Below are 57671 nucleotides of genomic sequence, written 5' to 3'. Positions count from 1 at the left end.
CGGTTTTTTCGGTATATCCCGTTGATTTTGCGGCAAGGCTCTTGTAGTTTTTTCCCTGCACAAGCTGCCAATCGGCAAGCCTGATTGCAAAGCCTGCAAAAATTGCGGCTGTTATTATTATGCTGACGGTTGTTCTGCTCTTTTTACTTTTTTTGCCGTTTTTTCTGCTTTTGCCGAACCTCATACCGAACCTCCCTTTCACAAAGATTAAAGATTTTTGTTTAAAAATGCCGTAAGAAAATACAGCGGAATTGTCACGGCAAATGTGTAAAGTATTCTTGAAATGTAGTGCCGTACAAACAACAAACAACCGCTGTCAAGCCCTGCAATCAGGACAAACAGCAGATAATAAATCAACATTACCGTCATTACCGCCGCAAATGAAAACACGATAACGGTAACAAATGACGGCACAAAATATTTGCTGAACACAAAGTTTTCCGCATAGCAGACAACCGTAAGTGCAAAGGCAAAATAGCCGATACTGCCGTCAAATGAAATATCCGTCAGCACACCGCACAACGCACCGAAAATTACCGACGGCAAAGTGTTTTCAAAAGAAGCAATGCAGAGTGCAAGTGAAATCAACATAAGCGGTCTGCCGCCGAAAATTTCGGGAATTATAAAACCCGAACCCTGAAAAACATACATAATTATTAACAGCAGGGAATAGCCGAAAAATCGAAAAAAAGTTCTTGAAGCTCTCATCATTTTTTAACCTCGCCCTTGCCGTCAAAATCGGTAATAATTGCGGCAGAAGTCACGGTGCGGATGTCCTCATACGGCTCAACAACAGCATAACGGGTTGTGTCATAGGAATTGAACTTCAGTTCTTTAACCTTGCCGATTATGAGATTTTTCGGATAAACTCCGCCTGTTCCCGAGGTTACAACAATGTCTCCTACTTTGATTTTGTTGTTCTCTGCAATCTTTGTCAGACAGGTGAGATTATCGTCACAATATTCAGCGTTTCCGCTTATGATTCCGTTGTCGGAAGTCTTTTTGTCAATTGCAGACGCTTTGGTGTCGGGCGAAAGAATTGTTCTTACCCGACAGGTCGTGAGTTCAACATCACTCACCCAGCCGATAAGACCGTTTTCCGTGATTACGGGATCATTTTTTTCCACATTGTCTGTTGAACCCTTGTCAAGAGTGAACGAGTAGAAATCATCGTTCGCATCCCTTCTCAGCACACCGGCAGGAAGAATATCGTATGACGGATTTTCCTTTTTCAGCTCATAATATTTCCACAGCTTTGCATTTTCTTCCTTGGTGTCAAGGTAGTCAACAAGCTGTTCACGGAGTTCGGCATTTTCCTTTTTAAGCTGTTCGTTTTCTTTTTCAAGCTCTTCCTTTGATTTGTCGGAAGATGCCGCACCTGCGGTCAGCGTTGAAAGTCCTTTTGTAACCGTGTTTACCGCACCCGAAAAAATGTTACTGCCGTTATGAGAGAAAACACTCATCACAGTTAGTATGACGAGTGTAATTATCAGAATTTTTGAGTTTTTATTATGTAAAAAATTTCTCATATCTCATATTTATATTACAAATATTACAAATACGGTCGGGCGGTAATTTTCAAAATCTGCCCGACCTTACTTTGTCGATTTTTATTATCTATCGTGCTTGTACTGAACACCGAGCGGTTTGCCGAGTCTTTTGCCTGCACCGTCAACAACACAGTCGAGAGGTCTTTCGGCAATGTGAACGGGCATACCCGTCTGTTGCATAACAAGCATATCAAGTCCCTTGAGCAACGCACCGCCACCCGTGAGCATAATACCGTGGTCGATTATGTCGGCTGAAAGCTCAGGCGGAGTTTTTTCAAGAGTTGTCCTTATTGCTTCAATAATTGTTGCAAGCGGATCGGCAAGAGCCTCTCTGACCTCGGCTGAGGAAATTGTAATATCCTTGGGAAGTCCGTCAACAAGATTTCTGCCCTTGACAACAAGGTTTTTTTCTTCCTCACCCGGATATGCGGAGCCGATTTTCATTTTGATATCTTCGGCAGTTCTTTCACCGATGAGAAGATTATATTTTCTTTTGATATAGGTTGAAATCGCCTCGTCAAACTTATCTCCGGCAACTCTTACGGAACAGGCTGTAACAATGTCACCGAGAGAAATTACGGCAACCTCGCTTGTGCCTCCGCCGATGTCAACAACCATACTTCCGCACGGTTCGTCAACGGGCATACCTGCGCCGATTGCGGCAGCCATTGGTTCTTCGATAAGGACAACCGGAGGCTTTGCACCTGCCTGATACGCGGCGTCCTCAACAGCCTTTCTTTCAACCTCGGTAACACCCGAAGGCATACAGATTATAACCCTCGGCTTGCTGAAAATTCCGGGTTTCACCGCCTTTTTGATAAAGTGCTGAAGCATTTTTGCGGTTATTTTAAAATCGGCAATAACTCCGTCCTTGAGCGGACGAACCGCAACTATGGAACCGGGAGTTCTGCCAATCATTTCTTTTGCCTGTGAGCCGACTGCAAGAACCTCGTCGGTACGCATATCAACTGCGACAACGCTCGGTTCACGCAAAATTATTCCCTTTCCTTTAAGACAAACAAGAGTGTTTGCAGTTCCGAGGTCAATTCCTATATCCTTTGAAAATGAAAACATCCCACAGCCTCCTTCTATGCTGTAATACCCAAATGTATTTTACTTAGACAGTATATACTTATCATATATCTTTTCGCAATTAAGGGCAATGATAAATTGTCGAATTTTTTTTATTTTTTGCCTGTTGAGCCAAAACCGCCCTCACCGCGCTCTGTGTCGCCAAGTTCTGTAACTTCTTCAACATCACACGGAACAACGGGAGCGATGACCATCTGACAGATTCTCTCAAACGGCTCAATCTCATAAGGCTTGTCCGAAACATTGCAAAGACCTGCGCAGATTTCTCCGCGGTAGTCGCTGTCAACAACACCCACACCGTTTGAAAGGCAGATGCCGTGCTTGATTCCCAGACCGCTTCTTGCATAGAGAAATGCGGCAACGCTGTTGTCGGGAAGTTCAATTGCTATGCCTGTCGGCACAAGCACAAGCTGACCCGGATTGATTGTAATTTTTTCGTCAATGCAGGCATATAAATCCATACCTGCAGAGCCGTTTGTGGCTCTTTTTGGGATTTTTGCATTGTCTTTTACTTTTTTTATTTTGATTGTCATAGTTACCATCCTTCATTTCCTGCATTTTTTGCAGGAATTATTCATTTGTAATTTTATTTTTCTATTATAAAATTATTTCACGGAAAATAAGATTTTTTTATTTTCGGGAAAGGAAAATTCAGCTTTTCAACAAAACAATAATGATTATTTTAACATTTTCAACATCTTAATTAACACCCCTGCGATATAATCCATATGTTAATTTCTCTTTCAACATTGAAATAAGGCTTGATTCGTTAAGACTTTCAACGGTTTCAACATAGTTTTCAACAGTAAATCTAAAAATGTTAAAAGATGTTGAAAATGTTAAAAATTGTTTATCCGAAACAAAAAGCAAGTCGCAATTCAAAACTTCGGTACAGTTTCCGTCACATTTCAGTAAAAATTGTTTGCCTATTCTATCCTTCATTTTTGACTGATTTTTGCAGGATTTACATTCTATGCCTGCGCCCCTGACAGGGCAGCTTCTGCAAAGCATAAGAGGGAGATAGCCGTAGCTGATAATTCCCCTCGGAATGTTGCCTCCAAGTGCGTTAATACGCTTAAAATCGAGTTCAAAGCTGAGTTCTGCATCCTTGATTCCGTATTCCTCCGCCCACAAAAGGTCAAGGGTATTTACAAAATTCATTCCGAACCCCGAATGAAGTGTGAACCCAAGATTTTTGGCAATGTATAATGCTCCGAGATTGTTGCAAAGCACATCGGATATGCCGATTTCTTTCATCTCGGAAAGCTTTTTTGCAATCGTATCTTCCCGTCCGAACATTCCTCTCGGAATTTCAACACCGATGTTAAAGCCCTCGTTTTTGAGCCTTACAAGCTCCCTTTTGTCGGCAAAAAGCGGAACAAAAACAAGCTCGCATTTCTTAAAAGCATCGGAAAGCTTTGTCTGAGGCACTCTTGCACGGGTGGTTTTTTCCACAGGCGGTGTGAATTTTGGAAAAGCTATTTCGTAATCACGGTTGATTTTGTAGTTGTGAACAACACTTCTCGCCGTGTCGAGTTCATTAAGAACTTCTCTTCGCAAGGAATTGAGAACCGACAGCGGAATTGAAATGTTATCATCAATATTTATGTTCACATCGGTGGGATTATATGCCGTTGAGCCTGTTTTTTTAAGCTGTTTTTCGCATTTTTCTTTGTCAAGAGGTCTGTTGATTGCTTTTTCGGTTACGGTATCTGAAATCTTTTTAACGGTGTGAACTCCGTCAGAAGCGACTAAGACGGGATTTTCGCCGAGTTTTGCCGTAAAATCAAAGGTTATTTCAACATTTCCGATTTCGTCCTTGTAGGAAGAACGGATTGCCGAAAACAGCTTTTCATCGGCAGAAACAACATCCGATTTTGTTCTTGTGCCGAACATATGACTTCCCGTTTTGCCGATGTAATAAGCGTCTGTAAAGCCTGTTCGTGAAAAAACTCCTCTGAGCATTTCCTGAGTTTTGTCGCTGATAAAGCCGAAATCACGCTGTTCAACACACGCCCTTACTGCGGCTGAAACATACTCGGGGCGTTTCATTCTGCCCTCAATTTTAGCCGAGGCAACTCCCATATTTTGAAGCTCGCCGAGGTAATTTACAATGCTGTTGTCTTTAAGACTTAAAGCGTGACCGCCCTTTTGATTGTTTACGGAAAACGGAAGTCGGCACGGCTGTGCGCAGGCGCCGCGGTTTCCGCTTCTTGAGCCTATCATTGCGCTGAGGTAGCATTGTCCCGAAACGCACATACACAATGCACCGTGAACAAAAACTTCGAGTTCAACCGGAATTTCACAGCATTTTTCAATTTCTTTTTTGCTCATTTCACGGGCAAGGACAACACGCTTGAAGCCCATTTCATAAAGTGCCTTTACACCCGATGCAGTGTGAATACTCATCTGGGTTGACGCGTGAAGCGCAAGCTCGGGAACAAGCTCGTGTGCAAGCCTTGCTACGCCAATATTCTGAACAATGAGTGCGTCAACATCAGCCTCTGCGGCTGAAATTATGGCTTTTTTCAGCTTTTCAAGCTCGTCGTCAAACACAATCGTGTTGATTGTGACATACACCTTTACACCGTGAATGTGACAGTATGCCGTCGCTTTCTTTAGTTCTTCATCATCAAAATTTTTCGCTGATGAGCGGGCGGAAAATGACTTTTCACCGAGATAAACCGCATCCGCTCCGCTCCTTACGGCGGCAATAACGCTGTCAAAGCTGCCTGCCGGAGCAAGTATTTCTATCTTTTTCATTTCTTATCTTCATCAAACAGAGAGAACTGCGTCATAGGAACATAACCGAGAAGCTCCTCGTTACGCAATTCCTGTTCTGTTTTTTTAGCCTCGTTTGACAGAACATTTACAGGTATATTATCTGACTGCTCTGTTATGTTATTTTTAGCGCTTGAAATCTTTTTTCCCTTTGGAACTGAATTTGTTTCAGGCTCAGATTTTTTCGACTCGGCTTTTTCTTCGCTTTTCTCAACACTTCCGAGCTTTTCTTTAAGCTGAGAAACCTCATGTCTGAGAACCGCAATTCTCTTTTCAAGTTCTCTGTTATTCATAGTAAGTCTTGTATTATCATTCATCGACTCGGTAAGCTTATCCCTGTATTCCTTGCAAAGTCTGTTGAGTTCATTTGTCTGCTGAATAATTTTGTCAGCCTTTTCAACATAGTCCTTGTTCTTCTTAACAGCCTTGTTGCGGTCGTCACAAAAGTTAAGTGCCGCAAGAATTGCACAGTCGCGGGTATCAAGCTGTTTTGTGCTTTGCGCAACCTTTCTGATGTGGGATACAACCTCATTTGCAACCTTATGAACATACTTTTCATCATCTGTTGTTATAAGCGAATAGTTTCTGCCCTCAATCTGAACGCTTATCTTCTTTTTTTCCATAGGAATACATCTCCCTTAAATAGCTTTTTCGTACTCAATCGACTTTTTTACACAAGTAATCATCATATATTATAATATAAAACAAAAGATAATAAAAGAGCAAAGAGAAGATTGTTTGAATATTTTTTTAATTGCACGGCTTTTAGCGATTTTATTCCAATTTCGACCTATTTTGGTTGAAATATTTATTCTCTTATGATAAAATAATCTTTGCGTCATTTTGGCGGATTTGTCCTAATTTCCGATTAACAGGGCATAACCGCCAAAACAAAATCTATATTTCGGAATATATTATTATGGGAAGTGATTATATGCCCGTACCGTTTGATTCACGAAAAATTTACTACCGTTCACCGTTTGGTGCGGTTGAACAGGGTACCGAGATTCATTTCAGAATTCTTTTGCCAAAGACAGAGCATACACAAAAAGCACAGCTGTGCGTAAAATACGATTACGATTACAACTGGGAATTTACCGAGCTTATCTGGTGCGGTAAATTTGACGAGGATACCGAAATTTGGGAGTGTGACTTTACTCCCGAGAAAATCGGTCTTTACTGGTACAATTTCAAGCTTACCGGCATTGACAGGACAAGATATGTTATTCCGTCCGATCCGTACACGGTCAGCACAATTGAAGACTATATGGGCAGAAGCTGGCAGATTACCTGCTACAAAAAAGGCTTTAAAACTCCCGACTGGCTTGTCGGCGGAGTTATGTATCAGATTTTTCCCGACCGTTTTTATTTCAGCGGTGAAGAAAAGAATATTAAGCGTACCGACTTCAAACGCAACAAGGATTGGTTTGCTCTTCCCGAATGGAAACCCGATGAAAACGGAATAATTAAGAACAATGATTTCTTTATGGGCGACCTCAAGGGAATTACGATGAAGCTTGATTACCTTGAAAGCCTCGGTGTAAGCTGTATTTACCTTAATCCTATCAGCGAGGCATACTCAAACCACCGCTATGATACGGGCGACTATTCAAAGGTTGATTCGATTCTCGGAACAGAGGAAGATTTTAAGCACCTTTGCGCAGAGGCTAAAAAGAGGGGAATACACATTATAAATGACGGCGTATTTTCTCATACCGGAAGCGACAGCGTTTACTTCAACCGTTCGGGCAGATACGGCAAGGGCGGTGCGTATAACGACAAAAATTCGCCGTATTTCAGCTGGTACAAATTCAACGAATGGCCGAACAATTACCAAAGCTGGTGGGGTTTTGACACTTTGCCCGAGGTTATTGAGGAAACTCCGTCATTCAACGAATATATCAACGGCAAAGACGGTATAGTCAGAAAATGGATGAAATGCGGCAACTCGGGTTGGCGGCTTGATGTTGCAGATGAGCTTCCCGATGTATTCATTGAAAATCTTCGCAAATCCGTTAAGGACGAAAATCCGGACGCATTTCTCGTCGGTGAAGTGTGGGAGGACGCAAGCAACAAGGAAAGCTACGGCGCAAGAAGAAAGTTCTTGCTCGGCGAACAGTTTGACTCCGTTATGAACTATGTGTTCAGGGATGCAATTCTTAACTTCTGCAAGGGTCAGCACGGCAAATACACAATGGATCAGATTATGAGCGTAATCGAAAACTATCCCCGTCCTGTTCTCAGAGTGCTGATGAATTCACTTTCTACTCACGATACCGAAAGAGCAATCACAGTTATGGCAGGCGAACCGCTTGACGGCAAGGACAGAGAATGGCAGGCTGACACTAAGCTTGATGACGAGCATAAAAAACTCGGTGTAAAGCTGCTCAAGGTTGCAAGCGCAATGCAGTTTACTCTCCCGGGATTTCCGTGTATTTATTACGGTGACGAGGCAGGAATGGAGGGATATCGTGATCCGTTCAACCGTTGCTGTTATCCGTGGGGCAAAGAAAATAAGGCACTCATTGAATGGCACAAAAAGCTTGCAAATGTAAGAAAAAGCTGTTCGGCATTGTGGGACGGTGATTTTATAAATGTTCTTTCGGAGGAAAGAAGAATTTCATATATCCGCCACGACAAAGATTCCGCTATTTTCTGCACATTCAATCTCTATGATTATGAAGTCGAGGCAAAAATGCCGCCCGGATATGCAGACGGCAAACCTGTTTTCGGTTCAAAACTTGAGAACGGTATACTCACAATTCCGCCCATGTCGGCAGAATTTGTAGTTATTGAACTCGATACATGATATATGTAATGTAAAACAGAATAAAGTATAATTACAAGCGACAGAAATTAAACTGTCGCTTGTTTTGTTGCGGTATTTATATGCTTGTTATATTTAATTTACCGACTTACTCATCTTCCGTTATCGGCGGAATAAAGCATTCTATCGCACTGCGAAGCTTGGGATGACGAATGACAAAATGGATTGCGGGCGTTTTTCCTTTGGACACCATCACCCATTGTCCCTCGTGAATTATAATTTTCAGATTATTAAATGCGTGCGCCGTACTGCACTTTAATGTGTAATTCGGGTTATGCTCTGCAAAAGCCATTGATTCTTTCAAATGGGCAGTATATTCCTCTTCGTTATACGGAATATCCTCTTCACAAAATATACCCGAAAGTTCCAGCATGGGAGGACTTTTCGTAAAATTTTCCTGTACAAAATCAGGTATCTCATCTTCAATCCTTTCATTTTCAAGAATTATTTTAATTTGCTGTCTTTGTGTTTTTGCATACTCTTTTATTTTTTCTTTTAACTCTGCATCAATATTGTTCCGTGTAAGAATACGGTTGAGAAGTTCATCGCTTATTGTGTACAACGGCAGAGAGGACAGAATACTGCGGCGTTTGCCTGCTGTTTTTATATCGGCAAGAAGAAAGGCATTCAGCTCATTTTTTCGTTCACTGCGGTAAATTTCCATCAAGGGATAGGCATTTTTCAGCATTTCCTCGGCTCTTTTTCGGTAATATTCCACCTCACGCTTTACCTTTGTCAGATAGTATTTGCCGTCGGAATGGTATCCGGCAACAGCTTCGCCCGAAAGTGCGGCAATTCCCGACACCTTCAAAAAATGCAGAAAGACATCATTCGGAGCATTCTTGAAATAGTAGGGAGAAATCTGCCCTGTCATATACATCGGTATCCAGCTTTCAAGACCAAGCATCATCTCATCAAAAGAACGGTCAAGATTATGTATTTGATGAAGATGCAGTCCTTTTTTTAGCATCATCGCCATACCGAACATCCATTTTTTTGGGAACTCCGGATCCTTTGCCATTTCCTTCATCGGCATATCGCTGTACATTATCACAGGGGCTGATGATTTTGAAAGCACGGTTGATTTCAAAAAATCAAGCTCGCTCTCCATCATTTCTTTTATACCGAAATATGTCTTGGAGGACGGAATCTGAAACGGTACGGACGGAACTTTCAGCTCATCAAACTTAATAACCTTGATATATTCGTTCAAATCAAAGTCATCCAGCTTGCTTAAAAATTTTGAAACGCTGTTGCTTTCGGCTTTTTGCACAGGCTGTTTCAAAAGCCAGCTTTTTATTTTTGCGTATCGAACCGACAAATCATAAATTTCATCAATATCACAGCCAATCAATTCTGCAACGGCGGCAATTTCGGACGGCATCTGCATTGTTCTTGTAACAAAGGAAGCAACCGCAGATGCAAAACGCTCGGCATCTCCGGGCTTTCTTGAGCCGTTACGAATGCGAAAAATAGCAGACGCATCATAGTTAGTGTACTGACACAACTGCGTCAGATTGACATTGAGTGCAGAGAGAAGTGTGTTGAAATTTTTCCGCAGCAGCTCCTTGTCTGTGGATACAAAATCATCGCAGCTTACAAACGCTTTTTTCACAGCGTCAGCGGTAATTTGCAGCTCTCCTTTTTGTGCGGAAATCTGTGCCAGCGCACAGCATAAATCCTCAAAAGGCTTTGTTCCAAACTCCGGCACGCGTTCGCCGTTTCTGTATCGGCTGAGAGATGCCGCAGAAATGCCGGATAAATTACAGATATCTTTTCCCGTACAGGACAACTGCTCGATATAATCGTTTAATTTTTCAGAAAATTTCATAGATATCACTCCAATCGAGTTTGTTTTTAACAATGTTATAAGAGTATATTACAGAATAATTCCAAAATAGTCAATTGACTTTTTTGGAATTATGGTAAAATTGTGCGTAAAATATGCTAAAATAATGGTGAAATCTTTGACAGGTATACGGGGTTGTGTTCATCACAGCCAACCTGCCAATATGGCGGTAACAGACGGTAATAATACCAAACGGATACAGCCAAAAAACATTTTATGCGGCGTTAGCCGTTGAAAGGAGAAGATGAATATGAAAAAAACAAAACCAAAAAAACTGTTGACTGTTCTGCTGACTTTGTGCTTGGCACTATCCATTGTGCCGATTACAGCATATGCCGGTGTAACAGATGTGACCGGAGACAATACCACTAACACCTATAGCCATTTCTATCACACAAAGGTTGAAACAACTGCGCAGGTCACCATTAAAAATGCAGACGGCAATGTGGCAGAAACAACAGAAGTGACCAAATCAGGGGATTTCGTTGAAGGCAATTTTAACAGTGATGCGGTGCAGGCAGAAATCGAAAGAATTGATGATGAAATCATTGCACAATTTTCTTCACGAGGAAATATTACCATTGAAAACCGTAATAACACATTTATTCTTGATCATTTTGAGAGTGGTAATATAATTGCACCAGATGGCGATATACTCGTCGGCGATCAGGATGCTCTCGAAAACGCAGCTTCCGGAAGCGTGAATAAGAATATTGTTGTTCATCAATATCAAGTGTATCAAACAACCTACGACCTGATTGTGCAAGCTATTGATGAAGGTTCTCAGGACGAAGCAACTATAAATAATGTCTGCATTGAGAATGTAAAATTCGCTTATCGTTCGGGTGACACTCCGCAGGCAACGGCAGAGGTATATAATGCCGATGCCGATAAATATGAAATCGCTTATGAATGCTGGCAGGAATTCGAAAACAACGAACCCGTTGCCGCCTGGTATTCCGATAACGGCTCGCATGGCTCTCTGCCGACCATCACAGAATTTGAAAGCGGAAAAAAATATGTGTATTTTCTTATGCTGAAACCGAAGGATGGATATTCCTTCAACAGCGAAACCACCGTTACAGTGAATGGGGAAAGCGTAAAATCGAGTCTGAGTGGGGAATACCTGTATGTCCCTGCTGTTAAAACGATTACACCGACAAAACAGAATACTGTCATTACCTCCGCCGCCGTGGAAAATGTGAAGTTGGACTATAAGGACGGCGAAACCCCACGCACCACAGCCACGGCAGCAACCGCAGACCGAGATAAATACGATATTCTCTATGAATGTTGGGGTAAGCTGGAAAAAACCGATGAGTACACAACCAAATCCGTGGCATACTGGTATTCAGACGAGGACTATTGTCCCTCAGGTTATGCAGATCTTACCTCCTTTGATAAGGATGGCAAGTATGAATATTCCGTACGATTGGAAGCCAAAGACGGCTACATCTTTAGTGACAGCATTTCAGCCGATGATATTACCCTCAACGGCAAAAGTCTGCCCGAAGGCTCATTTGCTATGACGCTGGATGACAACAGAACCTGTGTTGTGACCTACGGTATGAATATGCGCCCCGGTCAGGCTGTAGCGAAAATTGACTTTATTGCTCGTACCAACTTTAATGCCGGCGACAAACCGAGCTTTATGACCAGCGCCGTGGATCCGTTTATTGATCTCGACCATGAGCGGTGGGATGCCAATGACGGCAGTGGCTATGGCATTACCTCCAGCGACTACTGGAACGAGCGTTACAACGGCAAGCTCATTACGGAATTTGAAGCCGGAAAGAGTTACACCTATGGCGTATATTTCAAGATTTCCGACTTGGGCATGGAAGAGGGCTACCGCTTTGATAAGAACACAAAGCTCTATATCAACGGTGAAGAAATCACCCTGACACCTGATCAGATCAATGTAGACGATAACGGCGAAACCATTTGGTTCAGCAATGTATTGACCATGATGCCGACCACCGTGAAAGTTATTGATGTGGTGGAGATCAATGACGCCACTGTCAGCTTTAAAGATGGTGATAAGCCTGTATTCACAGGAACGGTGCCTAACGACACTCCGTATGCATTCCGTTGTGAGTGGTGGAGCTTAGACGAGAATACCGGCATAGTTTCTACAGAGCCGGAGTGGGGCAGCGACATTTATACTAACAAGATCACCGCTTTTGAAGCCGGAAAGACCTATCATTACGGTGTATATGTGGTGGCTGTGGGCTATGTTGAAAGCGAAAATACCACTTATGTATTCGGACCCAACACCAAGCTGAAGATCAACGGCGAATTTGTGAATTATAAGCGCTATGAAGGCGATGCCAGCGATGGTTCTGACGGTACTATGTGGGTTCTCACTGATCTGACAATGACTCCTGCCGCAGACGGACATACACACAAGTACGGTACGGAATGGAAGTATGATGAAACAAATCATTGGCACGAATGTGAGTGCGGCAACAAGGCTGACATAACGGCTCACACCTTTAAATGGATTGTTGACAAGGAAGCCACTACTACCGAAAAAGGCTCAAAGCATGAGGAATGCACCGTCTGCGGTTATAAAAAGACTGCCGTTGACATTCCGAAAATTGATTCTCACAATCACGACTACGGCACGGAGTGGAAATATGACAGCACAAATCATTGGCACGAATGTGAGTGCGGCAACAAGGCTGATATAACGGCTCACAACTTTAAATGGATTATTGACAAGGAAGCCACTAATGCCGAAAAAGGCTCAAAGCATGAGGAATGCACCGTCTGCGGTTACAAAAAGACTGCCGTTGATATTCCTGCAATCGGTTTTGGAAGCAGTTCGGATGACGAAGTAAATAAGCCGACAAACACCGTTTCTTCCGAAAGCAGTTCTGCTGACCAACTAAACAACACGGCAAATACTGCCTCACCGAAAACCGGCAATAGCGGTAATATAATTTTATGGATTGCTTTGCTGTTTGTCAGCGGTGGCGTGTTTATTGCTGCAACGGCTGTTGACAGAAAGAAAACGAAAAACAAATAACAGAACAGATTAAACTATAAGGCGGCTATCGAAAACGATAGTCGCCTTGTCTTTTTGCAAAATTCATTTTTAATTTGCGTTTGTTGTTATCTGGCTTGCATTTGCCACATAGCTTTCATACTCGTCAATGCCCCAGTTTTCCTTTACATCTTCCGAAATCGGAAAAGTGCGGAACAGCATTGTACTGCGTTCGCTGTCCCCTTTATCCTCATTCATACTCAAAGCGTACACATTGCCGTTGTACCATAGCTCATTTGTATTTTCAAAGGTTGTGCGATAAAAAATATCCTGAATTGTATCAACCTCGTCAATGCCCATTCCGCTCACGGCAACAGCCATAACAGCACTCTTCATTAAGATTGCGTCGCTGTTATTTTTCTCGTTTTCAATCGAAACAAAGTTGCTCATTGTTGTGCCAAGACCGATATTCATAATATAATTTGTCTTTGTTTCAACCGAGGCTGTAAGATTGATTTTGTCGGCATCATAGTAATAGTACTGATATTCCGTACCGTTAGCGTCATCCTGCGGACTGCCGAGCATTTTCCATCCCTTTGGATTTATCATATCCAGACTGCCCGTTTCTTTGAGCATCTCATTATAGTTATGAGTAAACTCCTCAAGTGTGATTGCATAACACATTCCGTTTACATTTTCGCTCTTTTGGCGAATGTTCGGGTTCTTGCTTATTTTTGCCTCATCAAGAGTAGAAATTTTATCGGGTGCATCTACAACACCCGAAACATCAGCCTTTGACTTGTCAGAACAGCCGAAAAGTGACAGCAAAAGCATTACGGCAACAATCAAAGCTAAAGATTTTTTCATCAAATCACCAGATTTTCATATGTGTCAAAAACTCCACTTAAAAAAGTGGAGTTTTCTTTTTTTTGCTAATTATTCTTTCGTATTTTCTTTGGTTGATTCAGAAGTTTCTCCCTCGTTATTTTCGGAAGCTTCTTCTGCAACCGTTTCTGACGATTCACCATTTTCTGCGTTATCTTCGCTCTCGGCTGATTCATCATCTTCACCGTCAATATGGGGAACACGGGCAATTGTAACAACCTTGTCGTTACCGTTCACCTTCATCACGGTTACACCCTTTGACGGGCGGGCGCAAACACGGATTGATTCGGCTGCAATTCTGATAATAATGCCTTCTTCCGAGATGATAATAATATCATCATCAAGGTTTACCACCTTGATAGCGGCAACATCGCCGTATTTTTCCGTGTGGTAGTTGGTAAGGCCCTTACCGCCACGGCTCTGAACACGGTAATCATCGGGACTTGAAAGTCTGCCGTAGCCTGTTTCGGAAACTGTGAGAACAAGACCGCCGTCACGGACAACGCTCATTCCGACTACGCAGTCGCCCTCTTTGAGAGCCATTGCCTTAACACCTCGAGCCTGTCTGCCCATTGCACGGATGTCGGTTTCGTTAAAGCGGATAGCCATACCCTTCTTAGTGGCGATAATAACCTGACTGTTGCCGTCAGTCATTCTTACCCACGCAAGCTTGTCACCCTCGTTGAGTTCAAGAGCGATAAGGCCGCCCTTTCTTGAGGTGTTGTATGCATTGAGTTCAATACGCTTGATAATGCCCTGACGGGTGACCATAACAAGGTATTTTTCCTCGTCAAATTCAGGCACTCTTATCATTGAAGTTACCTTTTCATCGGGCGAAATCGGCAACAGGTTTGCAATGTTCACACCCTTTGACTGACGGCTTCCTTCGGGAACTTCATAGCATTTAAGGCGATAAACTCTGCCCTTGTCGGTAAAGAACAGAACATAATCGTGTGAATTGATTACGAACATTTCAGCCGCAATATCTTCTTCACGGCGTGACATACCCGATACGCCACGGCCTCCTCTGCGCTGAATTTTGTAGGTATCGGCAGAAAGACGCTTTACATATCCAAACTGTGTAAGTGTAAGAACGCACTCCTCCTGCGGAATAAGATCCTCAATATCAACCTCACCGCTTACAGCACAAATTTCTGTTCTTCTCGGATCGGCATATTTGTTGCGAATCTGCATAATTTCTTCTTTTACGATTTCAAGCTGTCTTGACTCGCTTGCAAGAATTTCGAGATATTCTTCAATCTTTGCGTGGAGGGCTGCAATTTCGTCCTCAATCTTAGTCTGCTCCATATTTGTGAGCTGTCCAAGACGCATCTGAACAATAGCCTGAGCCTGAACATCATCAAGACCGAAACGCTCCATAAGACCTGCTTTTGCACTTGCAGTATCCTTGCTGTTTCTGATGATTTTGATTACCTCGTCAATAAAATCAAGTGCAATCTTCAAGCCCTCAAGAATATGAGCTCTGTCACGGGCTTTTTTGAGGTCAAAATCAGTACGACGGCGAATAACCTCAGCCTGAAATTCAATGTAGCATTGGAGCATTTCCTTGAGTGAAAGAATTTTAGGCTCACCGTCAACGATAGAGAGCATAATAGCACCGAAGGTTGTCTGCAACTGTGTATATGAGAACAGCTGGTTAAGGACAATCTGCGGTGAGGCATCTCTCTTGATGTCAATTTCAATGTGCATACCCTTACGGTCGGAGTGGTCTTCAATATTTGAAATACCCTCAATTCTCTTATCCTTTACGAGGTCGGCAATATTTTCAATAAGTCTTGCTTTGTTGACCTTGTACGGAAGCTCCGTAACGATAATTTTATATCTGCCGTTTTTAGCTTCGATAATTTCAGTCTTGGCTCTTACGGTAATTTTTCCGCGGCCTGTTGCATAGGCGGCACGAATACCGCTTCTGCCCATAATTATACCGCCTGTCGGGAAGTCGGGACCGGGCATACACTCCATAATCTCGGCAAGTTCAGCGTCGGGATTATCAATGAGAGTGCAGACTGCGTCAATTGTTTCACCGAGGTTATGCGGCGGAATTTCGGTTGCCATACCAACGGCAATACCGCTTGAACCGTTTACAAGAAGATTTGGAAAACGGCTTGGAAGAACAGTCGGCTCTTTAAGACGGTCGTCGTAGTTTGACATAAAGTCAACCGTGTTTTTTTCAATATCCGTGAGCATTTCAAGAGAAATTTTGCTCATTCTCGCCTCTGTATAACGGTATGCGGCAGGCGGATCACCGTCCACCGAACCGAAGTTACCGTGACCGTCAACAAGCATATATCTCATGGAAAAATCCTGTGCAAGACGAACCATTGCATCATAAACCGAGGCATCACCGTGCGGATGATACGAACCCAGCACCTGACCTACAGTGTCGGCACACTTGTGGTACGGCTTTGACGGGTCAAGACCGATTTGATTCATTGTGTAGAGTATTCTTCTGTGAACAGGCTTAAGACCGTCCCTGACATCGGGCAATGCACGGGAAACGATAACGCTCATGGAGTAATCCAAAAAGCTTTTTCTCATTTCATTTTGCAAATCGACATCAATAATTCTTGCATCCTTGTTCTGATTCTGTTCGTTATCCATATTCTTTCCTCGCTTTTTAAGCTCTTGTTACTGTCTGTTCAATAATTTATAATAATGTTATTTTGCGTTTTTTAATTAGTTTAGCGTGTAATTTTGTTTCAGTAGGGGCGTTCATTGGACGCCCGCCTTGATGAAACGATTTGTTTTACACATATTTTTTGATGTGATGAAAAGTGTGTATGAATTTGGTCGGGAAAATTTATTTTTTAATTTCACAAACTATATTCTCGAATTGGGTGCAGCGGCACGCTGCCGGCGACACGCTGTTAGAAGTGTTTTACTGCGGCCGAAATACCTTCATAGAGTTTTGGAAAGCGTTTTTTGATGCTTGTGGGACGAAATGTTTTGGAGTCTACAAAACCGTGTTCGGTTGTACCGTAGCCAAGCTCGGTTTCCGAGCCGTCCTTTTCTATACGCTTAACCGTGTATGTAAAAATAATTCTTGCGGCTGTGATAGTCTGCACCCAAGTGCGGATAATCAGCTCGTCCTCATAAAGGGCAGGGATTCCGTAATGACAGCTCAGGTTCAAGAGCGGAGTCATTACACCTGCGTTTTCCATATCCGTGTAGCTGATTCCGAACATTTTGATATAGTCGTTTCTTGCTATTTCGTACCAAATAGGATAATTTGAGTGGTGTGCAATTCCCATTTTATCCGTTTCTGCGTAACGAACTGTAACTTTTGTTCTTGCGTGCATAAAATCACCCCGTTTTTTAAATTTTGGTTTATCGTAATATATCAGACATCGAGATTCTGTACATATTTTGCATTTTTCTCAATGAAATCTCTTCTCGGCTCAACCTTGTCACCCATAAGGATTGTGAAGGTTTCGTCTGCCTGTTCTGCATCGCTGAGATCAACACGGAGCATAAGTCTTGTTTCGGGATTCATTGTTGTTTCCCAAAGCTGCTCGGAGTCCATCTCACCAAGACCTTTGTATCGCTGAACCTCGGTTTTGCCCTCAATCTGTGCCAAAATTTGGTCACGCTCAAGGTCCGAATACGCATATTTATGCTCTTTGCCCTTTGTAACTCTAAAGAGCGGTGGCTGTGCGATATATACATGACCTTCTTCAATGAGCGGACGCATATATCTGAAGAAGAAAGTTAGAAGAAGAGTTCTGATATGCGAACCGTCAACATCGGCATCCGCCATAATAATAACCTTGTCATATCTGAGCTTTGAAATATCAAACTCATCGCCTATGCCTGTTCCGAGTGCCGTAATAACCGGCATCAGCTTGTCGTTTCCGTAAACCTTGTCGATTCTTGCCTTTTCTACATTGAGCATTTTACCCCAAAGAGGGAGGATAGCCTGGATTCTTCTGTCACGGCCGCCCTTTGCGGAACCGCCTGCAGAGTCACCCTCGACTATGAAGATTTCTGTTTCGCTGCTGTCTTTTGACTGGCAGTCGGCAAGCTTACCCGGAAGCTGTGCAGAGTCAAGAGGAGATTTTCTTCTTGCATTTTCTCTTGCTTTTCTTGCAGCCTCTCTTGCTCTTGACGATGCAAGCGCCTTTTCAAAAATTACCTTTGCAACGGCAGGATTCTCTTCGAGATAAACCGAAAGCTTGTCCCTCATAAGGCGGTCAACCATTGCTCTTACCTCGGTATTACCGAGTTTTGCCTTGGTCTGTCCTTCAAACTGAGCCTCTTTGAGCTTTACGCTGACAATTGCGGTAAGTCCTTCACGAACATCTTCACCGCTGAGATTCTTATCATTATCCTTCAGTTTTCCGAACTTTCTTGCATAGTCATTCATAACATAGGTGAGTGCTCTTTTGAAGCCTTCTTCATGAGTACCGCCGTCGGTTGTATGAATGTTATTTGCAAAAGTGAGCAGATTTTCGTTATAACTTTCATTGTACTGCATTGCAATTTCAACTGCAATTGTATCATCTGCATTTCTTGATGCAAAGTAAATTACATCGGGATGAATAACCTCAAGAGAACGCTTTTTGTGAATGTACTCAACAAAGCTCCTGATACCGCCCTCATAGACAAAGTTATTCTGAATAATATTTTCAAGATCACGCTCGTCACGAAGTTCAATGTGAACGCCTGCATTAAGAAATGCCTGTTCACGAAGTCTTCTTTCAAGAACGCTGTAATCGTAAACCGTGGTTTCTTTAAAAATTTCGGGGTCGGCTTTAAAGCGTACCTCCGTACCCTTAACATCAGACTTGCCGATTTTTTGAAGGTCGGTTACAATTTTTCCTCTTTCATAACGCTGGAAGTAAACATTCTCGCCGTCACAAACCTTGACTTCAAGCCACTCGGAAAGTGCGTTTACAACTGACGCACCTACGCCGTGCAGACCGCCCGAAACCTTGTAACCGCCGCCGCCGAATTTACCGCCGGCATGGAGAACGGTGAATACAACCGTTACGGCAGGGAGTCCTGTTTTGCTGTTCACGCCGACAGGAATACCACGGCCGTTATCGGTTACTCTGATTATATCGCCCTTTTCGATGACAACATCAATTTTTGTACAATAACCTGCAAGTGCTTCGTCGATTGAGTTATCTACAATTTCGTAAACAAGGTGGTGAAGTCCTCTCGGACCTGTTGAACCGATGTACATACCCGGGCGCTTTCTGACTGCTTCAAGTCCCTCAAGAACCTGAATTTCATCAGCTCCGTATTCCTGTTCAACCTTTGACAGCTCCATACCCTCGGATTCTCCGTCAAATTCAACCAATTCTTCAGCCTCAAGCTCTTTTTCATAGGCTTCGTCAACGGCTTCATTATTTACATTTTCGCTGATTTCTTCAATATTCTCATTCATATTTTCGTTATTTTCAAGATTATCCAAAACGCTTACCTCCGTTTATTCGATTTACGAACAGTGCTTGTGTTCGTTTGTTTTTTCTGCTGTTTTTTTGATGCTGTTATATTTTTATCTTTTTGCATATCTTCTCCGAATTTTCTGAATTTTGTAAAAAACGGCACAAAAAGCAGAAAAAACAGTACAAGTATAATGTTTGTAACCAAAAGTGCTGTCACATTTGTTCTTGCAAAAACTGATATTTCAATCAGATTTACAATAATTCCGATTGCAATAATAATCAAAAGCAAAATCCATAAGCCCGAAAATGAGGTTTTGAATTGCTTTTTGCAGTGATAGCAGGTGTGAATTTTGATATTGAGATTTTTTCTTACATCGCCGTAACGGTAAATTGTTCGGCAATGCGGACATATGGGAAGCTTGAACACTTTATCACCGATTAAAATTTTCTGTTGACCGAATAACGGTTGCCGTCATCGGATTTTTTGTTTTCTGCGGTTTCATCGGAATTTATGTAATGCCTGTTCCTGCTGACTGTGTGACGGGCAGGAGCTTCGGAGTGTATTTTTTTGAGTGACGCTCCGCTTGAGGCATGATTTTCACTTGTATTGTTGATTATGGGAACATATTCCTGCTTTGCAAAGGATGAAGAATCCGAAGAAATTTCGTTTGAATCCAGTCTTTGTCTTGCGGCATTTCTTTCAGCCCTGATTTTATTGAACACATCCGTGTTAATTTCAAAATTATCGTCGCCTTCATTCTGCTGAGTATTTATACTCGGGAAGGTGTAGTTATCGTCTTTGTCAAGCTCCGAGGTGAGAAGATTGTCGGAATAGGCAATGCCTGCCTTTTTTGCCTCCATTGATTTTTTATATTTTTTGAACGGCTCATAGTGAACAAAGCTCGGTGTTAAAGCCGCAAAAATAATCAGAGGAATTGCAACAAGCAAAATTCCGAGCGGATTGCTTGAAAGTCCTGCCATTATCCAGCCTGACATAATTGCAAGTGAAATTACGACAGCAAGAATAAAAATCAAAATCACCTTTTTATTGACTGCAACCTTGCTCTCCTTACCACACTTTTGGCAGACAAATTCGGCTTTTCTTCTGCTTGCAAAGGCAGAAGTGTATGAAATTCTTCTTCCGCAGTAGGGGCATTTTCTCATTTTCATATGCAGAACTCCTTTTTATTATACGACTTCAACGGCACATAAGCTCTTTATACGGTGCCTGACTTCTTTTAATGAGCGTTTTTGATGAAAGCTGACTGATATAAACCGTTATTTTACCTTTTTTTTCGCAGACAACAAAGGATTTTGGCAATTCATAAGAAACATTGACAACATTGCCGTTTTTTTCGGCGGCAGTAAGATAGTCCCTTGTTTTTTTTGAAACTGTACATTCGTCTATATCGAAAATTCCGATTACCGTTTCAACGGTGACAACGGTATCCTGTCCGAGATGAAGATACATCAGCTAACCACTCCGTTATTCAGCAGAAAAATTTTTCCGTTTCTGAGCTGTTCTTTATTTGATTTTTCACAGCAGGTGATGAATACCTGACAGCCGTGAAGTTCGTTGAGTAAAAAATCCTGTCTTTTGGCGTCAAGCTCAGAAAGTACATCATCAAGCAAAATCACCGGTTCTTCACCCATTCTTTCACGCAAAACAGACGCCTCGGCAAGCTTCAGCGACAGAACAGCGCTTCGCTGCTGTCCCTGAGATGCAAAAGCTTTGGCATTTTTGCCGTTTATTATAATTTCTATATCGTCACGATGAGGACCGTAATTTGTAAAACCTGTCCGTATATCGTCACTTTTATGTGTTTCAAGCTTTGTTTTCAGCTTTTCGTATATCTCATCGGTACTGTCATCCTCTGTAATATCACAGCCCGACACATATCGGATTTTCAATTCTTCCTTACCCTTTGAAATTCCGTCATGGTACTTAACAGCACGGTCGGAGAGCATTTTTACATAGTCGATTCTTTTTTTTACAAGCACAGCACCGTTTTTTAAAAGAGGTTCATCCCACACTGAAAGAGTATCTTCAAGTGAAGGCCTCCTGTAAATATCTTTTAAAAGTGAATTTCTCTGGTTAAGGATTCTGTTGTACTTTGAAAGAACAACGGCATTTTTCAGTTTTTCGCGACAAATTGCACTGTCAATAAACTTTCTGCGTTCACCCGGTCCTCTTTTTATAAGACTGAGATGTTCGGGAGAAAATACAACTGCACAAAAGCGTTCTATAAGCGCTGCTGCGGAATTTTTTTGTACGCCGTTGATTTCAACGGTCTTTTTTCCGCCCTTGAATAGGATTTTTGCAGTCTGCTCACGGTCCTGACCGAAAAAACGCATTTCAATTTTTGCAAAATTCCTGTCCCAGTTAATTACCTCGCTGTCCTTTGAGCCTCTAAAGCTGTGACCTCCGCAAAAAAACCAGAGTGATTCGAGTAAATTTGTCTTGCCCTGAGCATTGTCGCCGTAAATTATATTTACTCCGTCACACGGAGAAATTATATTGTCCTTTAAATTTCTGTAATTTTCAAATTTAAGAGCAATTACCTTCACTTACTTCATCAATCCCAAAGTTATTCAACGATTATCTCAAGGCTATCAAAAACAGCAATATCGCCTTTTCGCATCTTTTTTCCTCTCATGGTGCAGACTTCACCGTTTACGGTGACATCTCCGTTCTGAATTACAACTTTTGCCTGTCCGCCTGTTTCAACAGCACCACCGAGCTTGAGTAAATCCTGCAATTTTATATATTCGCTGTCTATCTTAATTTTCTCAATTTTCATTTGCCAACCTCATAGGAACAACAACGCTTAGATAACTGTCGCTTTTGACGGGCTTTACAATCATACCCATAAGGGGACCGTTGAGAATAAGTTTTATTTCGTCCGTATCTGCATTTTTCAATGCGTCAAGCAGATATTTGTTGTTAAAACCGATTTCAACCGATTCACCGACAATCGGAACAGAGATTACATCGTCCGCTCTGCCGATAGACGAAATACACGAAAGCTTGATTTCGTCATCGGAGAAAGTACATCTTACGGGACTCTGCATTCTGTCGTTGTTAATCGGCGACATTCTTTCAACTGCGTTGATTATTGTTCTTGTGTTAATAACTACCTCTGTTTTTGTGTCTTTCGGGATTGCGGACTTGTAGTCTATAAATGTACCCTCTATAAGACGGGAGATAACTTTATAATTTTTAATTTTAAATGCAATATGTCTTTGACCGATAATGATTTCTGTTGTTTCTTCATCATCAATAAGGAGCTTAAGTACCTCGTGCTGAGTTTTTCCGGGAACAACAAAAGCATTTTTGCTGTCGCTGTCGATATTTTCACTGCGAATAGCCATTCTGTAGCCGTCAATTGCAATAATTTTGAATATACCGTTTTCAATTTCAAAGAGAGAACCTGTATAAATCGGCATTGCGGTGTTTTCACTTACGGCATAAACAGTCTGTCTGATCATTTCACGCAAGACCTTTGCATTGAGGAAGATTCCGTCAGTCTGCTCAAACGACGGAAGATCCGGATATTCAACCGATGACATTCCGACAATCTGATAATTTGCATTACCGCAGGCTATGTATGTTACCATACGCTCGTCTGTTTCGATAAACACAACCTCTTCCGGAAGCTGGCGTACAATATCAAGAAAAAGCTTCGCACTTACTACGATTTCACCTTCCTCTTTGATTGTTGCCTCAATGTCGGTTGTTATACCGATTTCAAGATTATATCCCGAAATATTAAGAGTACTTCCGTATGCTTTTATTAAAACGCCTTCAAGTGCGGGAATTGATGCCTTTGTTGACACGGCTCTTGACACATTTGAAATGGCTAATCCCAAATCTGTTCGTGAACATGAAATTTTCATCGTGTGTATTTTCTCCTGTCTTTTTATTATATTTTTATTGTAGTTATAGTAGGGAATGTCAAAATGTCAAAAAACGGTGAGAATCCGCATTGACACTGAATAAAAGCATAAACAAAAGAAGTTTTTTGATTTGTTAGCTTTTGTTGACAAATTTTTTCTCAGGTAAAATATTCAACACAATGTGGAAAAATGTGTGTGGAATGTTGAATAAACAGTTAAATAAAATCGGGCTTTCAGCCTCGGATATTTTTGATTGTATCGTCGATGAGTTCCTTAACTTTTCTGTCCTTAGCCATCATCTCGTCAACCTTGCGAAGTGTATATATAATGGTGGAATAATGGCGGTTGCCGAACTTTTCACCTATTGCAACCATTGAGAGAGTTGTAAGCTCTCTTGTAAGGTAGATTGCAATATGTCTTGCATTGCTTATATTTGCACTGCGGTTTTTCTGAGAACGGATTTCATCGGCAGTAACGCCGTAGGTTCTTGCAACCTCGTCAATAATCCTGTCAACGGTAACCTCGGGCGGGGCTTCATTGTTGAGAATATCGGAAATAATGCCCTGAACTGAGCTGACAGTCGGTTTTTCGCTGTTAAGGTAGTATTTTGCCTTGATTTTCTTTACAGTACCCTCAAGCTGACGGATATTTGATTTGATTTTTGAAGCAATGTAGTTGCAAAGCTCATCCGAAAGCTCAATACCGTCAAGCTCCGCTTTTCTTTTTATAATAGCGATTCTTGTTTCAAGATCCGGAGGCTGAATATCCGCAATGAGATCCTGCTCAAATCTTGAACGCAGACGATCCTCAAGCGTTTTTATTTCCTTTGGAGGACGGTCCGATGTTAGTACAATCTGTTTTCTTGCTTCATAAAGTGTGTTAAAGGTATGGAAGAACTCCTCCTGAGTTCTTTCCTTACCGCCGATGAACTGAACATCATCTACAAGAAGAATATCAGCCTGTCTGAATTTCTGTCTGAACTCGTTCATTTTTGCAAGCTGAATTGATTCGATAAGTTCAACGGTGAAGTCATCGCCTTTTATGTAGCAAATCACTTTTGACGGATCGTTCTTTTTAATTTCATTGCCGATAGCATACAGAAGGTGAGTTTTTCCGAGTCCTGAATTTCCGTAAAGAAAAAGAGGATTGTATGCGTATGACGGATTTGACGCAACAGCAAGACACGCTGCGTGAGCGAACTTGTTTGACGCGCCGACAATAAATGTGTCAAAGGTGTATTCATATGAAATGTTTTCAGGACTCTGCAAAAGAGGGGCAGTTGATGCCGATGTTGTAATTGTTGCCGCGGCAGGCGGCTTTGGATTGTTTGTTACATTTGCAGGGGTTCTAAATTCAATATTAAATTCTGTTCCGAAAATTTCACGGAATCCCTCGTTGAGAAGCTTCATATAACATCTTCTCAGTGTTTGAGCATGAAAATCGTTCGGAACAAGCAGGTATGCGGTTCCGTTCTCAAAGTCAAGGTCAATAGGCTGGATTCTGCTGATCCATGTATTATAGGCAATGTCCGTAATTTTTGACTTGCAGTAACCGTCTATGACTTTCCATGCGTCTTCAAAAGAGTCCATTATTTAATCTTTCCCTTCCGGCGGTGCCTAACCTTGCACCTGTTTTCCATAATTATCCCATTTTGATAAAATACCATTCTGCTTTATTATAACGCAACAAAATTAAAATTGCAATTACAAAAAGCTATTTGTAATTTATTGTAATAGATACCTTATATTATTAAAGAGCCTGAATTTTGCAGAAAATCGGATATATAGTGTGTGAAGATTTTTATGTTGCAATATATTGTATTTACCAATAAAGAAAAATAAATTTGTGAAAGAGCGTCTGTTCTCTTATTTATTTTAAATTCATTTTTGAAAATAAAAAATAAAAATTTTTGTTGACTACAGGCTGAAATTAAGATATAATGCTATATTGCAAGGTTATATTTTGAAGGGAGGGTTTTCATTATGTTGAGAACTTATCAGCCTAAGAAGCTCCACAGAAAAAAGGAGCACGGCTTCAGAAAGAGAATGTCTACATCTAACGGCAAGAAAGTTTTAGCCAGAAGAAGAGCTAAAGGTAGAAAAAGGTTGTCTTATTAAAGAGAAGACCACTTTTAACCGGTGGTCTTTCTTTTTTAATGCACCTGTTTGCAAGGTGGTAAATTATGGGTGAATATATCACTTTGAAGGATAACAGGGATTTTTCCAGACTTTACAGACGGGGAAAATCCTTTGTTGGTCCTGTTTTGGTAACCTATGTGTTAAAAAACAAATCCGATAACCTGCGTTTTGGAATAACCACCGGCAAGAAAATTGGAAAAGCCGTAAGGCGTACAAGGTCGAGAAGGGTAATAAGAGAGGCTTATTACGAGCTTTATCCTGACATTAAAAAGGGATACGACTTTGTTTTTGTTGCCAGAGGTAAAACACCGTATGTGAAAAGCACTGTTGTTTGTAAAGAAATGAAAAGGCAGCTTTTGCTTGCAGGTGTTTTAAAAGAGGGATAGTTTTATGAAACGCATTCTTCTGGCAATCATCAGGTTTTACCGAACCTCAATTTCTCCGCTGACGGCGAGTCATTGCAAATATATTCCGACTTGTTCGCAGTATGGTATCGAGGCAATTGAAAGGTTTGGAGCACTCAAAGGCACAGCGCTTACCGTTTGGCGTATTCTGCGCTGTAATCCGTTTTCAAAGGGCGGTTACGACCCGGTACCGGAAAAAAAGCCAAAGAGTAAGAATTTAAAGTGAGGTAACTGTATGCAAATCTTTGGTTTTCTCGGAAGTTTGCTCGGCTATGTGCTGTGGGGAGCTTTCTATATACTTAAAGATTTCGGACTGTCAATTATTGTCTTTACAATTATTGTAAGACTTTGTATGTTTCCTTTTACAATCAAACAGCAAAAATCAATGGCAGGTACCGCAAGACTTTCAAAAAAGCAAAAGGAAATTCAGGAAAAATATAAAAACAACAGACAAAAGGCTCAGGAAGAGATATCTAAGCTCTACGAAAAAGAGGGAGTTAAGCCGACAGGCGGCTGCCTTACGATGATTGTTCCGTTTTTGGTTCTCTTCGGCGTATTCTATGCTGTCGCATATCCTCTTACAAACACACTTCACATAGACAGTGCAAAGGTAACGGAAGCTCTTAACTATGTAAACACAATTCCGGGTTATACAGCAGCGTCGGGTGCAACCAATGCTACATATCAGGAAATTTATTTTTTGAAGGATTTCAGCTGTTTTCAAAATATTGACGCTATTCAGCAGATTTTTAATGCAGATCAAATCAATACAATCAATATGTTTGAAAAAGGCTTTAACACCTTTGGCATGAATCTTTTTGCAATTCCTCAGGACTACGGTATTTGGAGTCCGATGATTCTTTTCCCTGTAATCTGTTTTGCGTCAAATGTGCTTACACAGTTTATTACAATGAGAATCAACGTAAAAAACAATCCTATGCAGCAACAGCAGGGCTGTATGAAGGTTATGATGTACGCAATGCCGCTTTTCTCGGCATATATCGCATATATCGTTCCGTCAGCCGTTGCATTCTACTGGATTGTATCTTCACTCGTAAGCCTTGTTCAGTCGGTTGTTGTCGGCAAGCTTTTCAGTCCGCAGAGAATGACAGCAACATCCGAGGCAAGACACGCTGCTCTTATGCTTGAGCAGGAGGCTCTTGTTAAGTATAACTATGTTCCGCACGGTCTTTCTGAAGGTGCGGAAGAAAATACAAAATCAAAAAAGAAAAAGAAGTAGAAGTTTGAAATCAGGTGATATTGTGATTAAAGAAGCTATCGGCGTTGGTGATAACGAAGTTGACGCATTGAACGATGCCAAAAAACAGCTTGGCCTTGATGAAACCGCTGAGGTTGAATTTGAGGTTATTCAGAGAGCCGAAAAGAAAAAATTCGGTCTTTTTGGCGGTCAGCCTGCAAAGGTTAAAATCACTCTCAAAGAAACTCCCGCTGAAAAGGCAGAGAAGTTTTTAAGAGATGTCCTCGATAATATGAAGCTTGAAAGCGTTCAGATAGAGAAAAATGAGATTGAGGGCGGTATTGAATTTAATCTTACAGGTGATGATGTCGGTTTTGTAATCGGCAGAAGAGGTGAAACTCTTGATTCTCTTCAGTACCTTACAAGCCTTGTTGCAAACCACACAGACAACAGCTATTTTAAGGTAACTATCGACACAGGCAACTACAGAGAAAAGAGAGAAAAAACTCTTGAAATTCTCGGCAGAAAGCTTGCTTTCAAGGCTGTTAAAACAGGCAGAAAGACAAATCTTGAACCTATGAATCCTTATGAAAGAAGAATTATCCATACTTCTGTTCAAAAGATAAACGGTGCTATTTCATGGAGCGAAGGCGAGAATGCAAACCGCCATGTTGTTATCGGTCCGGATCCAAAGGCAGCAAAGCCCGTTCGCAGAAACGGCGGCTATAACAACAGAGGCAGAGGCGGCAGACGCCCATACAGCGCAAACCGTTCAGAGCATAATACTCCCGCAAATCCTGACAGAAAGCCACTCAACGAGGGCGGAACAACAGGTCTTTACGGAAGAATAGACAAATAATAATAGGGCGGTTTTTAACCGCCCTTTTTTCTTGGTGATTTTATGAATTACGATACAGTTGCCGCTATAAGCACTGCTCAGGGCGAGGGCGGCATAGGCGTTATTAGAATTTCGGGTGACAATGCACTTCAAATTGCTGATAAAATTTTTAATTCAATTTCAGGTAAAAAGGTTACTGAGATGAAAGGCTATACAGCGTCGTTCGGAAAAATTTTCGAAAACGGTGAAGATATTGACGAGGCGGTCGCTCTTGTTTTTAAAGCACCGCACAGTTATACCGGTGAAGATGTTGTAGAGCTTTCGTGCCACGGAGGACTTTACATTACAAAAAGAGTTCTGCGTGCCGTTCTTAACGCAGGTGCTGCACCTGCACAGGCAGGCGAGTTTACAAAGCGTGCGTTTCTTAACGGTAAAATTGACCTAACTGAAGCTGAGGCTGTTATTGATATTATCAGTGCAAAAAGCAGAGGTGCGGCAAGGGCTGCTCTTTGTGTGAAAGAGGGTGCCTTGCGCAAAAAAATAGACGGCGTAAAAAATGATCTTCTCTCACAGGCTGCCCATCTTTCTGCATGGGCTGATTATCCTGAGGAGGATATTGCCGAGGTAACGGTTGATTCCGTAATTGAAACCTGTGACAGTGCAATCAAGTGTTTGCAGTCATTGCTCGACAGCTACGATTGCGGTCAGACGGTGAAAAAAGGAATTGACACCGTAATTGCCGGCAGACCGAATGTTGGTAAAAGTACAATTATGAACTTGCTTTCGGGTTATGAAAAAAGTATTGTTACAGACATTCCCGGAACTACAAGAGATATTGTAGAGGATACAGTAACGGTCGGTGATGTGGTTTTGAATCTAAGCGATACGGCGGGGCTTCGTGATACTGATGACGCTGTTGAAAAAATCGGTATTGACAGGGCGAGAAAAAGACTTGAGCAATGCGGTCTTCTGCTTGCTGTTTTTGACAACAGCAGAGAGCTTGACGAGGATGATTATAATCTTATTGAGTCTGCTAAGTCTGTACCGTCAATTGCTGTAATCAATAAGACTGATCTTGATAATAAGCTTGATATTAAATATATCAGTAAAAATATAAAATATATAGTATATATATCTGCAATTAACGGTGACGGCAGAGATGATCTCACAAAAGCTGTTGAAAAAATTGCGGGTACACAGAATTTTAATCCGAGCGAAGGTGTTCTTTCAAATGAAAGACAGAGAATAGCCGTTAAAAATGCCCTTGATTCTGTTATTGAGGCAAAAAATGCGCTTGAATTTGGAATGACATTTGACGCGGTAACTGTTTCAATTGAGGATGCAATTTCGCAATTACTTGAATTGACAGGCGAAAGAACAAGTGATGAAGTTGTAGACAGGGTGTTCCACAATTTTTGCGTAGGAAAATAGGTGATGTTATGAATTATTTAGCCGGTGAATATGATGTTGCGGTAGTGGGTGCAGGTCACGCAGGAATCGAGGCGGCTCTTGCTGCGGCAAGGCTCGGCTGTAAAACTGCAATATTTACCATAAATATGGACGCAGTCGGAAACTGTCCATGCAACCCGTCAATCGGCGGAACTGCAAAAGGACATCTCGTCCGTGAAATTGACGCACTCGGCGGCGAAATGGGTAAGACTGCCGACGAATGCTTTTTGCAATCCAGAATGCTTAATAGGGGAAAAGGTCCTGCTGTTCATTCTTTGAGAGCACAAATTGACAGAAGAAAATATTCTACCGTTATGAAGCATAAGCTTGAACTGCAAAATAACCTTGATCTCCGTCAGGCTGAAATTACTGACATTGAAAAGGTTGACGGCGGTTATAATCTTACCACAAGAATGCTTGCCGTGTTTAAATGTAAGACTGTTATTATTGCAACCGGTACATATCTCGGCGGCAGAATTTTTGTAGGCGAGGTTTCATATGAGAGCGGTCCCGACGGAATTTTTCCTGCCGCATTTCTCGGTGCAAGCCTTAAAAAACTCGGTCTGCCGTTGAGAAGATTTAAGACAGGTACTCCTGCAAGAGTTCTCAGAAGTTCAATTGATTTTTCTGAGCTTGAAGTTCAAAAGGGCGATGAACCGCCTCAGCCGTTTTCTTATGAAACGGAAAATCTCGGTGAGAATAAGGTTGAATGCCACATAAGCTGGACAAATGACGAAACAAAGCAGATTATTCTTGAAAATATTCACCGTTCACCGCTATATGCAGGCAAAATTGAGGGCGTTGGTCCCCGTTATTGTCCGAGCTTTGAAGATAAGATTATGCGTTTTAAGGATAAGCCAAGACATCAGCTTTTTATTGAGCCGTGCGGACTTGATACCGAGGAAATGTATCTTCAGGGAATGAGTTCGTCACTTCCGGAAGAGGTTCAGCTGAAATTTTATCACACAATCAAAGGTCTTGAACATTGTCTTGTTATGCGGCCTGCTTATGCGATTGAATACGATTGCGTTGACCCGCTTGCAATGAACCCGACACTTGAATTTAAAGATTTTGGCGGACTGTTCGGCGCAGGTCAGTTCAACGGTTCATCGGGTTATGAGGAAGCGGCGGCTCAGGGACTTGTTGCCGGAATCAATGCCGCAATGAAGGTTCTCGGCAGAGAGCCTGTTATATTTGACCGTTCGGAAAGCTATATCGGCACTCTTGTTGACGATCTCGTTACGAAGGGTGCGAATGAGCCGTACAGAATGATGACTTCAAGAAGTGAGTACAGACTTGTGCTTCGTCAGGATAATGCCGATGAAAGACTTACCCCTCTCGGTCATAAAATTGGACTTATAAGCGATGAAAGATACGCAAAGTATCTTAAAAAGCAGGAGCTTAAAAAAGAAGAGCTTAAAAGACTTAAAAATACGGTCATTTCGCCTGATGATGAGGTAAACAAGATACTTGTTTCACGTGAAACATCTGAAATTACTACAGGCGTAAGACTTATTGAACTTATGAAAAGACCTCAGCTCGGTTATGACGCACTCAAGAGTATAGACAAAACAAGACCCGAACTTGACCCGAATATCTTTGAACAGGTTGAAATTGAAATTAAGTACGAGGGATATATTCAAAAACAGCTTAAACAGGTTGAGCAGATGAAAAAGCTTGAGGTTAAGCAGCTGCCAAATGACTTTGATTACAATGAAATTGAAGGTCTTCGACTTGAGGCAAGGGAAAAGCTTAATAAGATTAAACCGCTTAATATCGGACAGGCATCAAGAATTTCGGGTGTTTCTCCTGCGGATATCAGTGTACTTCTTATCTGGCTTGCTCAGAACAACAGGAGGCAGTAATGGCAATTAAAGATACTCTTACTACCGTTACCGATGGTTTTAAAACTCAGCTTGACTGTGAAATGCTGCAAAGGTTTGATACATATTTCAAATTGCTTGTTGAGTGGAACGAAAAGATGAATCTTACTGCAATAACCGATGAACAGGGTGTTGCGGTCAAGCATTTTGCCGACAGCCTTACACTTTTCAACTTTGTTGATGTTAAGAAGAATGCAAGCATTATTGATGTGGGAACAGGTGCAGGTTTTCCGGGTGTTGTGCTGAAAATTGCAAGACCTGACATAAAGCTGACACTTTTAGACAGCCTTAACAAAAGACTCACATTTCTTGACACGGTTCTTAATAATACAGGACTTGATGCGGAACTTGTCCACAGCAGGGCAGAGGAGGGCGGCAAAAACAGTCACTACCGTGATAAATTTGATTTTGCCGTTTCAAGAGCTGTTGCAAGGCTGAATGTTCTCTGCGAATACTGCTTGCCGTATGTTAAAGTTGGCGGTTTGTTTGTAGCAATGAAAGGGCCGAATGCCGATGAAGAACTTGACGGAGCAGAAAATGCTTTGAAATTACTCGGTGGTAAAGTTGAAAAGGTTCACAAGTTTAATCTTCCGTGTGACGAGGGCGAGCGTACAATTATTGTGATTAAAAAGATTAAACCAACTCCAAAACAATACCCGAGAATTTCGGGCAAAATAAAGTCACAACCGTTGTGATAAATTTCGACAGCTTTTTTGATAAATTACCATTTTATGGTAAAACATTTTAAAAAAGTTGCTCACAAAGCGACAACAACCGCACCGTGCTTATGTTATTATAATAGCACAGGGACAACCCCTGATGCTAACGGACATTGAGGCGATGCGGTTGAATTTTATGCTCAAAAACGATAATAAAGTTTTAGAGATTCCGATTGTTAAAATCAGACCGAACAAAGCACAACCTCGCAAAACCTTTGATGAAACCGAACTTGCAGCTCTTTCCACATCAATCAGCGAAAACGGTATCTTGCAGCCGCTTTCGGTGAGAAAAATCTCGGCTGCGGAGTATGAGCTTGTGGCAGGTGAACGCCGCCTTAGGGCTTCGGTTTTGGCAGGTCTGCGAAAGGTGCCATGCATCGTTTTAAAGTGTTCAGAAAAAGAGTCAGCCATTTATGCTCTCCTTGAAAATCTCCAGCGCAGCGACCTCGGTATATTCGAGGAAGCTCGCGGGATTTCAAAGCTGATCAGGCGTTACGGTCTTACCCAAGAGGAAGCAGCGAACCGACTGGGGAAGAGTCAATCTACTATTGCAAATAAATTAAGACTTCTTCGTCTTACATATGAGGAACAGGAGTGGATTGTAAACGCCGGATTAACCGAAAGGCACGCAAGGGCTCTTTTGAGAATTGAAGATGACGCTTTAAGACATGAGGCTTTGTCAAAAATAATTTCGGAAAATCTCAACACAAGTCAGACTGATGAGCTCGTCGGCATTTTAATCAATTCTGTACCGAAAACAATAAAATCCAAAGGTACAAGCAAAGCGGTGATAAAAGACCTACGAATTTTTCTTAACACAATTAACAAGGCTATTGATACTATGCGTCTTGCAGGAATCGATGCACAATCAAACAAAAAAGACACAGACAATTTTATTGAATACACAATACGGATTCCTAAAAGACATCAAAAGCCTGACGCAGAAAAAACTGCTTAATTCACTTTCCGGAGGATGCGAAAGCATCCGTTCCACTCATACCCATTTCCTTATCTAAACCCCTTGCAAAGAGTCGCACAGAAATGTGCGGCTTTTTGCGTTGTATAGTTTTTATTTTTTTGGTTATACAGTAATTGTTTCACGTGAAACATTTGTGTTTTGATTAAGAAAAAAAGTTGCCGCAAATCCCAAAAAATCTTTAAAATAGCTTTAAAAATGGTGTGCAGTATGATATAATTTTAGAGTAAAAGATATAAAAGTCATAAAAACAAAAGACAAGGTGATTTTTTGGCAAAAATAATTGCAGTATCAAACCAAAAGGGAGGTGTGGGGAAGACCACAACCTCCGTTAATCTTGCGGCTTGTCTGGGAAAAATGGGCAAGAAAACACTCCTTGTTGACGCTGATCCGCAGGGAAATGCCACAAGCGGTGTCGCCATTGATAAGAGCAAAGTAAAGTATTCAACCTATTCGATTCTTGTTGACGGTGCAAAGGCCGAGCAATGTGTTCTTACAACTCCGTATGACAATCTGCATATTCTTCCGTCAAGCCTTGATCTGGCTGCCGCAGAGCTTGAAATTGCGGAAAAACCGCACAGAGAGGCACTTCTAAAGAATGCCTTGCTCCCGATAAAGCAGTACTACGATTACATAATCATAGACTGTCCTCCGTCACTCGGACTTATTACGGCAAATGCATTGACGGTTGCCGACACATTCCTTGTGCCGATTCAATGCGAGTATTATGCACTTGAGGGATTGTCACAGCTTATCAACACGGTACGAAGAATAAAAAGGCAGTACAACGAATCAATAGAGATTGAAGGCGTTTTGCTTACAATGTATGACGGACGACTTAATCTTACACAGCAGGTAGTAGATGAAGTGAAAAAATTCTTTCCACGAAAGGTTTTTAAAACCGTAATTCCGAGGGGAGTCAGGCTCTCCGAAGCACCAAGCTTTGGTATGCCCGTTATCTACTATGACAAATCCTGCAAGGGCAGTCAGGCATATATGACCCTTGCCGAAGAAATAGTCGGAAAGGAGAGAGGCTGATTTGGCAAAAAAACTCGGTGGCCTTGGAAAAGGTCTGAACGCAATATTTATAGAAAACGATTCCGAAACAGACGGCGGAACAGTAACACTCAAAATTTCGGAGATTGAACCGAACCGTACTCAGCCGAGAAAAGAATTTGACGAACAGGCTTTGTCGGAGCTTGCAGAGAGTATTTCACAGCACGGACTGTTACAGCCGTTGCTTGTTCGTCCGCTCACACTCGGCGGTTATCAGATTGTGGCAGGCGAGAGAAGATACAGAGCAAGCCGTATGGCAGGCCTTACCGAAGTCCCTGTTATAATCAAGGAGCTTACCGATACCGAAACAATGGAGATTGCTCTTATTGAAAATCTTCAGCGTGAGGATTTAAGCCCTGTTGAAGAAGCTCTCGGATACAAGGCACTTATTGATGAACACGGCTTTTCGCAGGAAGAGGTTGCAAAGTCGGTCGGAAAATCCCGTCCCGCAGTTGCAAACGCATTAAGACTCCTTAAACTTCCCGATAACATAATGGAATATCTGAAAGACGGCAAAATCTCGGCAGGTCATGCAAGAGCGTTGCTTACGCTTGAGAACGAAGAGCTTATGACGGAGCTTGCAGATGAAATTGTGGCAAAAGACCTTTCGGTAAGACAGGTTGAAAAAATCTGCAAAAAAAAGCCGACAGTTCAGAAGAAAGAAAAGCCTGAGAAAAAGCCTTCGTTCTACAGTATGGTTGAGCTTGCACTGTCCGAAAGCCTTGGACGAAAAATCAGCGTTTCAAAGAGCAAGGGTAAACAGGGCGGCGTACTTCAAATTGAATTTTACTCTGATGAAGAACTCACAGAGCTTTCAAACAAACTTAAATAACATTACATAAAGAGGTATTTTAAAATGATAGATATTAAATTTTTAAGAGAAAATCCCGACGCAGTAAAAGAAAATATCAAAAAGAAGTTTCAAGACCACAAACTTCCGCTTGTTGATCAGGTAATTGAACTTGATGAGCAGAGCAGAGCTGTTAAAAAGCAGGCGGACGAGCTTCGTTCAAACAGAAACAAAATCTCAAAGCAGATTGGCGCTCTTATGGCTCAGGGTAAAAAAGAAGAGGGCATGGCTCTTAAAGAAGAGGTTACAAAGCAGGCAGAGCAGCTTGCAGAGCTTGAAAAGCAGGAGGCAGACCTTTCTGCAAAGGTAACAGAAATTATGATGCAGATTCCAAACATTATTGATCCGTCTGTTCCGATTGGTAAGGATGACAGTCAGAATGTTGAAATTGAGAAATTCGGCGATCCGTTTGTACCTGATTTTGAAATTCCTTATCACACAGAAATTATGGAAAAATTCAATGGTATCGACCTTGATTCTGCAAGAAAGGTTGCTGGTAACGGTTTCTATTATCTTATGGGCGATATTGCAAGACTTCACAGTGCAGTAATCGCATATGCCCGTGATTTTATGATTAACAGAGGTTTCACATACTGTGTACCGCCTTTTATGATCAGAAGTAATGTTGTAACAGGCGTTATGAGCTTTGCCGAGATGGATTCAATGATGTACAAGATTGAGGGCGAGGACCTTTATCTTATCGGCACAAGCGAACATTCAATGATTGGTAAGTTCATTGACACAATCAACAAGGAAGAAAATCTTCCTTACACTCTCACAAGCTATTCGCCTTGTTTCAGAAAAGAAAAGGGTGCTCACGGCATTGAGGAGAGAGGCGTTTACAGAATTCATCAGTTTGAAAAGCAGGAAATGATTGTTGTTTGTAAGCCTGAGGACAGCAAAATGTGGTTTGACAAGCTTTGGCAGAACACAGTAGACCTTTTCCGTTCAATGGATATTCCTGTTCGTACACTCGAATGTTGTTCGGGCGACCTTGCAGACCTCAAGGTTCGTTCACTTGATGTTGAAGCATGGTCACCCCGTCAGAAAAAATATTTTGAGGTTGGTTCATGTTCAAACCTCGGTGACGCACAGGCTCGCCGCCTTAAAATCAGGGTTGCAGGCGAGGATGGCAGGAAATACTTTGCACATACTCTTAACAACACGGTTGTTGCTCCTCCGAGAATGCTCATCGCATTCCTTGAGAACAACCTTAACGAGGACGGCACAATCAGGATTCCTGAGGTTCTTCGTCCTTATATGGGCGGTATGGAGGTTATTAAATAATCTTATGCGGCATCTGCCCAAAGTTCAGCAAACCATAGCAAATATTAAAACAAAATTATATTGACATTGTACCGTACAAATGGTATAATTTACCTTGCTAAAATCCCTTGAAAGAGGTAAACGGAGGTAATTATTATGAAACAGAGAAGTGTAGGTATTGCAATCCTTCTTTCAATCATCACTTGCGGTATTTACGGAATTTACTGGCTCATTATGCTCAATGACGAAACAAACTATGTTTCAGGTCATCAGCAGGACGGCACATCAGGCGGAGTCGTATTTCTGCTTACACTTGTAACTTGCGGTATTTACGGTTATTACTGGTGCTACAAGCAGGGCGAAAAGCTCAATGAAGCAAAGATGCAGAGAGGTATTATGGTTGATTCAAGTGCTTCGGTACTTTATCTTATACTTTCAATCGTTGGTCTTAGCATTGTTTCTTATGCTCTTATGCAGAGTGAGCTTAACAAGATGCTTCCTCCACAGTAATCAATGAAAAAAAGATTATTAAAATTTTCAACGGCTGCGATTATTTTGGTCGCAGCCGGTGTTTTATATTATTTAATTGTTTCGTTTACAGGCTTTGCAATTCCTTGTGTTTTTCGCAAAATAACGGGATTTTATTGTCCCGGCTGCGGTGTAACCGGTATGCTTACACATATTCTGCGGCTTGATTTTAAAGGTGCTTTTGAGTGCAATCAGGTTTTGTTTGTAATCTCACCGTTCATTCTGTATCTGCTCGGAAAAATGCTTTACGGCTACATAAGATACGGCAGGCTTACTCTGAAAAAATTTGACACGGTTCTCACATTTGTACTGATAGGAATACTGCTCGTTTTCGGAGTTGTGAGAAATCTCCCTCCCTTTGATTTTTTAAGACCGTACGGATAAGATGTTAATAACTTTCTGAAAATAAGAAATCCCCGAACATTTTTTGTGTTCGGGGATTGTTGTTATGATGTTAAGAAAATACGAAAAATTTTCAACATTGAATCAACGGTGATTCATCACTTTAAATCACTGAAAGAAATTCTAGAGTAGGTATCATTGTTAAGCGTAAGTGTGTCGCCTTGAACAGAATAAGTGTATTTATCTGTTGTTTTTTTGTCGGAGGTTGTGTATGTTGAAACAATTTTACCGTCTTTTGCCGTGTAGTTTGAAAACGCAAACATATAGTCAAAAAGGTTCTGATACATAATTCCGCTCTTGTCAAAGCAGAGATATTCGCCGCTGTCTGACATCCAGCAGCCGACAAGGTTTTCGTCAATTGATGCGTCTTTGTCGGGGGTGGGAATAAAGTCGGGATCGTCTGTTTTCTTGAGCGTTGAAACCGCCTTTGTATCCGTATTTGTCAGCTCGGCAGTTTTTTTGTCATCTGAAAGCTTGTAGGTGTAAGTTCCGTTAAGACCGAAAACAAGCTTTGTGGTGAATGTCGGATTGTTGTCATCATCGGTATCGTAGCTGTATTTGCCGAAATATCCCGAAGTTCCGCTTATAAGAACAGACTTGCCTTCTCCGTTGAACATATAGTAAAAATCCTTATACTGCGAACCCTCGCCTGCCGTAATCTGCCATATGCCAACAAGGTCGTCATCGGCATTTTCTTTGCATACATGAAGTGACCTTAGATCAAATGATTCATTTGAAGCGTTAGCTTTTGTCGGTTGTTTCGTTGTCTGTTCGGCTGTTGTCTGTACACTTGCAGTATCGGCAGTTGCGGAAGAACCTGCCGCGTCTGAACACGCTGTTGTAAATACGGCAATCGTGAGAGCCAAAAGACCCGATGAAATAATCTTTTTGAAATTCTGTTTTGTTATGTTCATTTTATACCTCTGTCATCACATAATAAGCCTGTTGTATAGAGCAAAATCAAATATGCATCAAAACAAGCGATACAATACTATTGTATAATTTACAGACAATATTGTCAATACAGAAAAATATACTAAAATCTGTCTGCAAAATTATACACCGGAATAAATTGACATATTAAAAGTGATGTTAGCAAATAGACAGTAAAACGGTTTTGGTTGTTTCAGATATAGGAGAATTTTATTAAAAAAACAGGAAGGCACATAACCGTCATCGCTTTCGGTTGTGTGCCTTCTTATTTTTTGTTAGGCTGTTTTTTCGCAGCCTATTATTCTTATACCTTGTGATTTTCTCTTAAATCCGTTCTCTTGATTTTTCCGCTGATTGTTTTTGGAAATTCATCGACAATTTCAAGGTGCTGAATCCACTTGTAGCTTGCCATACGCTTGTTGCAGAAGGTTTTGATTTCGTTTTCAAGCTCCTTGTTATGCGTCGTTCCGTCTGCCATCTTGACAATCGCCTTAATTGCCTGACCTCTGTCCTTATCAGGAACTCCGATAACAGCACATTCAAGCACATTCGGGTACTGCATAATAACATTTTCAACTTCAAACGGACCTACTCTGAAGCCTCTTGTTTTGATAAGGTCATCGGCTCTGCCGACATACCAGAAATATCCGTTCTCATCCTTATATGCCGTGTCGCCCGTGTGATAAACACCGTGCCGCCACACCTTTTCGTACAATTCTTCATTGTTATAGTATGTGATGAAAATTCCGTGCTGTTTTCTGTCCTTTGGAGGAAATACAACAACCTCGCCGACCTTTCCTTGCTTAACCTCGTTGCACTCATCGTCAACAATGCGGACATCATACAGCGGAGTAGGCTTGCCCATTGAGCCTGCAACAGCCTTATCGCCCTTGAGGTTTGCAAGCATAAGAACCGATTCTGTCTGACCGAAGCCCTCACAAAGTTCAATTCCTGTTTGCTCAAGCACCTTTTCAAAAACTTCGTTGTTGAGTGCCTCGCCTGCTGTCGTAAGGTGAGAAAGTGCAGAAAGGTCGTACTTGTCCATACCTCTTTTGATGAAGTATCTGTAAACTGTCGGCGGTGCGCAGAAGGTTGTAACCTTGTATTTTTCCATTATACGCAACAGCTTGCCCGGAGAGAATTTGTCAAAGTCATAGACCATAACGGCAGAACCGCAGAGCCATTGACCGTAGATTTTGCCCCATGACGCTTTTGCCCAGCCTGTTTCGGCAACGGTAAGATGAAGTCCGCCGTCTTTTACACATTGCCAGTATTTTGCCGTGATGATGTGTCCGAGTGTGTAGATATGATTGTGTTCAACAGCCTTAGGATAGCCTGTTGTGCCTGAGGTAAAGTAAATTACCATAGGCTCTTCTGCTTTTGTTTCAACTCTTTCAAGGGTATCGGGAGCGTTTTCAACCTCTTCGGTAAAATCAACCGCACCGAAAATCTGTCTTCTCGGAACAAAAACGGTTTCAAGCGTGTTCGGCTGAGATGCAACCGCAAGAATATCTTCGGCGGTAGTTTCATCGGGAGTGCAGACAGCTGCCTTTATCCCTGCCGTGTTTACGCGATATGAAATGTCGCTTTGAGTCAGAAGATTTGTTGCGGGAATAATAACCGCACCCAGCTTGTGGAGTGCAGGAGCAACATACCAGTATTCGTAGTTTCGTTTCAGAATAACAAGAACCTTGTCGCCCTTTTTAATGCCGTGACTTCTGAACACATTTGCGGCTTTATTGCTCAGTCTGCTGATGTCGGAGTATGTGAAAATCTTTTCCTCTTTTTCAGGATTTGTCCACACAACTGCCGTGTCATTCGGCACAAGTTCTGCCATTTTGTCAACAACATCATAGCCAAAATTATAGTTTTCGGGAAACACAAGTTCAAAGCTTGTCAGTTTTCCGTTTTCGTCGGTAGTTTCTTTACAGAAATTTTTGTATAACTGCATTTTTTACATCCTTATTTAAGTCGTTTTTTGGTTTGCCTTTTCAATTAATATTGTATAACACAAACCCTTTTCTATACAATACCGCCCATTATGAAAAAACACGGACTAAAATTTATAATTATTCATCCACGGAATGTAGCTATCCAAATTTGCATAACACTATCCGCATATCGGTATATTGTGAATAACAGGAGCAAATTATTAACATTTTCAACACATTTATTCACATATTGTTTCAAGGAGTTGAAAGCCGTAAATCTGAATATTATACAGTTTTTAAACGGCAAAACAGTGTGATGATACCCTGTTCTACAAATTTGCTTTTTTGCTTGCAATCGGATAAATAAAATATTATAATATAGGTTACAGTCTTGTTTCAAAAAGGTAACAGACTGACAGAGTTAAAGAGAATAAAGAAATAAAAATATAAAACAAAACATTTCAGAGGGAGAAATATATATGAGAATAGTTGTTCTTGCAGGCGGACTGAGCACAGAGCGTGAAGTTTCAATTTCATCAGGCACACTTGTTGCCGAGGCTCTCAGAAGCAAGGGACACGAGGTTGTTTTGCTTGATGTATTTATGGGCTATGAGGAAAACATCTGTGACATTGACGCACTTTTCAAGCAGAACTACAGCTTTACCGATGGAAATTCAATCGGTGACGATGTTGAAAATACAATCACAAATATCAAAGAGGCAAAGGAAAAACGCCTTGACAAAACATCACGCTATATCGGCAGAAATGTAATTGAAATCTGCGCCGAGGCAGACATCACCTTCCTTGCACTTCACGGCGGTGAGGGTGAAAACGGTCAGTTACAGGCAACGCTTGATTTGTTCGGAATCAAGTACACAGGTTCGGGATATCTCGGTTCTGCGCTTGCAATGAACAAAGGTCTTACAAAGAGCGTGTTTATGCAGAAGAATATCAACACTCCGTCAGGTGAACTTTACAAGAACGAAAAGGACGCTCTTGCATGGAATATGTTCCCGTGCATCGTTAAGCCCTGCTCGGGCGGTTCAAGCGTGGGCGTTTCAAAGGTGGAGAATGCAGATCAGTATAAAAAGGCTGTTAAAGAGGCTCTCAAATATGAGGACGAAATTGTTGTTGAGCAGTTCGTAACAGGCAGAGAATTTTCCGTCGGTCTTATCGGCGGCAAGGCACTTCCGCCGATTGAGATTGCTCCTAAGTCGGGAATGTACGATTATGCAGCAAAATATCAGGCAGGCGCAACAGTTGAAACCTGTCCGGCAGACATAGACGAAGAAACCGACAAAAAGCTCCGTGATGCCGCAACAGAGGCATACGAGGCACTTCACCTTGAAAGCTATGCACGAATCGACTTCCTTCTTGACAAGGGCGGTTTTACATACTGCCTTGAGGCAAACACTCTCCCCGGCATGACTCCCACAAGTCTTCTTCCTCAGGAGGCGGCTGTTGAGGGTATAAGCTATCCCGATTTGTGCGAAAAGATTATTGAAATTTCACTTGCAAAATATCCAGAAGAAAAATCTGATTTTTAATAAGAGGTTAGTATGAAAGACTTTACTCTTGCCGAAATCGCAAAGGCTTGCAACGGCGAATATGTCGGCGACGAATCGCTTAAAAACACAAAAATAACCTCTGTTGAGCGTGACAGCCGACAGGTAAAGAACGGAAGTCTGTTTCTTGCCATAAAGGGCGAGCGTGTTGACGGTCATGATTTTATCGAAAAATGCTTTGTACAGAGTGCTGTGTGTGCCTTGTGCGAGAAAGCTCCCGAAAATGCGACAAAGCCTTGCATTGTCGTTCCCTCAACACTTGATGCCGTTAAGAAAATCGGCAGGGCATACAGAGAAAAATTCGATATTCCCGTTATCGGAATTTCGGGCAGTGTCGGAAAAACCTCTACAAAAGAAATGCTCTATGCCGTTCTTTCACAGAAGTTCAAGACCCACAAAACACAAGGCAATCTCAATAACGAGCTCGGTGTTCCGCTAACGCTTCTTTCAATGCCCGAGGATACCGAGGCGGCTGTTATAGAAATGGGTATTTCCGATTTTGGTGAAATGACAAGACTTTCCGAAATGGTTCAGCCCACAATCTGCGTGCTTACAATCATCGGCGAATGTCATCTTGAAAATCTCGGCGACCGTGACGGTGTTCTCAAGGCTAAAACAGAAATGTTCAAAAATGCCCGTGAAAATGCAGATTTCATTCTCAACGGCGATGACGATAAGCTTTCAACCGTTAAGACCGTAAACGGCAAAAAGCCTGTTTTCTTCGGACTTGACGCAAAGAACGATTTTTACGCAAAGAATATAAAAAACAGCGGTGACGGCAAGATTCTTGCAACACTCTGTTTTGACAATAATAATATTGATGTTGAAATTCCTGCAATCGGCACATATATGGTGACAAACGCTCTTGCGGCTGCTGCCGCAGGCAAGCTTCTCGGACTTACCGATGAAGAAATTGCAAACGGTGTCGCCTCGTACAAAACAGTAGGCAGTCGTGCCAATGTTATCAATACAGGCAAAATCAAAATCATTGACGATTGCTACAACGCAAATCCGACATCTGTCAGAGCATCTCTTGACACACTCTCAAACCTTGACGGCAGAAAGGTTGCAATCCTCGGCGATATGAAGGAGCTCGGAATTGAGGAGTTGAAACTCCACTTTGACACGGGTGTTTATGCAAAATCAAAGGATATCGGTACGGTTATAACCGTAGGCGAGCTTGCAAAGGAGCTTGCAAAAGGTGCAGACGGCAAAGCGTTTGACACAATCGAAGATGCAAAACCCGAAATTCTTAAAACAATCAAAAGCGGAGATGTTGTGCTTGTTAAGGCATCACATTCAATGCAGTTTGAAAACATTGTTGAGTTTCTCAAACAGAATTTTTGATTTACCGCAAAAAAATGTTGACAAATCAAAAATACAGTCATATAATTGTCTTATAAAGAAAAAACCTGTGAGCAAGAATAGTAGGTTTTTCCAAAGCTTTCAGAGAGTCAGCGGTTGGTGTAAGCTGACAGCAGAGGATTTGCCGAATGGACTTGTGAGGGCGGGCCGAAAGCCTTTTGGCAAGTAGTTTCCGACGGAGCTCAACCGTTAAAGTGAGAGGCATATGTTAGTATGCTGTTAAAGCGGGCGTTTATCGTCAATTTGGGTGGTACCGCAGAAGTTGATTTTTCAAGACTTTTGTCCCTTGTGGGGACAAAGGTCTTTTTTGTTTATGTTTAAAACTTTTACCAAAGAAAGGTTGGTGTACGATGATTAAACCGTCTTACGATGAGGTGCTGAACCTCAAGGACAATTACAGCGTTATTCCGATTTACAAGGAAATCTACGCTGACGCATTCACCCCGATTAACCTGCTCAGAAAAATTGCAGGAAAATCCGACAAATTCTTTCTTCTTGAAAGTATCGAGGGCGGTGAAAAGTGGGCAAGGTATTCATTCATCGGATTCAACCCCAAGGCAAGGCTTTCGTACAAAAACGGAACTCTCACGGTTACGGGCGAGGGTGCAAGAGTTGTTAAAACAGCAAAGCCGTATGATGCTCTCCGTGAGTATCTTGCCGATTACAAAACTCCGCATTTCAAAGACATTCCGCCGTTCACAGGCGGTCTTGTCGGCTATTTCGGTTACGCAATGATTTCTGTTGCAGAGCCTGTTTTAAAGCTCAAAAGAGGAGATACAAACGATTTTGATATGATGCTTTTCGACAAGATTATTGCCTACGATCATCTTAAAGAAAAAATCATTATCATTGTTAATATGAAAACAAACGACACCAAGGCGCAGTATGAACTTGCCAAAAAGGATATTGCAGAGATAATTTCGACAATCACATCTCCCGAACCCCTTCCAAAGCTTGAGAGTGACGGAAATGTTGAATTTACAAGCACATATTCAAAAGAAGAATTCTGCAAAATGGTTGAGAAAACCAAGGAGTACATCTTTGACGGCGACATCTTCCAATGTGTTGTTTCAAGAAGATTTGAGGCGGATTACAAAAATTCCCTCATCAATGCATACAGAGTGCTGAGAAGTACAAACCCGTCACCTTATATGGTTTATATGTCAATTGACGGTGACGAGATTATAAGCACCTCTCCCGAAACGCTGGTAAAGCTTCAGAACGGAGTGCTTAACACATTCCCGATTGCAGGTTCTCGTCCGAGAGGTAAGACAGATACAGAGGACAATGCCCTTGCAGACGAGCTTATTCACGATGAGAAGGAGCTTGCAGAGCATAATATGCTCGTTGACCTCGGACGAAACGACATCGGAAAAATCTCCGAATTTAATTCGGTTAAGGTTACAAAATATCAGGAGGTTCTCCGCTATTCAAAGATAATGCACATTTGCAGTGAGGTTGAGGGCAAGCTCAAGGACGGACTTGACGCCTTTGACGCAATCGAATCCCTCCTCCCTGCCGGCACACTTTCGGGTGCTCCGAAAATCAGAGCCTGTGAAATCATTGAAGAGCTTGAAAGAACTCCCCGAGGTGTCTACGGCGGAGCACTCGGATATGTTGATTTCAACGGCAACCTCGACACCTGTATCGCTATCAGAATGGCGGTCAAGAAAAACGACAAGGTTTATGTTCAGGCAGGCGCAGGCATTGTAGCCGACAGCGTTCCCGAAAGCGAATACGAGGAAACCTACAACAAGGCTCTTGCTGTTATGAATGCAGTTAAAAATGCAGGGGAGGTAAACGCTTTATGATACTTTTTATTGATAACTACGACAGCTTTACCTACAATCTTGTACAGTTCTGCGGCAGCGTAAATCCTGATATCAAGGTTGTAAGAAACGATGAAATAACAGTTGACGAAATCAAAAAGCTTGCTCCCTCCCACATCATCCTTTCGCCCGGCCCCGGTTATCCGAAAGATGCCGGAATATGTGAGGAGGTTATAAAGGAGCTTGCAGGACAGTTTCCGATTCTCGGTATCTGCCTCGGTCATCAGGCAATATGCGAGGTTTACGGTGCAACAATCGCCCACGCAATAAAGCTTATGCACGGCAAAAAGAGCGATATCATTGTTGACACGGACAAGAAAATTTTTAACGGACTTCCAAAGGTTGTTGAGGGTGCAAGGTATCATTCTCTGATTGCGAAAAGAGATACGGTTCCCGACACGCTCAAGGTAATCGCAGAAGACCGTGACGGCGAGGTTATGGGAGTAAAGCACAAGAATTTTGAGCTTTACGGATTGCAGTTCCACCCCGAATCAATTCTCACCTCACACGGTATGGAAATGATAAAGAATTTTATTACACTTTGCAAATAACACGGAAAGGATTGAAGTTTTATGATTAAAGAGGCAATAAAAAAGTTGGTTGCAGGCAATGACCTCACTTTTGATGAGGCGGCTCAGGTTATGGACGAAATGTTCTCAGGCACAGCAACGCAGTCGCAGATGGCGGCATATCTCACAGCCTTGAGAATCAAGGGTGAAACAATTGACGAAATTACCGCAAGCGCACAGGTTATGAGAGAAAAAGCACTCCACATCAAGCCTAACCGTGATGTACTCGATATCGTCGGCACAGGCGGCGACGGTACAGGCACATTCAATATTTCAACAACAGCGGCATTTATAATTGCCGCCGCAGGAATCCCCGTTGCAAAGCACGGCAACCGTTCAATGTCAAGCAAAAGCGGTTCGGCAGACTGTCTTGAACAGCTCGGAATCAACATCAACATCACTCCCGAAAAGAGCGAAGAGGTTCTTAACAAAGCAGGCATCTGCTTTATGTTTGCACAGGGCTACCACTCATCAATGAAGTATGTAGGTCCTGTCCGTAAGGAAATCGGAATCAGGAACATTTTCAATGTTCTCGGACCTCTCACAAACCCTGCAGGCGCAGACCTTCAGGTAACAGGTGTGTATTCTGAGGCTCTTGTTGAGCCGATTGCACAGGTTTTTTCAAACCTCGGTGTTAAGAAAGGCTATGTTTTCTACGGTATGGACGGAATGGACGAGGTTACTCTCACAACAACAACAAAGGTGTGTGAGATTGACAACGGCAAGTTCAACACATTTATTCTCAATCCCGAAGATTACGGTCTTAAACTTTGTGCACCTGAGGATCTTGCAGGCGGTGACGGCAAAGAAAATGCTGAAATCACAAAAGAAATTCTCAGCGGTGAAATTAAGGACGCAAAGCGTGATATCGTTGTTCTCAATGCCGCACTCGGACTTTGCACAGGCGGCAAGGCAGATTCAATTCAGGACGGCATAAAGCTTGCAAACGAAATTATCGACAGCGGCAAGGCTTATGCAAAGATTGAAGAATTTGCAAAGGCTTCCAACGAATAAAGGTGACACAATGATACTTGAAACAATTGCAGACGCAAACAGAGTAAGATATGAAGAAATCGAAAAGCAAGTTCCGCTTGAAGTGATAAAGCAAAAAGCACTTTCAATGGAAACAGACAATGAATTTCAGTTTGAAAAGGCGCTTGCGGGCAAGGACATTTCATTTATATGCGAGGTCAAAAAAGCGTCCCCGTCAAAGGGAATTATCGCAGAGGATTTTCCCTATGTTCAGATTGCCAAGGATTATGAAAATGCAGGCGCAAGTGCAATTTCCGTTCTGACAGAACCGAAGTGGTTCAAGGGCGAAAATGCTTTTCTTGAAGAGATTTCAAAGAATGTAAAAATTCCGCTTTTGAGAAAAGATTTCACAGTTTGTGAATATCAGATTTATGAGGCAAAGACAATCGGTGCGTCAGCCGTACTGCTTATCTGCTCACTTCTTGACACGGACACAATCAGAAGATGGATTAAGCTTTGCGACTCTCTCGGACTTTCGGCACTTGTTGAGGCTCACACAGCCGATGAGGTGTATTCCGCAATTGCCGCAGGAGCAAGAGTTATCGGTGTAAACAACCGAAATCTTCGTGACTTCACGGTGGATATAAATAACTGTACAAAGCTCCGTGAGCTTGTTCCCGACAACATTATTTTTGTTGCCGAAAGCGGAATCAAAACACGGGATGACATCAAGGTGCTTGAAAACGCAGGAGTAAACGCAGTTCTCATAGGTGAAACCCTTATGAGAACTCCCGACAAAAAAGCCGCACTTGACGAATTGTCGGGCAGAAAATAAAAAATTGATTTATAAGCCGTGTGCAAAGCACACCAATGAAAATGTAGGGGCGGTCATCGGCCGCCCGCCGTGTGTGAAACACACGAACGATATAAAAGTAATTAAGGGGAATCAAGATGACAAAAGGAAAATTCGGTATTCACGGCGGACAGTTCGTTCCCGAAACGCTGATGAATGCTATCAATGAATTTGAAGAGGCATACAACAAATACAAGGACGATCCCGAGTTTGTTGCAGAACTCGACACACTTATGCGTGAATACGCAGGCAGACCGTCACTTCTCTATTATGCCGAAAAAATGACAAAAGACCTCGGCGGTGCAAAGATTTATCTTAAGCGTGAAGACTTGAACCACACAGGTTCACACAAGATCAACAACTGCCTCGGTCAGTGCCTCCTTGCAAAGAGAATGGGCAAAACAAGAGTTATTGCCGAAACAGGCGCAGGTCAGCACGGTGTTGCAACGGCAACCGTAGCCGCACTTTTAGGACTTGAATGTGAAATCTTTATGGGCAAAGAGGACACAATCCGTCAGGCTCTCAATGTTTACAGAATGAAACTTCTCGGTGCAAAGGTCAATGCCGTTGAAACAGGCACAATGACTCTTAAAGATGCCGTAAACGAGGCAATGCGTGAATGGACAAACAGGGTTTCCGACACACACTATGTTCTTGGCTCGGTAATGGGACCGCACCCGTTCCCGACTGTTGTCCGTGATTTTCAGAGCGTAATCGGCAAGGAAATCAAGTCACAGATGCTTGAAAAGGAAGGCAGACTTCCCGATGTTGTTATGGCTTGCGTAGGCGGCGGAAGCAACGCAATGGGCGCTTTCTATGAGTTTATCAAGGATGAAAATGTAAAGCTTATCGGCTGTGAGGCAGCAGGCCTCGGCATAGATACTCCAAAGACTGCCGCTACAATCGCAACAGGCACACTCGGCATCTTCCACGGCATGAAGTCGTACTTCTGTCAGAACGAATACGGTCAGATTGCTCCCGTATATTCAATTTCGGCAGGTCTTGACTACCCCGGTATCGGTCCCGAACACGCAAATCTTGCCGACACGGGCAGAGCAAGCTATGTTCCCGTTACAGACGAAGAGGCTGTAAACGCATTTGAATATCTTTCGAGAACAGAGGGTATCATCCCTGCAATTGAAAGCGCACACGCAGTTGCACATTGTATAAAAATTGCCCCGACAATGGACAAAGACAAGATTATCGTAGTCAACCTTTCGGGCAGAGGCGACAAGGATGTTGCGGCTATCGCAAGATACAGAGGGGAGGATCTCCATGACTGATATTAAATCTGCATTCCAAAACGGCAAGGCGTTCATCCCGTTTGTAACAGCGGGTGATCCCGATCTTGAAACAACAGAAAAGCTTCTTATTGAAATGAGCAAAAACGGTGCCGATATCATCGAAATCGGTATCCCGTTTTCAGACCCGATTGCCGAGGGTGTTGTAATTCAGGAGGCTGACCTCCGTTCTCTTTCGGCAGGCACAACAACAGATAAAATCTTTGATATGGTAAAGCGTATCCGTCCGCAGATTGACGCCGTTCTTGCCGTTATGACCTATATGAATCCTATTTTCGTATATGGTACGGAAAGGTTTATGGCAAAGTGTCAGGAGTGCGGAATCTCCGCAGTTATCGTTCCCGACACACCGTATGAAGAAAAGCACGAGCTTACCGATTACAGCGGAAAATACGGCATTGATGTAATTTCTCTCATCGCTCCTACATCTCACGAGAGAATCAAGATGATTGCAAAAGAGGCAGAGGGCTTTGTTTACTGCGTTTCATCAATGGGCGTTACAGGCGTAAGAAGTGAAATCACAACCGATGTAGGCAAAATGGTAAGACTTGTTAAGTCTGTAAAGGATATTCCGTGTGCAATCGGTTTCGGCATTTCAACTCCGGAGCAGGCAAAGAAAATGAGCGAAAGTGCAGACGGTGTTATCGTTGGTTCTGCAATCGTGAAAATTATTGCAAAGTACGGCAAAGACAGCGTTAAGCCTGTTTGCGACTATGTTAAAAGTATGAAGGAAGCGATTTCGTGAGTACACTCGAAGAACTTCAAAGCGTAATTGACAAAAGCAAAAGAATAGTATTTTTCGGCGGTGCGGGAGTTTCGACAGAAAGCGGAATTCCCGACTTCCGAAGTGTTGACGGTCTGTACAACCAAAAGTACGATTATCCGCCCGAGCAGATTCTCAGCCACACATTTTTTGTTCACAAAACAAGCGAGTTCTTCCGCTTTTACCGTGACAAAATGCTCTGCCTTGACAAAAAGCCGAACAAGGCGCACTATAAGCTTGCAGAGCTTGAAAAGGCGGGAAAGCTTTCGGCTGTTGTCACCCAGAACATTGACGGACTTCATCAGGCGGCAGGCAGTAAGCGTGTTTATGAGCTGCACGGAAGTGTTCTTCGCAACTACTGCACAAAGTGCGGCAGGTTCTATGACGCAGAATTTATCAAGAACTCTGCCGATATTCCCAAATGCACATGCGGCGGCATTATAAAACCCGATGTTGTGCTTTATGAAGAGGGACTTGACGACAGCACTGTAACGGGTGCGGTCAACGCAATTTCAAAGGCTGACACGCTGATTATTGCCGGCACAAGCCTCACGGTCTATCCGGCGGCCGGGTTTATCCGTTATTTCGGCGGCGATAATCTTGTGCTTATCAACCGTGATCCCACCCCAATGGACAAGAACGCAAATCTTGTGTTCCGTGAAAAAGTGGGAGAATTGCTTGACAAAATTACCGTAAACATATAAAATTTATGCGACAGGAAAATTTCTGTTATTTTTCTGTTACAGCATATAGATAAATGAAAAAATCAATACACAAGATGTTGTTGCGGAACAGAGAAAACCGATAAAATCCGCATAAAATCCAACTTTTTTTGTAAAAAGACTTGATTTTTGCACATTCTTGTGCTATCATAATTCCTATATGACCGATACTTTAAGGAGGTGGGACAATGCCAAACATCAAATCTGCTAAAAAGCGTGTTAAAGTTATTGCTACAAAGACTGCTCGTAACAAGGCTACAAAATCTGCTCTCAGAACAGCTGTAAAGAAGGCTTATTACGCAGTTGACACTAACGCTGACAACAAAACAGAGGCAGTTCGTCTTGCTATTAAGAAAATTGACCAGGCAACAGCTAAGGGTATTCTTCACAAGAACACTGCTGCAAGAAGCAAATCATCACTTGCTAAAAGACTTAACGCATCAGCATAAGTGCAATAAATCTTACAGGCTTAAAAGCAGAGAATATTCTCTGCTTTTTTATTTTGTTCTGTTGACATTTTTGTAAAAACTGTTAGAATATAAATAAAGATACGGCAGATACTACTGCCATACAAGCATACAAAATTTGGAGGCGACAGAATATGAAAAATCATAAGTGCAGATGGGCTTTAATTATCGGTATCATTTCTGCAGTTGCAGCTCTTTCTGCTGCTCTCACAGCGTTCTTTATCGTTAAGGATAAGCAGAAAAAAGATGACGAGGAGCTTATGGAATACCTCGACAGCTCGATTGAGTAATTATTGAGTAAATCTTAAAAGCCGAATGCGGACCGTTCATTTTTTGGGCGGTCCGTTTTTATGAAACTTCATTTTATTTTCGTGGTGATTTTATGATACGGGAAGAACTTGACCGACTTCTCTGTGATGTCAAAAGCAACGCAGAACTCAAAGAAAAACTTCTGAAAACCGAACAGAGCGAAAATCCGATTGATAACTTCTGTTCCCTCTGTCGGTCGCTCGGGTACAAAATCAGTGCAGGCGAACTTTTTGCACTCGGACTTGACGAAAGCGACACCAAGCTTCGCAGTGTGAACGGCGGCGGAGTGAACGCAATTGACGGCTGGGACGATGCCTACGAACAATTTATTCTTACATTGAAATGGACATGACTATGAAACACTACTTCCCGAAATACTGCGAAAAATTCAGATGCATTGCGAACCTCTGTCCCGACAGCTGTTGCAGGGACTGGGATGTTGTTGTCGATGATACAAGCTTTGATTTTTATAATACAGTCAAAGGCGAGTTTGGCGACAGGCTCAGGTCGCTTATGACAATTGACGAGGACGGCGACAGAATTTTCATCAGGCAAGGTGAAAAATGCCCGTTCTGGAACAGCGATATGCTGTGCGACATTTACATCAACCTCGGCGAAAATCACCTTTGTCACACCTGTAAGGAATTTCCGAGAATCACTCAGGACTACACCGTTTTTTGTGAACATACGCTTTCGTTTGCCTGTCCCGAGGCGGCAAGGCTTATGCTTGAGTCGGATTTTGACACAGGCTTTGCAACCGATATTCCGCAGGACTTACAGACCGATTACAGCACAACCGAGATGAATTTTCTGCTCTCTGCAAGAAAACGCACTTTTGAAATTCTCTCAGACTGCAAAATGTCCTTGTCCGAAAGATTGTGCAGACTTCTTGCCTTTAACGAGCGTGTGCAGAATATGCTTGACGATGAAATTTTTGATATCACGGCTATGCCGACAGATGAATATAAAAAGCAAAGCTGCGGAGATGCGTCATTCATTTTTGATTTGCACAAAAGCCTTGATATCATGAGTAAGGATTGGCTATGTGAGCTTGAAGCAACCGCCGATTTTGCAAAAAATAATACGCTGTCAAGCCGTTTTGACAGACCGCTTACCGCCTATCTTGACTACTATGTCCGCAGATATTACCTTTCTGCAATCGACAGTTTTAATGTCATATCCACAATCAAGCGAATGGTCTGTGCATACATAGTAACCGCTTATGAACTCGAAAGGCTTGAAAATCCTACTCAAGCCGAAGTTGTGAAAATTCTGCAGGGATATTCAAAAGAGGTTGAACATTCCTATGAAAACGGCGAACTCCTCGAAGATGAATTTATCTTCAATCCACTTTTTTCAACCGACAATTTAATAGGTATTTTATAAATAAATCCCGAACACATTTTACCGTGTTCGGGATTTGTTGTTTATTCTTTATTTTCGTCCGAATTCTTTTTGTTTCGTTTTTTCACGGAAACAATGTCAAGTTCAAACCAGAATGTACTGCCTTTGCCGAGTGTACTGCGAACGCCGTATCTTGCATTGTGGCTGTCAAGAATACCCTTGACTATTGACAAGCCGAGTCCCGTGCCGATAACGCCACGCTTATGCTCCTTGTCAACCTTGTAGTAACGATCCCAGATGTATTCAAGCTTTTCGGGAGGAATGCCGTCACCGTGATCCGTTACCTCAATGAGAACCTTTTTGCCGTTTACCTTTTGCGTTACAATAACAGTTTTGTCTTCGCCGACATAATTGACAGCATTGTTCACAAGATTATAGATTACCTGTGAAATTTTCAGTTCATCGGCAAAAATGTAAACATCTTCGTCACTCTCGAACAGAATGTTGTATCCGTCCTGTTCCTTGAGCTTTGCGTACCTTGTGAAAATATTCTTGATGCTGTCGGTAAGACAGAATTCAGATTTTTCAGGCTGAATTGCACCCGACTGAATTTTTGAGAGGTCAAGCAAATCGTTGACAAGTGTTGAAAGCCTTGTTGCCTCGTCAATAATAATCTGAATATTTTCGGGAGTGTTCTCACCCGGCAGGTCACGCATAACCTCGCCGTAGCCCGTAATCATTGTCAGCGGTGTTCTCAAATCGTGCGAGATGTTGGCAATAAGCTCTTTTTGCAATTTTTCGGTTGCGGCAAGCTCCGTTTTTGCATAGTTCAGCGTTTCGTTGAGTTCCTCAACCTCAAGATATCCTCTTGCGTTAAAGTCAACATCATAGTTTTTCTTTGCAAGCTCCTTTGCCGCCGTGTTTGTTTTTGAAATCGGCTTTGCGATTCTGTGGCTTGCGTAAAGCGAAATTATAACGGCAAGAAGCACAAACACAACCGAAACGATTGCAAGCTGGTCACGGACGATTTCAACCGTGTTAGTCAGCGGCGTGATTGACGATGTTACAATCAAAAAGCATTCGCTGCCGTCCTGCAGATTGATAATGTCGGTGTAAACCATATTTTGAACATTTTTGTCGGGAACGGAAACATACCGAACTATGTCCCTTTTGGCTGTGTCGGATGAAGAATATTCATCAAAAAACTGTCGCTCAAACTTGCCTTTAATGCTGTCCTCTTTGTAGTTACTTGTGATGAACAAATAATGTCCGTCATTTTCCTCTGCAAGCTTATAGTATGAATAGACATCGTGATACTGAAATTTCAGGTTTGAAACGGGGTTGTCGTATTCGCAACAATACTTCAATGTGAAAAGAGAAGTTGAATCGTAAACATATACCGAAAGTGAATTGTAGCTTGCAACATTTTCAATCGTTCCGAGAGCGTTTTTGTTTTCTTCAATCGACTTTGAAATAACCTGTGCGTTCTTTTCAACCTGTGAAGATTTTGTAGCTGTGTAAAACGATTCAAGAAAAAAGGTCTGGAACACCCATAACACGATCACAATTGCAAATCCGAACAGAAGGAAATAGCATAATAGCTTAAAATTCAACGGCAGATAATGGCGGTCAAATCGTTTGTTAGATTGTTTCAAAACGGTAACCCACCCCTCGAAGCGTTACAATGCATCTGCTGTATTCGCCAAGGCTCTTTCTGAGAAGCTTAATGTGTGTGTCAAGCGTTCTTTCGTCACCGAAGAAGTCGTAGCCCCAGACCTCGCTTATAAGCTTTTCACGGGTGAGTGCAAGTCCTTTGTTCTTTACCATATAGAAAAAGAGTTCGTATTCCTTTGGCGTCATCTCAATTCTTTTGCCGTCAATTGTAACAATTCTGGCTGAGAAATCAACCGAAAGACCTTCGTATGTAAATACATCCTTCTTCACATTCTCTTCGTTCTGAGCGCCTTGTGAACGCTTGATTACGGCATTAACACGCATCATAAGCTCCTTTGGCGAGAACGGCTTAACAACATAGTCGTCACTGCCAAGCTCAAAGCCGTGAATTTTATCGTACTCCTCGCCTCTTGCCGAAAGCATAATGATAGGTGTTTTCTTGAATTTTCTGATTTCCCTGCAAGCGGAAAAGCCGTCAAGCTCAGGCATCATAACATCCATTATAATAAGGTCAAAGTCCTCCTTGCGGCAAATTTCAATTGCCTGCATACCGTCAACGGCTTCTTCAACCTCAAAACCCTCAAATTCGGCATATTTTCTGATAATCTGTCTGATTCTTGCCTCATCGTCAACAACAAGTATCCTGCTCATTTTTGTACGCCCCTTTTATTAAAATTATAAGCGTCGGTTAAGACGCAGTGTATTCCGACTGTTACTCTATCATCCGAATGTGATAAAATTATGTTAATTTTCAATTTTGTTGGTGAAGTATCGCGCGGCGAGCCGCCGTACCCCATTTGTGTAGATAGTTTGCAGTATTAAAAACATATTATGCCCGAGCGTAATATCGTAATTCTTCGTACCACATTGTTGGGGCGAACCTCGTTCGCCGCTGCACTTCAAATCACAACTGTTATAACAATCCGTTAAAATGATTATATCACATTTTATTGCTTATTGAAATACAGATAAAAAAGATTTATAATATAATCAAAATCACTTTGAGGAGTTCGGATATGGAAATAAGAAAAATCAAGGCGCAGACGGTATGCGATACGGTTAAAAAGCTGTTTACCGACTGCAACTATTTTATCGGAAAAGACATTATGTGCGCCCTTGAAACCGCAAGGGATAACGAAAGCTCGCCTGTAGGCAAAAGTGTACTTTCACAGATTATCGAAAACGATAAAATTGCGGCTAGTGAAGAAGTTCCCCTTTGTCAGGATACGGGTATGGCTGTCCTCTTTGTTGAATACGGCGATAGGGTTGTTATTGAGGACGGCAGTTTTGATGAGGCTGTCAACGAGGGCGTTCGCAGAGCCTATATTGACGGCTACCTTCGCAAGAGTGTAGTAAATGATCCTGTTTTCGACAGAATCAATACAAAGGATAACACTCCTGCAATTATCCACACAAAAATTGTCAGCGGAAATCAGATTAAAATTACCGCCGGCGGCAAGGGCTTCGGCAGTGAAAATATGTCGCAGATAAAAATGCTCACCCCGTCAAAGGGCATTGAGGGCGTTAAGCAGTTTATTCTTGATACTGTTTTTCAGGCAGGTCCAAATCCCTGTCCGCCTATGGTTGTCGGTGTCGGAATCGGCGGTACTTTTGAAAGAGCCGCCCAGCTTGCAAAAAAAGCAACCTTCCGTCCGATTGATTCCAAAAATGAAGATGAACGCTATGCACAGCTTGAGGATGAGCTCCTCACCGAAATCAATAAAATGGGCTTCGGCCCTGCAGGACTCGGCGGCAATACAACTGCAATCGGTGTGAATATCGAAACTTCACCCACACACATTGCAGGAATGCCTGTTGCGGTCAACATCTGTTGCCATGCCGCAAGACACGCAAGTGCAACGATCTGAGGAGGAAAAGCTGTGGAAAAGAAAATTACACTTCCGATTACGGATGAAGATATCAAAAATCTCAAAGCAGGCGACAGCGTTCTGCTCTCGGGTTCAATCATCACAGGCAGAGATGCCGCACACAAAAGACTTTATGAATTGATTCAGAAGGGCGAAAAACTTCCCGTTGACATCAAAGGCGAGCTTATCTATTATGTAGGTCCTGCCCCTGCAAAGCCAGGTCATGCAGTAGGTCCTGCAGGTCCGACATCAAGCTATCGTATGGATAAGTACGCTCCGTCACTGCTTGACCTCGGACTCAAAGGAATGATAGGCAAAGGCGCAAGGAATAAAGAAGTTGTCGATGCGATTGTTCGCAACAAGGGTGTGTATCTTGTCGCAATCGGCGGTGCGGCGGCACTTATCGCCAAGAGCATCAAGAGCGAGGAGATTCTTTGCTATGAAGATTTAGGCACGGAGGCTGTTCGCAGATATGAGGTCGAAGATTTCCCGTGCATAGTTGCAATCGACAGCAACGGCAACAATGTCTATGAAACAGAACCGCCAAAATACAGAAAATCATAATTCGGCGGCATTAAATTAAAAGAAGGTCGGAGAGCGCAAAAGCTTTTCCGACCTTTTGTTTGTTGTAAATTATTGCTTGCCGCTCTCTCCTTTTTTCTCTCTGAAAGCGAAGAAACGCTGACCGATGTAGTTGAATGCCACAAAAAGGCATGCGCCTACTATCATTGAGAAGTTGCCTGCAAATTTTTCAACGCTCCAGCCGAACATTGTCCAGCTGTTTGCCGTACAGAGCATACTGATGAGCGGAATTGCAATTCCGTAGGCAAGTCCGTAGCATACTGCAATATTGAGTGCAAATTTAACGATTGGCTTCCAGCCCTTGTCCTTGTTTTTGAATGTGAAGTATTTGTTGAGAAAATAGCTTAAAATACTGCCGAGAATGTAGCCGACAAGCGACGAAATCCATTCGTTCCATCCGCAGAGGTTAAAGAACAGAAACTGAAGTCCCATGCCTACAACCGTGTTTAAAATTCCGACAAGTATAAACTTCCAAAATTTAATGTCAAAAAACTGCTTTATAAAATTACCCATTTAACCCTTAATCTCCTTATCGTCTTTTTCTTCGTTATCTTCATCTTCAAAATTAGAGAATTTTGTAATGTAGATAGGTCTGTCCTTGGCTTCCATATAAATTTTTCCTATGTATTCGCCGAGAATGCCGATTGACATTTCGGTGATACCGCCCATAAAGAGGATTGCGCACAGCGTGGTGACATAACCGGGTGTGGTAATTCCGAGAAACAGCGTCTGAATCAGCGTTATTATAATGTATATGAGCGAAATTACGAAAATGATAAATCCCATAACAGCCGTGAATCTGAGCGGTGCAACCGAAAAGCTTGTGATACCCTCAATCGCATATTTGAACAGACTCGAGAATTTCCATGTTGTCTGACCGAGCTGACGGTCAACTGTTTTGTAGGCAATCCATTTTGTGTTGAAGCCAACCCATGAGAAAATGCCCTTTGAAAATCTTTGAACTTCGCTGAGTTCAAGGATTGAGTCAACCATCTGACGGCTCATCATACGGAAGTCCATTGCGCCGTAGGGCATTTTTACATCTGTAAGCCTATTTGAAAGCTTGAAGAACAGCTTTGAAAAAATTCCTCTGAACTTGCTTTCGCCCTCACGGTCGGCACGCTTTGTCGCACAGCAGTCGTAACCCTCATGTTCAACAGCCTGAATCATCTGAGGAAACAACTGCGGAGGATGCTGAAGGTCGGCGTCCATAACAACAACATAATCGGCTGTTGTGTGTTGAAGCCCTGCAAACATTGCCGCCTCTTTTCCAAAATTTCGTGAGAACGAAATATACTTGATATTGTTAAAAGTTTTCGCAAGCTTTTTCATAATGAGATAGGTTCTGTCCTTACTGCCGTCATTTACAAGTATGTATCTGAAAGAATATTCGGGCAGAGAGTCGATAACCTTGTTGGTTTCAAGCACAAAATGCTCAAGTCCTGCCTCTTCATTATAGCAGGGAACGACTAAGTCTATTGTTTTCATTTTTTACATCACCTTTATAAAGTTAAACCCACCGCATAGGGGTGAGAACAGTAGTACTTGTTTTTTATCTGAATGATAATCTGCTTTGTCTGTAATAGCTGCACTTAGATTTAAATCGGAGCAAGCAATGCTTTGCTCGCAAGGAGCA

At 42.2% G+C, this 57671-nt stretch carries 56 protein-coding genes and 1 other annotated feature (1 of these 57 running past the window's edge); of the genes, 31 read left to right on the top strand and 25 right to left on the bottom strand.

Translation table 11 applies throughout. The annotated features are described in order from the left end of the window. The 7 genes from RBATCC27255_RS00885 to RBATCC27255_RS00855 all read right to left on the bottom strand — a co-directional run. Positions 1 to 184 carry the start of a peptidoglycan D,D-transpeptidase FtsI family protein gene (locus RBATCC27255_RS00885; protein WP_101028326.1) on the bottom strand. It extends 1838 nt beyond the left edge of the window, so the window shows 184 of its 2022 coding nt (coding positions 1-184); its start codon is at positions 182 to 184; its stop codon lies beyond the left edge, outside the window. 23 nt (positions 185 to 207) lie between these two features. Further along, positions 208 to 711: a rod shape-determining protein MreD gene (locus RBATCC27255_RS00880; protein ID WP_101028325.1), complete on the bottom strand. Its 504-nt coding sequence runs from the start codon at positions 709 to 711 to the stop codon at positions 208 to 210. Further along, a complete protein-coding gene (gene mreC, locus RBATCC27255_RS00875) occupies positions 708 to 1463 on the bottom strand; it encodes a rod shape-determining protein MreC (RefSeq protein WP_169923193.1) in 756 nt (251 codons plus the stop codon). Before mreC ends, RBATCC27255_RS00880 begins: the two co-directional genes overlap by 4 nt. A 150-nt stretch (positions 1464 to 1613) precedes the next feature. After that, on the bottom strand, positions 1614 to 2624 hold the full coding sequence (locus RBATCC27255_RS00870; protein ID WP_101028323.1) for a rod shape-determining protein: 1011 nt from the start codon (positions 2622 to 2624) through the stop codon (positions 1614 to 1616). A 110-nt stretch (positions 2625 to 2734) separates the two neighbouring features. Continuing rightward, positions 2735 to 3175 (bottom strand): dUTP diphosphatase, encoded by a 441-nt coding sequence (gene dut, locus RBATCC27255_RS00865; protein WP_101028322.1) that lies wholly within the window; start codon positions 3173 to 3175, stop codon positions 2735 to 2737. 166 nt (positions 3176 to 3341) lie between these two features. Continuing rightward, positions 3342 to 5405, bottom strand: coding sequence for a peptidase U32 family protein (locus tag RBATCC27255_RS00860; RefSeq protein ID WP_101028321.1), 2064 nt, complete (start codon positions 5403 to 5405; stop codon positions 3342 to 3344). Beyond that, the gene (locus RBATCC27255_RS00855; protein WP_101028320.1) at positions 5402 to 6046 is read right to left on the bottom strand and encodes a cell division protein ZapA; all 645 of its coding nucleotides are present in this window, start codon (positions 6044 to 6046) and stop codon (positions 5402 to 5404) included. The genes RBATCC27255_RS00860 and RBATCC27255_RS00855 overlap by 4 nt, the downstream gene beginning before the upstream one ends. A gap of 296 nt (positions 6047 to 6342) precedes the next feature. Here RBATCC27255_RS00855 and RBATCC27255_RS00850 point away from each other — a divergent pair, with 296 nt between their 5' ends. Next, positions 6343 to 8232, top strand: a complete 1890-nt coding sequence (locus RBATCC27255_RS00850) for a glycoside hydrolase family 13 protein (RefSeq protein ID WP_101028319.1) — start codon at positions 6343 to 6345, stop codon at positions 8230 to 8232. Between the two features lie 106 nt (positions 8233 to 8338). Here the strand turns inward: RBATCC27255_RS00850 and RBATCC27255_RS00845 are convergent, their stop codons facing one another. After that, positions 8339 to 10081 (bottom strand): hypothetical protein, encoded by a 1743-nt coding sequence (locus RBATCC27255_RS00845; RefSeq protein WP_101028318.1) that lies wholly within the window; start codon positions 10079 to 10081, stop codon positions 8339 to 8341. Positions 10082 to 10349: 268 nt separating this feature from the next. On the opposite strand from RBATCC27255_RS00845, the gene RBATCC27255_RS00840 reads away from it, so the two are divergent. Further along, the gene (locus tag RBATCC27255_RS00840) at positions 10350 to 13130 is read left to right on the top strand and encodes a hypothetical protein (RefSeq protein ID WP_101028317.1); all 2781 of its coding nucleotides are present in this window, start codon (positions 10350 to 10352) and stop codon (positions 13128 to 13130) included. Between the two features lie 69 nt (positions 13131 to 13199). Here the strand turns inward: RBATCC27255_RS00840 and RBATCC27255_RS00835 are convergent, their stop codons facing one another. From RBATCC27255_RS00835 to dnaA, 11 genes are all read right to left on the bottom strand, one after another. Next, positions 13200 to 13955, bottom strand: coding sequence for a hypothetical protein (locus tag RBATCC27255_RS00835; RefSeq protein ID WP_101028316.1), 756 nt, complete (start codon positions 13953 to 13955; stop codon positions 13200 to 13202). A gap of 69 nt (positions 13956 to 14024) precedes the next feature. Continuing rightward, on the bottom strand, positions 14025 to 16595 hold the full coding sequence (gyrA, locus tag RBATCC27255_RS00830; protein WP_101028315.1) for a DNA gyrase subunit A: 2571 nt from the start codon (positions 16593 to 16595) through the stop codon (positions 14025 to 14027). Positions 16596 to 16861: 266 nt separating this feature from the next. After that, entirely contained in the window at positions 16862 to 17293 is a 432-nt protein-coding gene (locus RBATCC27255_RS00825) for an acyl-CoA thioesterase (protein WP_101028314.1), read from the bottom strand. 41 nt (positions 17294 to 17334) lie between these two features. Continuing rightward, entirely contained in the window at positions 17335 to 19266 is a 1932-nt protein-coding gene (gene gyrB, locus RBATCC27255_RS00820; RefSeq protein ID WP_242958522.1) for a DNA topoisomerase (ATP-hydrolyzing) subunit B, read from the bottom strand. Positions 19267 to 19415: 149 nt separating this feature from the next. Then, the gene (locus RBATCC27255_RS00815; protein ID WP_101028313.1) at positions 19416 to 19811 is read right to left on the bottom strand and encodes a hypothetical protein; all 396 of its coding nucleotides are present in this window, start codon (positions 19809 to 19811) and stop codon (positions 19416 to 19418) included. 11 nt (positions 19812 to 19822) lie between these two features. Further along, positions 19823 to 20554 (bottom strand): hypothetical protein, encoded by a 732-nt coding sequence (locus RBATCC27255_RS00810; RefSeq protein WP_101028312.1) that lies wholly within the window; start codon positions 20552 to 20554, stop codon positions 19823 to 19825. A gap of 28 nt (positions 20555 to 20582) precedes the next feature. Continuing rightward, positions 20583 to 20855 (bottom strand): extracellular matrix regulator RemB, encoded by a 273-nt coding sequence (remB, locus tag RBATCC27255_RS00805; protein WP_101028311.1) that lies wholly within the window; start codon positions 20853 to 20855, stop codon positions 20583 to 20585. Further along, the gene (recF, locus tag RBATCC27255_RS00800) at positions 20855 to 21952 is read right to left on the bottom strand and encodes a DNA replication/repair protein RecF (RefSeq protein WP_101028310.1); all 1098 of its coding nucleotides are present in this window, start codon (positions 21950 to 21952) and stop codon (positions 20855 to 20857) included. The genes remB and recF overlap by 1 nt, the downstream gene beginning before the upstream one ends. Positions 21953 to 21972: 20 nt before the next feature. Beyond that, complete coding sequence (locus tag RBATCC27255_RS00795; protein WP_187128344.1) at positions 21973 to 22185, bottom strand: RNA-binding S4 domain-containing protein; 213 nt, start codon at positions 22183 to 22185, stop codon at positions 21973 to 21975. Further along, positions 22175 to 23281, bottom strand: coding sequence for a DNA polymerase III subunit beta (gene dnaN / locus RBATCC27255_RS00790; protein WP_101028309.1), 1107 nt, complete (start codon positions 23279 to 23281; stop codon positions 22175 to 22177). The genes RBATCC27255_RS00795 and dnaN overlap by 11 nt, the downstream gene beginning before the upstream one ends. Positions 23282 to 23514: 233 nt before the next feature. Continuing rightward, positions 23515 to 24870 carry a chromosomal replication initiator protein DnaA gene (dnaA, locus tag RBATCC27255_RS00785; protein ID WP_101028308.1) on the bottom strand — a complete coding sequence of 452 codons (1356 nt, stop codon included), beginning with the start codon at positions 24868 to 24870 and terminating at the stop codon, positions 23515 to 23517. A 393-nt stretch (positions 24871 to 25263) separates the two neighbouring features. Between dnaA and rpmH the strand changes: the two genes are divergently transcribed. The 14 genes from rpmH to RBATCC27255_RS10615 all read left to right on the top strand — a co-directional run bounded on the left by rpmH (position 25264) and on the right by RBATCC27255_RS10615 (position 36970). Next, on the top strand, positions 25264 to 25398 hold the full coding sequence (rpmH, locus tag RBATCC27255_RS00780; protein WP_015523014.1) for a 50S ribosomal protein L34: 135 nt from the start codon (positions 25264 to 25266) through the stop codon (positions 25396 to 25398). Between the two features lie 65 nt (positions 25399 to 25463). Then, positions 25464 to 25805, top strand: coding sequence for a ribonuclease P protein component (gene rnpA / locus RBATCC27255_RS00775; protein ID WP_101028307.1), 342 nt, complete (start codon positions 25464 to 25466; stop codon positions 25803 to 25805). Positions 25806 to 25809: 4 nt separating this feature from the next. Continuing rightward, positions 25810 to 26049 carry a membrane protein insertion efficiency factor YidD gene (yidD, locus tag RBATCC27255_RS00770; RefSeq protein WP_101028306.1) on the top strand — a complete coding sequence of 80 codons (240 nt, stop codon included), beginning with the start codon at positions 25810 to 25812 and terminating at the stop codon, positions 26047 to 26049. 9 nt (positions 26050 to 26058) lie between these two features. Then, complete coding sequence (locus RBATCC27255_RS00765) at positions 26059 to 27063, top strand: YidC/Oxa1 family membrane protein insertase (protein WP_101028305.1); 1005 nt, start codon at positions 26059 to 26061, stop codon at positions 27061 to 27063. Between the two features lie 4 nt (positions 27064 to 27067). Further along, a complete protein-coding gene (gene jag / locus RBATCC27255_RS00760; protein WP_242958520.1) occupies positions 27068 to 27880 on the top strand; it encodes an RNA-binding cell elongation regulator Jag/EloR in 813 nt (270 codons plus the stop codon). Positions 27881 to 27922: 42 nt separating this feature from the next. Next, positions 27923 to 29290, top strand: coding sequence for a tRNA uridine-5-carboxymethylaminomethyl(34) synthesis GTPase MnmE (gene mnmE, locus RBATCC27255_RS00755; RefSeq protein WP_101028303.1), 1368 nt, complete (start codon positions 27923 to 27925; stop codon positions 29288 to 29290). 8 nt (positions 29291 to 29298) lie between these two features. Beyond that, positions 29299 to 31173 carry a tRNA uridine-5-carboxymethylaminomethyl(34) synthesis enzyme MnmG gene (gene mnmG / locus RBATCC27255_RS00750; protein WP_101028302.1) on the top strand — a complete coding sequence of 625 codons (1875 nt, stop codon included), beginning with the start codon at positions 29299 to 29301 and terminating at the stop codon, positions 31171 to 31173. Then, entirely contained in the window at positions 31173 to 31886 is a 714-nt protein-coding gene (gene rsmG / locus RBATCC27255_RS00745) for a 16S rRNA (guanine(527)-N(7))-methyltransferase RsmG (RefSeq protein ID WP_101028301.1), read from the top strand. Before mnmG ends, rsmG begins: the two co-directional genes overlap by 1 nt. Positions 31887 to 32046: 160 nt before the next feature. Further along, entirely contained in the window at positions 32047 to 32868 is an 822-nt protein-coding gene (locus tag RBATCC27255_RS00740) for a ParB/RepB/Spo0J family partition protein (RefSeq protein ID WP_242958518.1), read from the top strand. 288 nt (positions 32869 to 33156) lie between these two features. Further along, positions 33157 to 33924, top strand: a complete 768-nt coding sequence (locus RBATCC27255_RS00735; RefSeq protein WP_101028299.1) for a ParA family protein — start codon at positions 33157 to 33159, stop codon at positions 33922 to 33924. 1 nt (position 33925) lies between these two features. Next, a complete protein-coding gene (locus RBATCC27255_RS00730) occupies positions 33926 to 34774 on the top strand; it encodes a ParB/RepB/Spo0J family partition protein (protein WP_101028298.1) in 849 nt (282 codons plus the stop codon). A gap of 24 nt (positions 34775 to 34798) precedes the next feature. Next, positions 34799 to 36079 carry a serine--tRNA ligase gene (gene serS / locus RBATCC27255_RS00725; RefSeq protein WP_101028297.1) on the top strand — a complete coding sequence of 427 codons (1281 nt, stop codon included), beginning with the start codon at positions 34799 to 34801 and terminating at the stop codon, positions 36077 to 36079. A gap of 135 nt (positions 36080 to 36214) precedes the next feature. After that, positions 36215 to 36568 carry a DUF4234 domain-containing protein gene (locus RBATCC27255_RS00720; protein ID WP_101028296.1) on the top strand — a complete coding sequence of 118 codons (354 nt, stop codon included), beginning with the start codon at positions 36215 to 36217 and terminating at the stop codon, positions 36566 to 36568. A gap of 3 nt (positions 36569 to 36571) precedes the next feature. Beyond that, positions 36572 to 36970 (top strand): DUF2752 domain-containing protein, encoded by a 399-nt coding sequence (locus tag RBATCC27255_RS10615; RefSeq protein ID WP_101028295.1) that lies wholly within the window; start codon positions 36572 to 36574, stop codon positions 36968 to 36970. A gap of 116 nt (positions 36971 to 37086) precedes the next feature. Here the strand turns inward: RBATCC27255_RS10615 and RBATCC27255_RS00710 are convergent, their stop codons facing one another. After that, a complete protein-coding gene (locus tag RBATCC27255_RS00710; RefSeq protein WP_101028294.1) occupies positions 37087 to 37902 on the bottom strand; it encodes a hypothetical protein in 816 nt (271 codons plus the stop codon). A 323-nt stretch (positions 37903 to 38225) separates the two neighbouring features. Beyond that, on the bottom strand, positions 38226 to 39872 hold the full coding sequence (locus RBATCC27255_RS00705; protein ID WP_101028293.1) for an AMP-binding protein: 1647 nt from the start codon (positions 39870 to 39872) through the stop codon (positions 38226 to 38228). 459 nt (positions 39873 to 40331) lie between these two features. Here RBATCC27255_RS00705 and RBATCC27255_RS00700 point away from each other — a divergent pair, with 459 nt between their 5' ends. From RBATCC27255_RS00700 to fliB, 13 genes are all read left to right on the top strand, one after another. Continuing rightward, entirely contained in the window at positions 40332 to 41399 is a 1068-nt protein-coding gene (locus RBATCC27255_RS00700) for a D-alanine--D-alanine ligase family protein (protein ID WP_101028292.1), read from the top strand. A gap of 12 nt (positions 41400 to 41411) precedes the next feature. Then, positions 41412 to 42764 (top strand): UDP-N-acetylmuramoyl-tripeptide--D-alanyl-D-alanine ligase, encoded by a 1353-nt coding sequence (locus tag RBATCC27255_RS00695; protein ID WP_101028291.1) that lies wholly within the window; start codon positions 41412 to 41414, stop codon positions 42762 to 42764. A 58-nt stretch (positions 42765 to 42822) separates the two neighbouring features. Further along, positions 42823 to 43072 (top strand) — a binding site (T-box leader). Between the two features lie 60 nt (positions 43073 to 43132). Continuing rightward, complete coding sequence (gene trpE / locus RBATCC27255_RS00690; RefSeq protein ID WP_101028290.1) at positions 43133 to 44593, top strand: anthranilate synthase component I; 1461 nt, start codon at positions 43133 to 43135, stop codon at positions 44591 to 44593. Further along, a complete protein-coding gene (locus RBATCC27255_RS00685) occupies positions 44590 to 45162 on the top strand; it encodes an anthranilate synthase component II (protein ID WP_101028289.1) in 573 nt (190 codons plus the stop codon). Before trpE ends, RBATCC27255_RS00685 begins: the two co-directional genes overlap by 4 nt. 21 nt (positions 45163 to 45183) lie before the next feature. Further along, the gene (gene trpD, locus RBATCC27255_RS00680; protein WP_101028288.1) at positions 45184 to 46194 is read left to right on the top strand and encodes an anthranilate phosphoribosyltransferase; all 1011 of its coding nucleotides are present in this window, start codon (positions 45184 to 45186) and stop codon (positions 46192 to 46194) included. Positions 46195 to 46204: 10 nt separating this feature from the next. After that, entirely contained in the window at positions 46205 to 46987 is a 783-nt protein-coding gene (gene trpC, locus RBATCC27255_RS00675) for an indole-3-glycerol phosphate synthase TrpC (RefSeq protein ID WP_101028287.1), read from the top strand. Between the two features lie 116 nt (positions 46988 to 47103). Then, on the top strand, positions 47104 to 48288 hold the full coding sequence (gene trpB, locus RBATCC27255_RS00670; RefSeq protein ID WP_101028286.1) for a tryptophan synthase subunit beta: 1185 nt from the start codon (positions 47104 to 47106) through the stop codon (positions 48286 to 48288). Next, the gene (gene trpA / locus RBATCC27255_RS00665) at positions 48281 to 49051 is read left to right on the top strand and encodes a tryptophan synthase subunit alpha (RefSeq protein WP_101028285.1); all 771 of its coding nucleotides are present in this window, start codon (positions 48281 to 48283) and stop codon (positions 49049 to 49051) included. Before trpB ends, trpA begins: the two co-directional genes overlap by 8 nt. Beyond that, the gene (locus RBATCC27255_RS00660) at positions 49048 to 49773 is read left to right on the top strand and encodes an NAD-dependent protein deacylase (protein ID WP_021883850.1); all 726 of its coding nucleotides are present in this window, start codon (positions 49048 to 49050) and stop codon (positions 49771 to 49773) included. Before trpA ends, RBATCC27255_RS00660 begins: the two co-directional genes overlap by 4 nt. 206 nt (positions 49774 to 49979) lie before the next feature. Then, positions 49980 to 50240 carry a 30S ribosomal protein S20 gene (gene rpsT, locus RBATCC27255_RS00655; RefSeq protein ID WP_101028284.1) on the top strand — a complete coding sequence of 87 codons (261 nt, stop codon included), beginning with the start codon at positions 49980 to 49982 and terminating at the stop codon, positions 50238 to 50240. A 152-nt stretch (positions 50241 to 50392) separates the two neighbouring features. Then, complete coding sequence (locus tag RBATCC27255_RS10360) at positions 50393 to 50548, top strand: hypothetical protein (RefSeq protein WP_015523052.1); 156 nt, start codon at positions 50393 to 50395, stop codon at positions 50546 to 50548. A 92-nt stretch (positions 50549 to 50640) separates the two neighbouring features. Then, positions 50641 to 50919, top strand: coding sequence for a hypothetical protein (locus tag RBATCC27255_RS00650; protein WP_101028283.1), 279 nt, complete (start codon positions 50641 to 50643; stop codon positions 50917 to 50919). Next, a complete protein-coding gene (gene fliB / locus RBATCC27255_RS00645; RefSeq protein WP_169923192.1) occupies positions 50910 to 51953 on the top strand; it encodes a flagellin lysine-N-methylase in 1044 nt (347 codons plus the stop codon). Before RBATCC27255_RS00650 ends, fliB begins: the two co-directional genes overlap by 10 nt. A 41-nt stretch (positions 51954 to 51994) precedes the next feature. Here fliB and RBATCC27255_RS00640 read toward each other — a convergent pair whose 3' ends face one another. Continuing rightward, positions 51995 to 53566 (bottom strand): sensor histidine kinase, encoded by a 1572-nt coding sequence (locus tag RBATCC27255_RS00640; RefSeq protein WP_147639939.1) that lies wholly within the window; start codon positions 53564 to 53566, stop codon positions 51995 to 51997. After that, positions 53553 to 54236 (bottom strand): response regulator transcription factor, encoded by a 684-nt coding sequence (locus RBATCC27255_RS00635; RefSeq protein ID WP_015523055.1) that lies wholly within the window; start codon positions 54234 to 54236, stop codon positions 53553 to 53555. Before RBATCC27255_RS00635 ends, RBATCC27255_RS00640 begins: the two co-directional genes overlap by 14 nt. A 371-nt stretch (positions 54237 to 54607) precedes the next feature. Between RBATCC27255_RS00635 and RBATCC27255_RS00630 the strand changes: the two genes are divergently transcribed. Together RBATCC27255_RS00630 and RBATCC27255_RS00625 are read left to right on the top strand one after the other, a co-directional pair. After that, positions 54608 to 55453 carry a fumarate hydratase gene (locus RBATCC27255_RS00630; protein ID WP_423242033.1) on the top strand — a complete coding sequence of 282 codons (846 nt, stop codon included), beginning with the start codon at positions 54608 to 54610 and terminating at the stop codon, positions 55451 to 55453. A 12-nt stretch (positions 55454 to 55465) separates the two neighbouring features. Then, positions 55466 to 56017: a Fe-S-containing hydro-lyase gene (locus tag RBATCC27255_RS00625; protein ID WP_101028279.1), complete on the top strand. Its 552-nt coding sequence runs from the start codon at positions 55466 to 55468 to the stop codon at positions 56015 to 56017. 69 nt (positions 56018 to 56086) lie between these two features. On the opposite strand, the gene RBATCC27255_RS00620 is transcribed toward RBATCC27255_RS00625, so the two are convergent. After that, positions 56087 to 56548 (bottom strand): GtrA family protein, encoded by a 462-nt coding sequence (locus tag RBATCC27255_RS00620; RefSeq protein WP_101028278.1) that lies wholly within the window; start codon positions 56546 to 56548, stop codon positions 56087 to 56089. Continuing rightward, positions 56549 to 57523, bottom strand: coding sequence for a glycosyltransferase family 2 protein (locus tag RBATCC27255_RS00615; RefSeq protein ID WP_101028277.1), 975 nt, complete (start codon positions 57521 to 57523; stop codon positions 56549 to 56551). It abuts the gene before it with no gap. Positions 57524 to 57671: the final 148 nt, after the last annotated feature.

The organism is Ruminococcus bromii, assembly GCF_002834225.1.
Lineage (GTDB): Bacteria > Bacillota > Clostridia > Oscillospirales > Acutalibacteraceae > Ruminococcoides > Ruminococcoides bromii.
This window is presented reverse-complemented; position numbering and strand designations above follow the sequence as displayed.

What these genes read in the sequence shown, in the direction of transcription:
- RBATCC27255_RS00720 (WP_101028296.1), top strand. Translation starts at nt 36,215, where the DNA reads ATGAAACAGAGAAGTGTAGGTATTGCAATCCTTCTTTCAATCATCACT.
- RBATCC27255_RS00635 (WP_015523055.1), bottom strand. Translation starts at nt 54,236, where the DNA reads ATGAGCAGGATACTTGTTGTTGACGATGAGGCAAGAATCAGACAGATT.
- gyrA (WP_101028315.1), bottom strand. Translation starts at nt 16,595, where the DNA reads ATGGATAACGAACAGAATCAGAACAAGGATGCAAGAATTATTGATGTC.
- RBATCC27255_RS00650 (WP_101028283.1), top strand. Translation starts at nt 50,641, where the DNA reads ATGATACGGGAAGAACTTGACCGACTTCTCTGTGATGTCAAAAGCAAC.
- RBATCC27255_RS00765 (WP_101028305.1), top strand. Translation starts at nt 26,059, where the DNA reads ATGCAAATCTTTGGTTTTCTCGGAAGTTTGCTCGGCTATGTGCTGTGG.
- trpB (WP_101028286.1), top strand. Translation starts at nt 47,104, where the DNA reads ATGACAAAAGGAAAATTCGGTATTCACGGCGGACAGTTCGTTCCCGAA.
- RBATCC27255_RS00870 (WP_101028323.1), bottom strand. Translation starts at nt 2,624, where the DNA reads ATGTTTTCATTTTCAAAGGATATAGGAATTGACCTCGGAACTGCAAAC.
- dut (WP_101028322.1), bottom strand. Translation starts at nt 3,175, where the DNA reads ATGACAATCAAAATAAAAAAAGTAAAAGACAATGCAAAAATCCCAAAA.
- trpE (WP_101028290.1), top strand. Translation starts at nt 43,133, where the DNA reads ATGATTAAACCGTCTTACGATGAGGTGCTGAACCTCAAGGACAATTAC.
- yidD (WP_101028306.1), top strand. Translation starts at nt 25,810, where the DNA reads ATGAAACGCATTCTTCTGGCAATCATCAGGTTTTACCGAACCTCAATT.
- remB (WP_101028311.1), bottom strand. Translation starts at nt 20,855, where the DNA reads ATGTATCTTCATCTCGGACAGGATACCGTTGTCACCGTTGAAACGGTA.
- RBATCC27255_RS00615 (WP_101028277.1), bottom strand. Translation starts at nt 57,523, where the DNA reads ATGAAAACAATAGACTTAGTCGTTCCCTGCTATAATGAAGAGGCAGGA.
- RBATCC27255_RS00840 (WP_101028317.1), top strand. Translation starts at nt 10,350, where the DNA reads ATGAAAAAAACAAAACCAAAAAAACTGTTGACTGTTCTGCTGACTTTG.
- mreC (WP_169923193.1), bottom strand. Translation starts at nt 1,463, where the DNA reads ATGAGTGTTTTCTCTCATAACGGCAGTAACATTTTTTCGGGTGCGGTA.
- RBATCC27255_RS00795 (WP_187128344.1), bottom strand. Translation starts at nt 22,185, where the DNA reads ATGAAAATTGAGAAAATTAAGATAGACAGCGAATATATAAAATTGCAG.
- rpmH (WP_015523014.1), top strand. Translation starts at nt 25,264, where the DNA reads ATGTTGAGAACTTATCAGCCTAAGAAGCTCCACAGAAAAAAGGAGCAC.
- mnmE (WP_101028303.1), top strand. Translation starts at nt 27,923, where the DNA reads ATGAATTACGATACAGTTGCCGCTATAAGCACTGCTCAGGGCGAGGGC.
- RBATCC27255_RS00705 (WP_101028293.1), bottom strand. Translation starts at nt 39,872, where the DNA reads ATGCAGTTATACAAAAATTTCTGTAAAGAAACTACCGACGAAAACGGA.
- RBATCC27255_RS00860 (WP_101028321.1), bottom strand. Translation starts at nt 5,405, where the DNA reads ATGAAAAAGATAGAAATACTTGCTCCGGCAGGCAGCTTTGACAGCGTT.
- RBATCC27255_RS10615 (WP_101028295.1), top strand. Translation starts at nt 36,572, where the DNA reads ATGAAAAAAAGATTATTAAAATTTTCAACGGCTGCGATTATTTTGGTC.
- RBATCC27255_RS00620 (WP_101028278.1), bottom strand. Translation starts at nt 56,548, where the DNA reads ATGGGTAATTTTATAAAGCAGTTTTTTGACATTAAATTTTGGAAGTTT.
- RBATCC27255_RS00810 (WP_101028312.1), bottom strand. Translation starts at nt 20,554, where the DNA reads ATGAAAATGAGAAAATGCCCCTACTGCGGAAGAAGAATTTCATACACT.
- RBATCC27255_RS10360 (WP_015523052.1), top strand. Translation starts at nt 50,393, where the DNA reads ATGAAAAATCATAAGTGCAGATGGGCTTTAATTATCGGTATCATTTCT.
- trpC (WP_101028287.1), top strand. Translation starts at nt 46,205, where the DNA reads ATGATACTTGAAACAATTGCAGACGCAAACAGAGTAAGATATGAAGAA.
- mnmG (WP_101028302.1), top strand. Translation starts at nt 29,299, where the DNA reads ATGAATTATTTAGCCGGTGAATATGATGTTGCGGTAGTGGGTGCAGGT.
- RBATCC27255_RS00710 (WP_101028294.1), bottom strand. Translation starts at nt 37,902, where the DNA reads ATGAACATAACAAAACAGAATTTCAAAAAGATTATTTCATCGGGTCTT.
- dnaN (WP_101028309.1), bottom strand. Translation starts at nt 23,281, where the DNA reads ATGAAAATTTCATGTTCACGAACAGATTTGGGATTAGCCATTTCAAAT.
- trpA (WP_101028285.1), top strand. Translation starts at nt 48,281, where the DNA reads ATGACTGATATTAAATCTGCATTCCAAAACGGCAAGGCGTTCATCCCG.
- gyrB (WP_242958522.1), bottom strand. Translation starts at nt 19,266, where the DNA reads ATGGAGCTGTCAAAGGTTGAACAGGAATACGGAGCTGATGAAATTCAG.
- RBATCC27255_RS00850 (WP_101028319.1), top strand. Translation starts at nt 6,343, where the DNA reads ATGGGAAGTGATTATATGCCCGTACCGTTTGATTCACGAAAAATTTAC.
- rnpA (WP_101028307.1), top strand. Translation starts at nt 25,464, where the DNA reads ATGGGTGAATATATCACTTTGAAGGATAACAGGGATTTTTCCAGACTT.
- rpsT (WP_101028284.1), top strand. Translation starts at nt 49,980, where the DNA reads ATGCCAAACATCAAATCTGCTAAAAAGCGTGTTAAAGTTATTGCTACA.
- RBATCC27255_RS00835 (WP_101028316.1), bottom strand. Translation starts at nt 13,955, where the DNA reads ATGAAAAAATCTTTAGCTTTGATTGTTGCCGTAATGCTTTTGCTGTCA.
- trpD (WP_101028288.1), top strand. Translation starts at nt 45,184, where the DNA reads ATGATTAAAGAGGCAATAAAAAAGTTGGTTGCAGGCAATGACCTCACT.
- RBATCC27255_RS00740 (WP_242958518.1), top strand. Translation starts at nt 32,047, where the DNA reads ATGCTCAAAAACGATAATAAAGTTTTAGAGATTCCGATTGTTAAAATC.
- RBATCC27255_RS00685 (WP_101028289.1), top strand. Translation starts at nt 44,590, where the DNA reads ATGATACTTTTTATTGATAACTACGACAGCTTTACCTACAATCTTGTA.
- RBATCC27255_RS00700 (WP_101028292.1), top strand. Translation starts at nt 40,332, where the DNA reads ATGAGAATAGTTGTTCTTGCAGGCGGACTGAGCACAGAGCGTGAAGTT.
- RBATCC27255_RS00880 (WP_101028325.1), bottom strand. Translation starts at nt 711, where the DNA reads ATGATGAGAGCTTCAAGAACTTTTTTTCGATTTTTCGGCTATTCCCTG.
- rsmG (WP_101028301.1), top strand. Translation starts at nt 31,173, where the DNA reads ATGGCAATTAAAGATACTCTTACTACCGTTACCGATGGTTTTAAAACT.
- RBATCC27255_RS00845 (WP_101028318.1), bottom strand. Translation starts at nt 10,081, where the DNA reads ATGAAATTTTCTGAAAAATTAAACGATTATATCGAGCAGTTGTCCTGT.
- dnaA (WP_101028308.1), bottom strand. Translation starts at nt 24,870, where the DNA reads ATGGACTCTTTTGAAGACGCATGGAAAGTCATAGACGGTTACTGCAAG.
- RBATCC27255_RS00825 (WP_101028314.1), bottom strand. Translation starts at nt 17,293, where the DNA reads ATGCACGCAAGAACAAAAGTTACAGTTCGTTACGCAGAAACGGATAAA.
- fliB (WP_169923192.1), top strand. Translation starts at nt 50,910, where the DNA reads ATGGACATGACTATGAAACACTACTTCCCGAAATACTGCGAAAAATTC.
- serS (WP_101028297.1), top strand. Translation starts at nt 34,799, where the DNA reads ATGATAGATATTAAATTTTTAAGAGAAAATCCCGACGCAGTAAAAGAA.
- RBATCC27255_RS00695 (WP_101028291.1), top strand. Translation starts at nt 41,412, where the DNA reads ATGAAAGACTTTACTCTTGCCGAAATCGCAAAGGCTTGCAACGGCGAA.
- RBATCC27255_RS00855 (WP_101028320.1), bottom strand. Translation starts at nt 6,046, where the DNA reads ATGGAAAAAAAGAAGATAAGCGTTCAGATTGAGGGCAGAAACTATTCG.